Source organism: Sphingomonas flavida, from assembly GCF_036663655.1.
Taxonomy (GTDB): Bacteria; Pseudomonadota; Alphaproteobacteria; order Sphingomonadales; family Sphingomonadaceae; genus Sphingomonas.
Genome location: NZ_JAXOJH010000007.1, coordinates 113239 through 168246, shown reverse-complemented (window position 1 = coordinate 168246; position 55008 = coordinate 113239). Strand labels below are relative to the sequence as shown.

Sequence of the window (55008 nt, the reverse complement as noted above, 5' to 3'; positions counted from 1 at the left end):
GCCAAGGCGGACCCGAGCGGGTGCCTGGAGGTCGACGACCATCAGCGGACATCGGTCCCCGGCCTGTTTGCGGCGGGCGATGTCGTAAAGGGGCTGGATCAGATCAGCCATGCCATGGGCGAAGCCGGGGTCGCCGCCACGACGATCCGCAACCTGTTGAACGAGCAAAGCCCGATCAGGCGATAAAGCTGCGCTCCACGATCAGGCGGTCCTGATCCCATTCGGGCACCGCCTGAGCATTCATCGGCACCATGAAGCGGCGGCCGTCGGGACGCTCGATTTCCAACACGTCGCCCGCACCGAAATTCTCGATCAGCGCGACATGGCCCAGCTCTTCGCCATCACTGGCAATCGCAGACAGGCCGATAATGTCGGCATGATAATATTCGCCATCCTCCAGCGGAGGCAGGGCGGAACGCGGCACCGACAATTCTGTGCCGCGCAGCGCCTCGGCGGCGTTGCGGTCGGTGACCTCGACGAAGCGCGCGATAACGCCGTTCGAACCCTCGCGCGTCGATTTCATCGTCAGCGCGCCGTCGTTGAACGAGCGATAATCCGACAGGTCGTCGGCAAAGACCTTCAACCGAACCTCGCCGGTGATGCCGTGCGCGCCGATGATCACCGCCAGCGTGACGCGCGGCTCACCCGCTGGGCGAGTTGCCGTCCCCGTCGGGGGCGTCGTTTCCGCCTTCGGCGGGGTCTGGCGCGGAGACGCCTTGGTTGGTTGCGTCGTCATGGTCGTCGGGTGCGGTCCGGGGATCGGGTTCGGTCGGCGGGGACATGCGCATATACTCCAAAGCCATAAGGCTTGGGAAACGCATCACCCCACCTTCCGGTGCCCCGCACGGACCCGATCGCGATCGACCGGGGTCCGTACGGGGCGGGAAGCGATTACGCCTCGGCGGTTTCTTCGGCCGGAGCGTTGGCGGCTTCCTGAGCGGCCTTCAGCTTCTCGGCACGCTCTTCCGCGCGCTCGGTGGCCTTTTCGCCCGGCTTCGCCTTGTTCGGGTTGTTGCGAGCGGCGCGCTCACGAACACCGGCGGCGTCCAGGAAGCGGGCGACGCGGTCGGTCGGCTGCGCGCCATTGGCCAGCCAGTGCTTCGCACGCTCGGCGTCGAGCTGCACGCGCTGGTCATTGTCCTTGGCGAGGAGCGGGTTGTAGTTGCCGATCTTCTCGATGAATTTGCCGTCGCGCGGCGCACGGGCGTCGGCCACCACGATGCGGTAGTAAGGGCGCTTCTTCGAGCCACCACGCGACAGACGAATGCTGAGAGCCATATTTCAGTCCTTGGAGTAAAAGTTCAAATTCACCGGCATTCCGTCCGGCGCGGGGGTTATTTCTTCTTCAGAAGATTTTCGAAGCCGGGGGGCAGCTTGGGCATGCCGTCGGGCGACTTGCCGCCGCCCATGCCGCCCAGCCCGCCACCGGGAAGGCCGTTGGCGCCCGCCTTGTTGAGCATGTCGCCCATCTGCGGGCCGCCCAGCGCATTGCCCAGGCCGCCAAGGCCGCCCTTGCCGAGCATCGACATCATGCCCTTGATGCCGCCCATCTTCTTGATCTTCTTCATCGCCGTGGCCATTTCCTGATGCATCTTCAGGAGCTTGTTCACGTCCTGCACCGTGGTGCCGGAACCCTTGGCGATGCGGATCTTGCGCTTGGCGTTGACCAGCTCGGGCTTGTTGCGCTCCTTGGGCGTCATCGACGTGATGATGGCATCCATACGGAGCAGGATCTTGTCGCCACCGGCATCGTTCAGCGCGTTCTGCGCCTTCTTCATGCCCGGCATCATGCCCGCCAGCGCGCCCAGACCGCCCATGCGGCGCATCTGCTGAAGCTGGCCGCGCAGGTCGTTCAGGTCGAACTGCCCCTTGGCCATCTTCATGGCCATGCGCTCGGCATCTTCCTGCTGGATCGTCTCGGCGGCACGCTCGACCAGCGACACGACGTCGCCCATGCCGAGGATGCGGCCCGCGACACGTTCGGGGTGGAAGGCCTCCAGCGCGTCCATCTTTTCGCCGACACCGGCGAACTTGATAGGCTTGCCGGTGACGGCGCGCATCGACAGCGCCGCACCACCGCGCGCATCGCCGTCCATACGGGTCAGCACCACGCCGGTCAGCGGCACCTGCTCGGAGAAGCTGGTCGCGACGTTCACCGCGTCCTGGCCGGTCAGCGAGTCGACAACGAGCAGGATTTCCTGGGGCTGGGCGATGTCCGCCACGGCCTTCATCTCGTCCATCAGCGCCTGGTCGACGTGCAGACGACCGGCGGTGTCGAGCATCAGGACGTCATAGCCCTGCAGCTTGGCGGCCTGCAGCGCGCGGCGCGCGATCTCGACCGGCTGCTGGCCGGCGATGATCGGCAGGGTCGAAACCTCGACCTGGGTGCCCAGCGTCGCCAGCTGCTCCTGTGCGGCGGGGCGATTGACGTCGAGCGACGCCATCAGCACCTTCTTGCGATCGCGGCCCATCGCCCCGCTCGACAGCCGCTTGGCGATCTTCGCGGTGGTGGTGGTCTTGCCCGAGCCCTGAAGGCCGACCATCATCACGACGGCGGGCGGCGTGACGTCGAGCAGCAACTCGCTGGCATCCGCGCCCAGCATCGCGACCAGGCCGTCATGGACGATCTTGACGACCTGCTGGCCCGGCGTGATCGAACGCAGGACGTTCTGGCCGATCGCCTGTTCGGTGATCTTGTCGACGAAATCGCGTGCGACGGGCAGCGCGACGTCGGCTTCCAGCAACGCCACGCGCACTTCGCGCATCGCGGTGCGGACATCCGCCTCGGTCAGCGCGCCACGGCCGCGAAGGCGGTCGAAAACGCCGCCAAGCCGATCGCTCAAGCTGTCGAACATCGCCTTACCTCATAACGGCCGATCCCCGAGGGTCACGGCTGAAAATCCAAGCGGACCGTCCAAACGCAAAAGCGCCGGCGGGCGAAACCTCGCCGGCCAGCGTGCACCCTCGGGCGCTTCACCTTCACATTCCGAAACGGAACCTGGATGCGCTCTTATGGGAAAACGTGACGCCATGCAAGCCGGGCTAGGGCACCCACCGCCGCGCCGTCGCGGTTGGTCCCGCCGTTAACACATTATACACCCCTGCCATGTCACCCCCTCCACCCATGCCCGGGTCGCGTCAGATCGTTGCCAATATGCCTGCGTCCACGCGCTTGTTCAGCGCGGCCATCGCGGGCGGCACGATCCTGCTGGCGATTGCGATCATCTTGATCGAACTGGGCATGGACCTGCCCGCCAAGATCCTGCTCTGCGCGACGGCGACGGCATCGACGATCGTCTATTGGCAATTGCCCGCGACACGGATGTCGCGGACCCCGGATGCCGAACAGCGCGATCCGCTGACCGGCCTGTCCAATCGCCGCCATTTCCATGACGCCGGACAGGCGATGATCGCGTCGCTGGGGCAGCGCCAGCGCGGCATCGCGCTCCTGCTCGTCGATATCGACCGGTTCCGGGCCATTGCCGGGGCGCTCGGCCATGAAGCTGGCGACACGCTGCTCCAGCATGTCGCCAAGACCATCCGTGGCGAGGCACCGTCCGAGGCGATCGTCGCCCGGTTCGAGGGTGACTGTTTCGGCTGCCTCGTCCCCTTCGACCCGCGCAGCCGCGACCGGATCGAACGGCTGGCCGACCGGCTGGCGATCCGGCTGGGCCAGCCGCTGCGGCTGGCCGATCAGGAATTCTCGCCACGTGCGACCATCGCGCTGACCCGGATCGACGAAGGCGAGCCGACCATCGACCAGCTGGTCCGCCAGGCCGACCTCGCGCTGATCGCCGCCAAGACGCGCGGCGACGGTCGCCCGCTGGCCTTCACCCCCGCGCTCGAGGACGCGATGGCCGAGCGCAACGCGATCATCACCGATCTGCGCGCCGCCCTGAGCCATGGCGATATCCACGCCCGGTTCGCAGGCCAGATCGACCTGGGCACCGGACGGCTGACCGGGTTCGAGGTATCCGGCCACTGGCACCACCCGTCGCTGGGCGCGATGACCAGCGACCGGTTCATGCCGATCGCCGAGGCGTGCGGCCTGTCCGGCGAGGTGTCGCTGTCCCTGATGCGCCAGGCGATGGCGGCCGCGCGCGACTGGGACCCGTCGATCACCCTGTCCATCCCGCTCGCCGCCTCGCAGTTCCAGGATGCCTGGCTGGCGCAAAAGGTCATCAAGACGCTGACCGAATGCGGCTTTCCGGCGCACCGGCTGGAAATCGAGATTACCGAAAGCGCGCTGTTCGCCAGTCTGGCGCTGGCCCAGTCGATCGTCGTCAGCCTGAAGAACCAGGGCATCGCGCTGGCGCTGGACGATTTCGGCAGCGGCCATTCCAGCTTGGCGCATCTCCGTGCCCTGCCCTTCGACCGGGTCCGGATGGACGCCGAACTGATCCGGAACATGGCCGCCAGCCCGGATTGCTGCGCGATTGTGACCGCCATCGTCCAGCTCGGTGACAGCCTGCACCTGCCGATCGCCGCCAAGGGCGTGCGCGACGCCGTGATCGAGGCGCGGCTTCGCCAGATCGGCTGCTCGCACGGCCAGGGTCCGCATTATGGCCCACCGCTCGACCCGGCGCAGGCGCGGCAGTTGCTGGCCGAAAAGCGCCTGCTGGTCGGCGCATCGGCGACGCCGCTTACCAGCCCGCGCCTGGCTGGCTGAGATAGGCCTGTTCCTCCTCGGTCGAGGCACGGCCGAGCACGGCATTGCGGCTGGGATAGCGCCCGAACCGACGGATGACGTCGCGATGCTCATGCGCGAAGGCCAGGTTTTCCTCCCGCCCCAGCGCCGCGAAGCGGGCGACGCTCAAATCCTGCATGGCCCGCGATTCGGCATGCATGAGCGGCATGTACACGAAAGCCAGCCGTTCCAAGGGATAGCGGTTCTCCCATCCCGCATCGATCGCGTGCAGGCACAAGGCCAAGGCCAGCGGATCGGCGGCATAGGCTTGGGCGGAGTCCCGGTGCAGATTGCGCGAAAACTGGTCGAGCAGCAGGATCGCCGCCAGCAGCGTGTCGGGATCGTCGCGCCAGCCCATGGCCTGGGTCGCCAGCACCCGATCGCGAAGCCCGCCGAAACGTTCGGTGATCGTCCGGTCGAGCGCTTCGTCCTTGGCGAAATGCTTTTCAGGGGCCAGTCCGAACCAGAAGTCGAGCACGGCTTTCGCGTCCGCGTGGACACGTCGTTCATCCATCCCTAGATCGGCGGTCATGTCGTCCCTCCCTGGACCAGAGATTATCAGTTTGGGCTGTCGCCTGAACATCGCCGAGAGCGAAACGATCCGTGCGCTGGCCGCCGGGCGTGGGGACATGGTCGTCGTCAACAGCTGCGCCGTGACCAACGAAGCGGTGAAACAGACCCGTGCCGCGATCCGCCGCGCGGCCAAGGCCCGGCCCGATGCGCAGATCGTGGTCACGGGTTGCGCGGCACAGATCGACCCGGCAAGCTTTACCGCCATGCCCGAGGTCGCGCGCGTGCTGGGCAATGCCGACAAGCTGCGCCCCGAAAGCTGGGCCTCCGCCGAACCGATGCTGGTGACCGACCTGTCGCGGGTGGTCGAGACCGCACCGCACCTGACCGCCGCCTTTGCGGGTCATGCGCGCGCCTTTGTCGAGGTGCAGAACGGATGCGACCATTCATGCACCTTCTGCATCATCCCGACGGGACGCGGGCCCAGCCGTTCGGTGCCCGCAGGGCTGGTCATCGACCGCATCGCGCGCGCGGTCGAGCTGGGCCACCGGGAGGTCGTGCTGACCGGCGTCGACCTGACCAGCTACGGCCACGACCTGCCCGGCGCGCCCAGCCTGGGCCTGCTGGTCGAGCGTATCCTGACCCATATCCCCGCCCTGCCCAGGCTGCGGCTGTCCTCGCTCGACTCGATCGAGATCGACGAACGGCTGTTTGAACTGGTGACGGGCGAGGCGCGGGTGATGCCGCATCTCCACCTCTCGCTCCAGGCGGGCAACGACCTGATCCTCAAGCGGATGAAGCGCCGCCACAGCCGCGCGCAATCGGTGGCGATCGTCGAGCGGCTGCTGACCGCGCGGCCGGACATCGCGATCGGCGCGGACCTGATCGCGGGCTTCCCGACCGAGGACGATGCGATGGCGGCGGACACGCTGGCGCTGATCGACGACGCCCATATCGTCCACGCGCATATCTTTCCCTATTCAGCGCGTGACGGCACACCCGCCGCGCGGATGCCGCAGGTGCCCCACCCCCTTCGTCGTGAGCGTGCCGCAAGGCTTCGCGAGGCCGCCGCGCGTCGCCGCCGCGACTGGCTGGCCACCCAGGTCGGGCAGGTCCGCGACGTGCTGGTCGAACGGCCAGGCACGCGCGGCCATGCACCCGATTTTGCCGACATTCATTTTACCCCCACCGCCGAACCGGGCAGCATCGCCCGCGTTCGGGTCACGGCGGCGACCGAAACCCATCTGATCGGACAATTGGCATGAGTTCTTCCTCCTCCTGGCACGACAAGCTGCTCGGCGGTTTCCGTCGCACCTCGGACCGGCTGGTCGGCAATCTGGCGGGCCTGGGCACCGCGCGGCTCGACGCCGACACGCTCGACGAGATCGAGGAAGCGCTGATCGCCTCCGACCTGGGCCCCGAAACGGCGGGCCATATCCGCACCCGCCTGGCCGAGGGCAGCTTCGAGCGGAACATGGAGGATCTGGGCATCCGCCTGGTCGTCGCGGAGGAGGTGGAGAAGGCGCTGGCCAAGGTCGCCACCCCGCTGGAAATCGACGCCTTTCCCCGGCCGCAGGTGATCCTGGTCATCGGCGTCAACGGCTCGGGCAAGACGACGACCATCGCCAAGCTGGCGCATCTGTTCATGGAGCAGGATTACGGCGTGATGCTGGCGGCGGGCGACACCTTCCGCGCCGCCGCCATTGGCCAGCTCGCCACCTGGGCCGAGCGGGTCGGCGTGCCGATCGTGTCGGGCAAGGAAGGCGGCGACGCGGCGGGTATCGTCTATGAGGCGGTGAAACAGGCGACCGCGACCGGCATCGACGTGCTGATCGTCGACACCGCCGGGCGGCTCCAGAACAAGCGCGAGCTGATGGACGAACTGTCCAAGATCCGCCGCGTGCTCGGCCGCCTGAACCCCGAGGCACCGCATGACATCCTGCTGGTGCTCGACGCCACCACCGGCCAGAATGCGCTCAACCAGATCGAGGTGTTCAAGGACGTGGCGGGCGTCACCGGCCTGGTCATGACCAAGCTGGACGGTACCGCGCGCGGCGGCGTGCTGGTCGCGGCGGCCGAGAAATACGGTCTGCCCATCCACGCCATCGGCGTCGGCGAAGGCATGACCGACCTGCGCCCCTTCGACGCGAACGAGGTCAGCCGGATCATCGCGGGCATCGAAGGAGGCCGCAAGTGAGCGCCGCCGCGAAGACCGAAGCCGGTCCCGGCCTGAAAGCGGGCATCGAATATGGCCCGCTGATCCTGTTCTTTGCCGTCAACTTCCTCGCGCCGATGGGCCCGCTGACGCGCGTGCTGGTCGCGACCGGCGTCTTCATGGCGGCGACCGTGGTGGCGATGATCGTCAGCAAGGTGAAGCTGGGCCGCATTTCGCCCATGCTGTGGTTGTCGGGCATCCTGGTCGTCGTATTCGGCGGCCTGACGCTCTATTTCCACGACGAGCGCTTCATCAAGATGAAGCCGACCATCGTGTACGCGATGTTCTCGGCCATCCTGTTCTTCGGCCTGGCGACCGGGCGGCCGCTGATCCAGATGGTGCTGGGCAATGTCTATGCCGGACTGACCGAGCTCGGCTGGCGCAAGCTGACGCGCAACTGGGCGATCTTCTTTGCCGTCATGGCGGTGCTGAACGAAGCCGTGTGGCGCAATTCGAGCTGGGATTTCTGGGTCGGGTACAAGCTGTGGGGCGCGCTGCCGCTGACTATCGGCTTCGCGATCGCGAACATCCCGATGCTGTTGAAGCATGGACTGAATGCCGAAGCCGCGAAGGTCGAAGAACCGCCGGTGGAGTGAGCTCTCCACACCCATCTCCCGCCGCCACCCCGGCGAAGGCCGGGGCCCAGTCGGGGCGAAGCCTGGGGGGAGTGGACCGGCTTAGCGTGGGAGGCAACGGCGGCCGGTGGTATCTGCCTCCCCCTCGCCCGACTGGCGCGCCATCGGCTTGGCGGCACCTGGGCCCCGGCCTTCGCCGGGGTGGGGCACATTTTTAGAGCATAGGAACGAAAAAGGGCGGCCCCGATGGAGCCGCCCTTTCCTTATCCGAACCGGATAGCCGCGTATTTACGCGACGGCCGCCTCGTACCGGCGACCGGCCTCGTCCCAGTTCACGACATCCCACCAGGCCTTCAGATAGCCCGGACGGTCGTTCATGTAGGTCAGATAATAGGCGTGCTCCCACACGTCGTTACCCAGGATCGGCGTGCCCTTCTCGGCGACGACGTCCATCAGCGGATTGTCCTGGTTCGGGGTCGAGGTGACCTTCAGCTTGCCCTCGGCATCCGCGATCACCCAGGCCCAGCCCGAGCCGAACTGGCCCGCACCCTTGGTGTTGAACTCGTCCTTCAGCTTGTCGAGGCCACCGAACGCCTCGATCGCCTCGGCCAGCTTGCCCGAGGGCTGGGTCGTGCCGGGCTTGGTCATGATCTTCCAGAAGAAGTCATGGTTCCAGAAACCGCCGCCATTGTTGCGCACGGCGGCCGGGGCCGACGAGATGTTCGCCAGGATGTCCTCGATCGACTTGCCCTGAATCGACGTGTCGGCCGCAACGGCCTCGTTCAGCTTGTTGGTGTAGGCGGCATGATGCTTGTCATGGTGGAAGGTCATCGTCTCCTTGGAGATGACCGGCTCCAGCGTGTCATAGTCATACGGCAGGGGCGGCAGTTCGAAAGCCATGGTGATTGCTCCTTTGGGGTTTGCCTGTGGCAACGCCGGGCGCCTCAAATGGCTCCCCCGACGCGGTTACGCAACCGTTCCGATCAGATCATGGCGACGAAGCGCATGACGCAGCTGGTCATAGGATAATCCCAGCGCCTCGGCGGTGGTCCGCTGGTTGAAGCGGTTCTCGGCCAGCGCCTTGGTCAGCAACTCGCGCTCGAACCGGGCGACGCGCGACTTGAAGTCGGACGGCCCGACGTCACACGCCGCCACCTCGTCCCCGTCGCTTGCCGGCTCTGCGGCCGGGGCACTGCCCTGCTCGCTTCGCGCGGCGGCGGGCGATTGCCCCTGCGGGCGATAGGGCGAGCGGAACGGGTCGATCTCGATGGCGTCGACCGGCCCTTCGCGGTCCCAGCGATAGACCGCGCGCTCGACCACGTTGCGCAACTCGCGGACATTGCCGGGCCAGCGATGTTCCATCAAGGCATCGGTCGCCACCGCGCCGAAGCCGGTCCAGCTCTCCCAGCCGATCTCGGCCGCCATGCGCCGTCCGAAATGATTGGCGAGCACCATGATATCGCTCTTGCGCGCCCGCAGCGGCGGCAGCGTCACCACCTCGAAGCACAGCCGGTCGAGGAGATCGGCGCGAAACTGATGCGCGGCGACCTTGTCGGGCAAATGCTCGTTGGTCGCCGCCACGATGCGGACATCGACGCGCAAGGGACGCGACGAGCCGATCCGCGTCACCTCGCCATATTCCACCGCGCGCAGCAGCCGGTCCTGCGCCGCCATCGACAGCGTGCCCAGCTCGTCCAGGAACAGCGTGCCGCCATTGGCCTCCTCGAACCGCCCGACCCGCGCCTTCGTCGCGCCGGTGAACGCGCCCGCCTCATGGCCGAACAGCTCGGCCTCGATCAGCGTTTCGGGAAGTGCGGCGCAGTTCATGATGACGAGCGGCTGGTCCCATCGGCCGCTCAAGCGGTGGAGGCGTTCGGCGACCAGTTCCTTGCCCGTGCCCCGCTCCCCGATGACCAGCACCGGGCGGTCCAGCGCCGCCGCGCGACTGGCGCGTTCCAGCGCATCTAGAAAGGCCCCCGACTGGCCGATGACCTGACTCGCTCGTTCCATTCCCAACAGGTGGCGGATTTTCCCAATGCTTGGCAAGGGCGCAATCGTTAGGGATGTGCAACTATTCCGTAAGATATTGTATTTGAAAGTTTTTATGAATTGGCACGCCTCCTGCAATGCTTCTGGCATCCCGCCGATGAGCGGACCGAAACAAGAAAATCAGGGAGTTTCCACCATGTTCGCCACCACCTTCACCCGCCAGATCGCCGCCATCGCCTGCACCGTCGTGATGAGCGCGACCTGCCTGATGGGCGCCCTCGCCCCCGCGCACGTCGCCCCCACGCAGGGCATGGTTGCGGCGATCGAGGCCCCGACCGCATAATCCCCGAATAGCCGCCATCAAGGAGTATCCGATGGGCATTTTCTCCCGCACCCGCGACATCGTCGCCGCCAATTTCGCCGACCTGCTGGACAAGGCGGAAGACCCCGCGAAGATGATCCGCATGATCATCCTCGAAATGGAGGAAACGCTTGTCGAGGTGCGCGCCTCTGCCGCCCGCACGATCGCCGACCAGAAGGAAATCCGCCGCCACATCGCCAAGCTGGACCAGCTTCAGGACAGCTGGACCGAAAAGGCCGAGCTGGCGCTGTCGAAGGACCGCGAGGACCTGGCCAAGGCCGCGCTGATCGAACGCCAGAAGGCCGCCGACATGGCCGACCAGCTGAAGGCCGAAGTCCAGGTGCTCGACGATGCGCTGCGCGCCTCCGAAGAGGATATCGCCAAGCTGCAGAACAAGCTGCGCGAGGCGCGGACCAAGCAGAATGCGGTGCAGACTCGTCTGGAAAGCGCCAACAACCGCTATCGCCTGCGCGAGATGTGGAACGGCCCGAAGACGCACGACGCGTTCAGCCGCTTCGACATTCTGGAGCGCAAGGTGGACGAGGCCGAGGGTCGCGCGGAAGCGCTGGGCCTGGGGTCGAACCCCAAGACGCTCGAGGACGAGATCGCCGAACTGCGCGCGTCCGACCGGGTCGATGCCGAACTCGCCGCGCTCAAGGCGCGCCTGAACAAGGGAGAGTGAGATGGACGGCGTCGCTGTACCCTTCATCCTCTTCGGTTCGCTCTTCGTCGCGCTTCCCTGGCTGATCCTGCACTATCTGACCAAGTGGAAGCAGGCTCCGAAGATCACCCATGAGGACGAGCAATTGCTCGATGAGCTCCACCTGCTCGCCCGCCGCCTGGAGGATCGGTTGCACACGATCGAGCGGATCGTCGCCGCCGACAATCCCGACTTCAAGCCCGGCCTTCAGTCCGATTGGCGCCCCGAACCGCGCCTGGGCCAAACCGATTACAGCCTCGATCGGAGGAATTGAGATGACCGCCAGCCGCACCAATTTCTACCTCGACAAGCAGAATGCCAAGTTCAAGGGCGTCTGCTCGGGCATCGCCGATTATACCGGCGTCGATGTGATGTGGGTCCGCGTCGCTGCGGTCCTGCTCACCCTCACCGGGGTCGGCATGCCCTGGGTCCCGCTCGCCTATATGCTGATTGCATGGATGGCAGCGGCCAAGCCGATCGGGCTCTACCAGTCGGACGAGGACGCCAAGTTCTGGCAGGGGGTGCGCAGCAATCCGCGCCGCTCGACCGCCGAGGTCCGCTCGAAGTTCCGCGATCTCGACCGTCGCCTCGCCGATATCGAGCTGCATTACACCAGCCGCAACCGCCAGCTGGCCGACGAGATCGACAGCCTGCGCTGAGAGCGGCCTGCACATCAACTATCCTATGGGAGTATGGATTATGTCTTCGGGAGGACCCGGTTTCGTCCTGGCGATCATCTCGATCTCGATGATCGCGTGGGTGGTAACCACCTGGATCCGTGCGAAGCACGGCTATAGTCTGGAAAATGAATGGGGCGGCATGAGCCACAAGGGCGACATGGCCGAGAGTCGCAAGGTCGAATTGCTGACCGCCGAGAACCAGAAACTGGTCGGCCAGGTCTCTCGACTGGAGGAGCGGATCGCGGTGCTGGAGCGCATCGCCACCGACCCCGCCGAGCGGACCGCCCGCGAAATCGACGCGCTGCGCGATCGCTGAGCGGTCCCGGCACGGAATATCGGAAATTTTAGAGGGGAGTTACCGCAATGAATGGCGGACAGTTCATGGTCGTCATGATCGTCGCAATCGTGATGATCGCCAGCATCTTCAAGGCCAAGCACAAGCAGCGCGGCACCTTCGGCCCCGATATGGTCGAGCATCTGCGCAGCGAGGGCAATCGTGACGCCCAGATGCTGCGTGGAGAGATCCAGCAGCTCAAGGAACGGGTCCAGGTTCTGGAACGCGTCATCACCGATCAGCACAAGAGCATCGATCTCGACCGCGAGATCGAGCGCCTGCGCGACCGTTAAGCCACTCTTGATACGGACGGGGAGCCCGGATCATGACCGACACCAATCTCTATATCGTGATCGCGACCGCCGGCCTTGCCGGCCTGGCGATGATCGTCACCGCAGGGCTCGCCGGATGGCGCGGCTGGCTGCAACTGAAGAGCCGCGAATTCGACCGCGCGCATGACATGCCCTACCCGCCCGCCGCCTCGGCCGGGTCGCGGATCGAGATGGCGGACCTGAAGGAGCGCATCCGCAAGCTCGAAGCCATCGCCGCCGGCGTCGACCTCTGACCATGGCGCAGGTCGCTGTCATTCGCCGATGGGCGGCCCGCATCGCCTGTGGCGGCGCGATCCTCGTCGCCGGGGTGGTCCATGTCCCCGCCGCGCTCGCCTTTCCCTATCGCGCCGATTTCGGGAGGACGACGGTCCTCTCCGAACGACCCATCGACCGGGCCGCGATGGGCCGGGTTCTGGCCCGCGCCGACGACCTGCTGGCGGCAAGCCCGATCAACCGGCCGGGGCTGTCGCGTCAGCTGGTACTGACCGATGGCGGCTGGCGCTGGGACATGCTGTCGATCGGTGCGCGAAAATCGGTCGCGTTTCGACGCCCCTTCGCCCATGCGCTGATCTTCAACCGCAGTTCGGTCGCGGCCGACCGGGTGACGAACGGCGCGCCGCTGGGCGGCGTGCGTACGCTGTCCGGCACCATCGCGCACGAGATGACCCACCGGCTGGTCGCCGAGCATATCGGCGAATGGGCGGCCCTCCGCCTGCCCCTCTGGAAGCGCGAGGGTTATCCCGACTATGTCGCACAGGAAACCAGCATCCGCCCCGAGGACGAGGCGATGATCCGCAAGCTGGACCCGGATGCGCGCGTGCTGGCCTATTATGAGGGACGTCGCCGTGTGGCCGCGGAACTGGCGCGCAACGGCGGCTCGGTCGACGCGCTGCTCCGCGACTGAACACGCCCTTGCAAGGTTGTCGCGGCCCGCGAACCACGGTAGCGCGGGCGCCATGTCCGATCTTGCCGAACTCCGCGACGAATATGAATTCCTCGACGCCGACGATCGCTACCGCCTGCTGATCGATCTGGGCCGCGCGCTGGAGCCGATGCCCGAGGCGCTGAAGACCGACGCGACCCTGGTGCGGGGATGTTCGGCCTCGGTCTGGGTCTATCCCACCAAGGGCGACGGCACCGGGCTGCACTTTCTGGCGGACTCGAACGCGGCGATCACCAAGGGGATCATCGCGCTCGTGCTGAAGACGGTGCAGGACAAGGCACCCGCGGATATCCTGGCGACGGATATCGAGGGCGAACTGGCCCCGTTCGACCTCAAGAACCAGTTGAGTTCGAACCGGACGCAGGGGATTCCGAACATGATCGCGCTGATCCGGGAGACGGCCGGGCGGTATTGATATTGGGGTGTGGGCTCGGTGAGACACCCTGCCCTCCCCCATCCCCTCCCGTGCTTGGAGGAGAAGCTAAAACTTCCTCGCGAGCCTTTGCCCCGGTGCCCAGCGCCTGACGATGCAATTCACCCTAACCTCTAGCCGCTCCCCTCCCGCAGGCGGGAGGGGATGGAGGAGGACAAGACGCCTCACCGAGACCAGCCCGGGAAAGTCACCCCCGGCCCAACCGCGCCGCGATCACCTCGACATCCTCGTCCGGCGTCACGACCAGCCACTCGCCGGGCCGCCGCCCATCGACCAGCGTCACCGCATTCTTCGGACACAGCCCCAGGCACTTGGTTTCGACCACGCCGACGGATGCCTTGCGCCCCTTGCCGAAGATCCGCTTCAGCGCCTTGGCCAGCGGCGTCTTGCCCTTAGGGCCGAAGCCGCCATCGACCTTCTTCGAGCATTTGCCGCAGACAAGGACCGTCGCCTCCCACTCAGACTTGGCGCGGCGGATCATTCGGGCTTCCAGCTGCGGCGTTCCTCGGCGGCGCGCAGCACTTCATAGGCCGCCTGCACCTGCTGGAACCTGGTCGCTGCCTCGGGATCGTTGGGGCGGATGTCGGGATGGTTCGCCTTGGCTAGGCCACGCCAGGTCGCGCGGATCAGGTCGAACTCGGCGTCCGGCTCCAGGCCCAGCGCATCCAGCGCGCGCATCTCGTCGCGCGAGCGGCTGCCGTCACCGGGGCCTGCCCAGGCCTGATGCTTGGACTGGGCGTAACCCGCGCTCGTCCGCCGCTCGGACGCCTCGCGCTCTGCGGCGTCCTCCGCGCTCAGGCCCTGAAAATAATCCCAGCCGCGATTATACTCAGCGGCGTGGGTTTCGCAGAAGTACCAGCGGTCGGGGCTGTTGGGGGATTTGGGGGCCGGACAGTTGCCCGGCTGGTCACAGCCATGCCGATCGCAGATGCGCACGGGTTTGGCCTCCCGCGACGCGCCATAGCTGCGCCAGCGAGGAAAACCCCAGTCGTTTGATCGAGTAGTAGAACGCGCCACGCGGTCGATTTAGGCGACTTCCCCGCCGGTGCAAGCATGGACGGCACGCTTTGCCCGAGGTTGCCCCAAAATGCCCTTTTGAATCGCTTGACCGCCAATGGTTCCGTCGTTCATGAAATATACGTCATCATATATTCATGTCCATGCCGGGCATATGCGGACATCAGCATCGTCAGGAGCCAGCGTGGCCCAAAATCGTTCCTTCCTGGCCAACGCGCGAGCGGATGTGCCGGCGTCGATCGTGGTGGCGCTCGTCGCGCTGCCGCTGTGCCTGGGCGTCGCCGTCGCGTCCGGCGCGCCGCCCTTTGCGGGCATGATCGCCGGGATCGCGGGCGGCCTGGTCGTCGGGTTCCTGTCCAAGTCGCCGCTGTCCGTCGCGGGCCCCGCCGCCGGCCTGACCGTGATCGTGTTCGAGGCGATCGAGCGACTGCCCAGCTTTCAGGTGTTCCTGCTGGCGGTGGTGCTGGCGGGTATCCTGCAACTCGCCTTCTCGTTCACCCGCGCGGGCGTGCTGGCCGAATTCGTCCCCTCCTCGGTCATCACCGGCATGTTGGCCGCGATCGGCCTGATCCTGATCCTGAAGCAGATCCCCCACGCCATCGGCTATGACGGCGATTTCGAGGGCAGCTTCGAATATGCCAGCCGGGCGGGCGGCAACACCTTCACCGACCTGTGGACCAGCGTCAGCAACGACATCGCCCCCGGCGCGGTCCTGATCGGCGCGATCTCGCTCGCCTTCCTGTTCTGGTGGGATCATGCCAAGCCCAAGCAGGGGCCGCTGCGCCTGTTGCCCGGCCCCCTGGTCGTCGTCGTGATCGGCGTGGTCGGCAACATGATCCTGGGCGCGATGCGTCCCGAATGGCAACTGGCGGGCGCGCATCTGGTGCGGGTGCCGGTCGCGGGCAGCGCATCGCAGTTCATCGGCCAGTTCCAGCTCCCTGATTTCTCGGCGATCGGCCTGGGGGCGGTGTGGACCACGGCGATCACGCTGGCCATCGTCGCCAGCCTGGAATCGCTGCTGAGCGTGAAGGCGGTCGACGAACTCGACCCGCGCCGCCGTACCACCGACAAGAACCGCGAATTGCTGGCGCAGGGCGGCGGCAACATCGTCTCCGGCCTGCTCGGCGGCCTGCCCGTCACCTCGGTCATCGTGCGATCGTCGGCCAATGTCGATGCGGGTGCGGAGAGCAAGCTGTCGACGATGCTGCACGCCACATGGCTGCTGCTGTCGGTCGCGCTGATCCCGGTCGTCCTGAACCAGATCCCGCTGGCCGCGCTCGCCGCCGTGCTGATCGCCACCGGCTACAAACTGTGCAAGCCCAAGCTGTTTACCGAGCGCTACAAGCAGGGGTGGAGCCAGTTCATCCCCTTCATCGTCACCATCCTGGCGATCCTGCGCACCGACCTGCTGATCGGCATCGTCGTCGGCCTGGGCGTCGGCTTCGTGTTCGTCGTGGCGCGCAACTTCCGCCCCGCGCTGACCTATGCCGAGGATGACGGCGACTGCCTGATCCGCGCGCGGCGCAACCTGTACTTCATCCACAAGTACGAGTTGCAGAAGTCGCTGGCCAAGGTGCCGGACGGTGCCCATCTGCTGATCGACCTGTCCTCGACCTCCTATGTCGACCTGGACAATGTCGACATCATCAACGCCTTCATCAAGGGCGCCGAATTCCGCGGCATCAGCGTGATCGTGCGCGGCGACATCGCCGAGCGGACCACCCCGCTCATCAATGCCCCATCGACGGGAGTGCGCTACGCATGAGGGAATATAAGCAGCTCCTCCTCGCCAATAAGGCATGGGCGACCGAACTCCTCGAGGAGAAGGCCGACTTCTTCCAGCGCCAGACGGCGGGGCAGAAGCCCGATTTCCTGTGGATCGGCTGTTCCGACAGCCGGGTGACACCCGAGCAGATGACCATGACCCCGCCGGGCGGCATGTTCCTTCACCGCAACATCGCCAACCTGGTCCATGACGACGACCTGAACCTGTTGTCGGTGGTGCAATATGCGGTCGACGTGCTGCAGGTGCGCCACGTCATCCTGTGCGGCCATCATGGCTGCGGCGGCGTGCTCGCGACGCTGGAGGGCGGCACGCAGGGCCCCCTCGACCAGTGGCTGGGCAATGCGCGCGACGTGCTCCATCGCCATCAGGACGAGATAGACATCCAGCCCGACCGCGCCGCCAAGGTGAACCGGCTGGTCGAGGTCAACGTGATGGAACAGCTGCGCCATCTCGCCCGGCTCGACACCATACAGAAGGCCTTTGCCGAACAGCGCGAGCTGTGGCTGCACGGTTGGGTCTATGACATTCGCGACGGGCATATCAAAACCCTGCTCGAGATCGACGCGAATACCGACCTCGACGCGCTGGCGCGGCCGGACAAGGTTCTCGTCTGAGACCATATCTTTTGTCGCCCGTGCGAAATCACCGCGAACGTCACGCAGACGCTTCTTACGATAGGATTCGACACGCTTGATCATGCCCCGGTGAAAGCCTAGCCTGCCCTGCATCGGTTGGGGGGAATGCGATGCGGCACTGGGGTCTGGCGGCGATGGTCGCGCTGACGGCGACGACGGGCGTATCCGCCCGCAATCTGGAAGTTCCGGCGAACAAGGGCTGGATGCATGCCGAGACGAAACTGATCGTCCGGCCGAGCGTGGCAGGCCTGACCCGCACCGCGATCACCGACGCGACGACGAACGAGCATGACGTTGCGATCAAGCTGGAGAGCGCCGACAAGTCGGTCTTCGCCACCCTATTCCTCTTCCACCCCTCGGTCCCCAGCGTGCCGCTATGGTTCGACCGCTCGCGCACCGCGATCGAGGAGCGCAAGAACTTCGATAAGGGCGCGCCCGCCAGCGCAGACCCCATTGCCTTTGCACCACTCGGCACAGGCCCGACAGTGGGCTTGCGCCAGAGCTGGTCGCTGCTGAGCAGCCCCTATCGCAGCACCTCGCTGGCGGTGATGCCAATGGGCGACTGGATGCTGGTGGTGCGGCTGACCGCCGAAAAGCTGACTGCGGCCACGCTCGACGGCAAGATGGACGAGATCATCGCCACGCTGAAGCCCGCCATCGCGACCACGGCCGCCTATCCGGGGCCTGCGGTGCCGATCCGGCCTTGCGCGACGCAGACCGACTTCGCTCATATGCCCAAGGCCAAGGTAGAGAAGCCAGACGGCGCCAATATGCTCGCCAATCTGTTGATGAGCGCCGCGATGACCAGCGTAATCGATAAGAACAAGACAGACCCCAAAGCCGAACCTGAAAAACCCGCCGCGCCGTTATGCCGCGATGGCGAGGGCCATACGCCGTTCGGCGTCTATCGTTGGGAAGCCGCCGACAACGAAGGCTATATGATCGCGCTGTACGACGCCGGACGAACGATCGATGTATTCCCGGACCTGATCAGCCAGGCCAAAAACAACAAAGCCAAATCTTATGCCGTCCGGTTGAACGACGTCGACAACAGCGCCAGCAGCTATCCCTCGTTCAACAATCTGCCCCGCCCCGAACAAGTATGGGACCTGATGAGTAAGGGAGCGCCCACCGGCCAGTCGCGAGGCGGCAACATCACGATCAATTCCCAGGCGCTGGGCGGGTCCTGATCGGACACCGCCCGCACGGGGATAAGTCAGAGGGCCTGTAAGCCGGGTTCTGTCCACCGGCGCGGGGCCGGATGGGCGACCATTCTTCTAGGACGATGCTTGCACATCGCCTCAAGCAACCAACCCGGATAGCGGGTGGGAACACACCCCGACGCCCGAAGGCGCCATGCCATCCCTATTCGGTCTTGCTCCCGGTGGGGTTTGCCTTGCCGTTCCCGTTACCGGGCCCGCGGTGCGCTTTTACCGCACCCTTTCACCATGACCTGGCCGAAGCCGTGGCCGTCTGCTCTCTGTGGCACTGTCCCTGGGGTCGCCCCCGCCGGGCGTTACCCGGCACCGTTATTCCGCGGAGCCCGGACTTTCCTCGCCCCCGGTTACCCGAGGCCGCGGCCGCCCGGCCCTCTGACTGCGGGCGGCTGTAACGGGAATGCGGCGGAGGGCAAGGGGTTTGTGGCGGGGTCGGGCGCGGTGCGCAGGCCCGGGGCCTCCCCGTCAATCGTCCCCCTGCGGACGCGGCAGCAGCAGCGCCAGCAGGATCATCCGGCATTCCGCATCGATCTCGCCATCCACCAGTTCGGGGCGGAAGCGCCGCTGGAACGCCATGATGGCAGCCATCCGGTCGGTCACATCGTAACCGAACCGCTCCAGCGCCAGGCAGAATCCCGCCTCGGTCCACATCGGGTCCATCAGCTTCTTGGTCGGGCGCGGCAAGGCCAAGCGGCGCTTCGCCAGCGAGCCCCAGGGAAAAAGTTCGCCCGGATCGCGCTTGCGGGCGGGCGCGATGTCGGAATGACCGACGATATTGCCGCGCGTAATGCCGTGACGCTGCTGGATATCCGCCATCAGCTGCATCAGCGCGGCGATCTGTTCGTCGGGAAACGGGCGATAGCCCCATTCATGGCCGGGATTGACGATCTCGATCCCGATGCTCGCCGAATTGACGTCCTCGATCGAGCGCCAGTGCGACTTGCCCGCGTGCCAGGCGCGGTTCTCCTCGTCGACCATGCGCAGGATCGTGCCGTCCTCGGCCACCAGATAGTGGCATGATACCTTGGCGTCGGGATCACGCAGCCGCGCGATCGCCGATTCCCCGTCCTGCATCCCCGTATAGTGGAGTACGATCATCGTGATGGGCAGGCTACGCGCGTCGAAATTGGGCGACGGCGTTTCGACGATCGTCATGCAACCTCCTAAGCGACCCGGTTCACGCCCCTGTTAGCGGCATCGTACGCGCAAGGATATGCCCTCCTGCCCCGATCGTGTCGGGCCCGGTCGCCTTCAAAGCCCGCGCCAGGCAAGCTCCGCATCGCATTTTTCGTACACGCCGCGCCCGGTGGCGGCGAGCTGGAACAGGTCGGTCTGGCCGATCACCGTCTCGCCTGCGCCCAGGATCAGCCCGGCCGCCGGGCGCATCGCCCGGGCGATGGTGCGGAAGGCACGCGTCTTGGGCTCGGGCGCCAGATACAGCATGACGTTGCGGCAGAGCACCAGGTCGAACGGCCCGGCTGGCGTGGGGTCGGATACCAGATTGTGCTGGCGGAACTGGACGTGACGCAGCAATTCGGGTCGCGCCACCCATTCCTGGGGCCCCCGCCCCTCGAACCAGCGGACCAGGCAGCGAATGGGCAGGCCGCGCTGTACCTCGAACTGGGTGTAGCAACCGCTGCGCGCCCGTGCGAGTGCGGTTTCGGAGATGTCGGTCGCCACGATCTCGGGCATCGACGTGCCCTTTTGCTCCTGCCGCTCGGCAAAGACCATCGCCAGCGACAGCGGCTCCTGTCCGGTCGAACAGCCGACACTCCATATCCGGGCGCGACGGCCGCTGCGCTCGATCTCGGCGATACGCTCGACGATATGGTCGAAGACATGCGGGTCGCGAAAGAAGGACGACTCCCCGTTCAGGAGCGCGTCGATCACCCGGCCGGGCAGTTGCGGATCGCGGCCGTCGAGCACCGCGCCCACCAACTGGTCGAGCGTATCCAGCCCCCGCTCACGCATCAGCGGCATGAGGACGGTATCCACCCGCGTCGAACGGTGGCTGGCGATCTGCTGCCCCGTCCGCGCCTCCAGCAGCGCGGCCAGAACGGTCAGCGCCGCGCTGGGCATCATGGCCGATTGGGTGATGTTCGGCGGCGGAACGGGCGTGACCATCCCGGTGCGCAGGCCGCCGGACATGGGCCAGGGCGACGGCGCGGCCATCAGGCGGTCGCCCCCATGGCGATCATCATGCCGATCTCTTCGGGCGGCAGGACCAGGTCGGCGAGGCCACGCGACACCACGGCACCGGGCATGCCCCAGACGACCGCGCTTTCCCGATTCTGGGCGATGATCCGTCCACCGGCCTGCTTCAGCATCGTCGCTCCTTCCAATCCGTCGCGCCCCATGCCGGTCAGCACGATGCCCCAGGCGCCCGTCCCCCAAAGCGTCGCCATCGACGCGAACATCGGATCGACCGAGGGCAGGCATCCACTGCGCGCCCGATCCCGCCTCAGCCGGATCGCCGTGCCGCCATCGCTCAGCCTAACGAAGGTCATGTGCGCATCCCCCGGCGCGATCACGATCCGGCCCGGCCGCACCCGCATCAGGTCTTCGGCAACATCGCAGGGCCGGTTCGCGCCCTTGGCCAGTTGCGCGGCGAAATAGGGCATGAAGGTCGCGGGAAGGTGCTGGGTCACCATGATCGGCACGGTGATATTGGCGGGAATCCGCTCCAGCAGCTTGGCAAGGGCGTGGATGCCGCCGGTCGAGGCTCCGATCCCGATGATCTTGGGCAGGGTATGACCGACCGGTCGCCGGATGCCGGCGGCGATCGGTATCGGCCGCTCATCGCACGAAGCCAGCGCGTCGAGCTTCTGGAGCAGCGCGTCGCCGAACTCGGCCAGCCCCTGCGGCTTCGGCTTGACCAGCGTATCGGCGGCGCCGTGCGCCAGCGCCTGGACCGCCGCCGCCCCGCCGGCCGGGGTCGATCCCGACACGATGATGATCCGCGCGCCCTGCCCCACCGCCTGCAGGCGGGGCAGCGCGGTGATGCCGTCCATGCCCGGCATGGCGACGTCGAGCAGGATGATGTCGACCGCCTGTTCGGCCAGGAACTGCAAGGCGGCATCGACATGCGCCACCGCTCCGGCGATCGCGAACCGGTCGTGCGGCTCGATCTGCCGCGCGATCAGCGCCCGCGCGACGGCCGAGTCGTCGACGATCAGGATACGCGTCGGCGCCAGTGTGCGCGGCTCCGCCGGCGCCGACGAATCGCGGGGGGCCAGATCGTGGGGGAAGGGAAACGCCATGGCGGCGCGACCGGAAGGGATCGGGCCCGCGTCGCTCAGATCATGCCGACCAGCTGGAGCTTGCTTTCCAGCGTGTCGCGATCGAACGGCTTCATGATATATTCGTCGGCCCCCGCATCGATCGCGGCGCGGATATGCGCCATGCCGTTCTCGGTGGTGCAGAACACGATGCGCGGGCGCGGCGTCACATCGGCCTCGCGCAGCGCCCGCAGGAAGTCCATGCCGCTCATCACCGGCATGTTCCAGTCGAGCAGGATGACGTCGGGCACCGATTCCAGACATACCTCCAGCGCCTCGCGACCGTCCCCGGCCTCGCGAACCTGAAGGTCCAGCGTTTCCAGGATGTGGCGCGCGACCTTTCGGATCACCTTGGAGTCATCGACGACGAGACAGGTCTTCATTCGGCACGCCCTATATTTTCGCGATCCTGCGGGACCTGTCCTTGGAATAGCGTGCGAAGGTAACGTCCGGGTTAATCGGTCAGGCGGCCTGCGGCGTCGCGTTCGGCACCAGCCGGGTCAGGTCGAGGACGAGCAACGGCTCGCCGTCGCGCACCACCATGCCGTTCGCGGCGCGCGACCAGCGTCCCTGGGTCGGGGGAATATGCGGCATCGGGCTGGTCTCGAACATCTCGATATCTTCCAACGCATCGACCAGCATCGCGTAATAATGGCCGTCCTGCCGCGAGATGACGGCGCGGCGGACATGCGGCGGCATGGGCCCCAGTCCGAGCGCCAGGCGCGTGTCGACGACGGTGACGACCCGGCTGCGAAGGGCGGTCAGGCCGCGCACGGAAGGCTCGGCGCGCGGTACGGCGACGATCTCGCCGATATCGACGACCGAATCGACCTGATCGGCGTCGAACACCACACCCTGCCCCGCGATACTGGCGATCAGGAACAGGGGCATCAGTGCCCTCCCCGGCGGACATGGCCCGCCAGCGCCGCGATCAGCGCGGGGCGGTCGTAACGATAGATGCTGTCACCGGCGGTGGGACCTTCGCGGTCGCGGCGCAGGCGGACCACCGGCGCGCCCGGCAGATCGCTGGTCACGGCGTCCTCCTCCATCATCAGGCGGACGGCAGGCACTTCGTCACCGCTCGCCTGCACGGCGCAGCGATACCCATGCGCCTCCAGCACCGGGCGCAGGAAGCGGTCCATCCAGGCCGCTCCCGCCCCCTCGAGCAGGCAAAGCGGCGTCCCCGCCCGGCCATCCCGGTCCATATCCTGAAACAGCGCCAGCGGATCGAGGATTTCGATCGCCTCCCCCTGCCAGACGGTCACGCCCAGCACGGTGCCCCCCGCCGAGGCGGCGATCTCGGCGGGAAGCTGGATGATCTCCAGCGCCCCGGCCATCGCATAGGCGCATTCGGCCTCGCCATCGGTCAGGCGGATCACCTCGATCTCGCTCGCCGTCAGCGCCGCGTCGAGTGCATGGCGGTCGACATGGTGGAGCGGCACGGTCGCGTCGCCGACGACCAGCCGGACCCGTCCGCCCGAACGGTGGACGGCCGTGCTCGCCACCTTTTCGACCCGGTCGATCACGGCCAGCGGCATGGTGCGACGGACGCCGTCGATATCTTCGAACAGCAGGGCGGGGTTCGTCGCCTCCTCCACCGTTTCGGCTATGTCGGCGATCACCTCCCGGTGGAAGCGCAGCCCAGCAGCCTGCGCCAGCCCCGCCCCGTCGAGGAGCAGCATCGGCAGGCCGCTATCGGGCAGCGTCTGCCCGGCATAGAGGCCGCTCGCCATGATGGCCGGGGCGGCAGGCTTGACCACCACTTCCTCGGTGTCGAGCACGTCGTCCACGCCCAGCGCATAGTCGCCGTCGCGGGTGGACACGATCACCAGATTGAGGGGATCGCGCTCCCCCACGCCCAGGAACGGCCCGAGCGGCAGCATCGGCAGGCGACGCCCGCGCACCGTCGCGACGCGGATATCACCCACGGGGTCGATCCGCACCTGATCGCCACGGATCTTGACGATCTCCTCGATCGCCTGGCGGGCGATGGCGAAACGCTGGTCGCCCACCGCGACGACGATCGTCGACATGATCGACAGGGTCAACGGCACCTGGATAGTAATGGCCAGCCCCTTGCCCGGGCGGTTGTCGAGCGCGACGCGGCCGCCGACATGCTCGATATTGGCGCGCACCACATCCATGCCGACGCCGCGCCCCGAAAGCGTCGACACGTTGTCGCGGCTCGACAAGCCCGGTTCGAACACCAGTTTCAGCTTTTCGGCCGGGCTCATCACCGCGACCTCGGCGGCGGTGCGGACGTCGGTCGCCACCGCCTTGGCGGCGACGCGCGCGACGTCGATCCCGGCGCCGTCATCCTCGACCTCGATCAGGATCTGGTTGCCCGACTGGCGCGCGGTCACATGGATCTGCCCGGTCGGCGGCTTGCCCGCGCTGCGGCGTGCGGCAGGGCTTTCGATGCCATGGTCGATGGCGTTGCGGATGATATGGACCAGCGGGTCGCGCATCAGCTCGATCATCTCGCGGTCCAGGTCGACGTCGGACCCGTCGATCTTCAACGTCACCGCCTTGCCCAGTTCGGCGGCGGTGTCCCGCACCAGGCGGGGCAGCGCGGAGAACAGCCCCTCCACCTTCTGCATCCGGGTACGCGTCACCGTATCGCGCATATCGGCCACGGTCAGCGACAGCCGGTCCAGCGCCGCCTCAACCCGCGGGTCGAGCACGTCGTCGCGCAGACGCCGGGCGAGTTCGTTGCGGGCGAGCACCATGTCGGACATGCCGCTCATCATCCGGTCGAGCAGGTCGACGTTCAGGCGGATGCTGCGCGGCGCGGCGCGCATGGTGGGGGCCTCGCGCACCGGCGGCGCAGCGGCCATCCCGGTGCCGCGCGATACCGCCGCGATCAGCGCGTCGTCGTCGGAGTCGTCCTCGGGCGTTCCGGCATCGATCGCCTCGACGATCGCGCCGATCCGGTCGACGATCGCCAGCACGGCATCGACCAGCGCGGTGTCGGGCATCCGCTGTCCGTCACGCACGGCGGCCAGCGCATCCTCGGCGGCATGGCTGAGCCGTGCCAGGCGCGGCAGGTCGAGAAAGCCGCAACTGCCCTTTACGGTGTGGACGAAGCGAAAGATCGCATCCAGCCGCGCCCGGTCGGCGGGGCTTGCTTCCCATGCGACGATCTCGCCGGACAGCGCCTCCAGCGTCTCACGGGTCTCGGCAATGAATTCCGGCAGCAGGTCGTCCATAAATCCCCGAGGGAGCGCCCCATTCCGCTCCCTCATGCCGCCACAAGATTAAAAGGGCGTTTACCCCGCGCGGATGGCGGCACCCAGGATCATGGTATTGGGGGTCGGCTCTGTGACCAGCGTCATGCCGCCATGCTCGGTGGTCAGCGTATGGACCAGGAAGGCAGGCGCGGTGCGCGAGGCCAGCGGCTCGGTCCCCTGCCCTTCCATCAGGGTGCGGCGGATTTCAGGATCGAGCAGGATGCGAGGCCCCTCGATCCGGATCGCGATCTCGATCGCCTCGCGCCCCGCCTCCGCGCCGATATCGATCGTCCCGCCGCGCGCCAGCGCCTCGGTCGCGATCAGCGCCAGGTTCATGAGGATGCGCACCGCAGGCTTGGGCAGCGCCGGAGACTCGACCAGCCAGCCCAGCGTCGTGCGGCGATTGTCGACCAGCAGGCCCTCGATCGCCGCCTTGGCCTCCGCCATGTCGACCCGATCGGCAAAGCCGCCGCCCGAGCCGAAGGCCAGGCGGAAGAATTTCAGCTTGTTGGCCGAGGCACGGGCACTGTCGGCCAGCAACTCCATGCACCGCTCGCGCATCGCGGGATCGGTTTCGTCGGCCAGCAGCTCCAGCCCGTTGTTGAGCGCCCCCACCGGCGACAGAAGATCGTGGCACAGTCGCGAACAGAGAAGGCTCGCGAAATCCACCGGGCTGACGTTCATGAAAAATCCCTCGACGAATTGTGCCATTGTGACGCAGGCGCCATCCCTGCGCAAGCAAGCGCAAGGCGATCGAACCGGCCATGACGCTCACCTGCCGCCACCGCGCGCCAGGCAGTGACCGCAGCGCCGCCCGCGATCAACCAGATACTGCCATCGGGTGCCGCATCGGCCGCATCGCGCGGCGAAGGCTCGGCAAGTCCCGTGGGATGCGAGTGATAATGGCCGACCACCCCCGGTCCGCCTGCGCGCGCCGCCCGGTGCGCGGCGATCAGCGCGGCGGGATCGATCTCGAACCGGTGGCCGGGTTCGGCCGCGACATTGGCGCACGCGACCGCCGCGACGATATGGTCCCCCTCGCCCAGCAACAGGCCGCACACTTCGAAATCGGGTGAGGCGGCGGCGCTTTTGCGGATGAAGTCCAGCGCATCGCTTGAAATCGTTACGGCCATGCCCAATTTACTAGGTCATGGACCGGGGGGTTTCCATCCTTGATGCGCGGATAGCGCCCACAGCGGACGGCTGGCGGTTGGACCGCGCGCTGGCCGATGCGGTGCCGACTTTGTCGCGCGAACGGCTGAAGGTGTTGATCGCCAGCGGTGCGGTGACGCGCGACGGCGTGATGGCGCGCGATCCCGCGAAGCGGGCGGCGGCGGGCGACCTGTTCCAGGTCGCCGTGCCGGCCCCCATCCCGGCGCATAACGAGCCGCAGGATATTCCGCTCGTCATCGCGTATGAGGACGAGCATCTGATCGTGCTCGACAAGCCCGCCGGGTTGGTCGTGCACCCCGCCGCAGGCAATTTCGACGGAACGCTGGTCAACGCATTGCTCCATCACTGCGGCGGGTCGCTGTCGGGCATCGGCGGCGTGGCGCGTCCCGGCATCGTCCACCGGATCGACAAGGACACGTCGGGCCTGATGGTCGCGGCCAAGACCGACCGCACGCATGAGGGGCTGGCCAAGCAGTTCGCGGCCCATTCGATCGACCGCCGCTACCGCGCGATCACCGGCGGCATTCCCCGCCCGGCCGACGGCACCGTCGACGCGCCGCTGGCGCGCAGCCCGCAGAACCGCAAGAAGGTGGCGATCGTCCAGGGCGGCAAGCGGGCCGTCACGCACTATCGCACCATCGAGAAGCTGAACAACGCCGCGCTGGTCGAATGCCGTCTGGAAACCGGGCGTACGCATCAGGTGCGGGTGCATATGCAATCGCTGGGCCACGCCTTGCTGGGCGACCCGGTCTATGGTAGAACAAAGGGTGCTCAAAAAGCCCTGCTCGATGAACTCGATTTCCGGCGCCAGGCCCTGCACGCGGCGCATCTGGGCTTTATTCATCCCATAAGCGGTAACGCTTTGGCGTTTGAGAGCCCGATGCCGCCCGATATGCAGGAACTGTTCAGTCGGCTTCACGTATAGCAGAAGACCGCCTTGCCCCGGACGACGAGGCGAAACGGATTGACGCTCCAGAAAGGGAGATAAGGATCATGGCAAAAGGCAGCAACGTCCCGGCGACGATTCCTGCACTGGGCGGGGAGCAGTCGCTCAACCGCTATCTGGCCGAGATCAAGAAATTCCCGATCCTTGCCCCGGAGCAGGAATATATGCTCGCCAAGCGCTTCCAGGAGCATGGCGATCCGGAGGCGGCGGCGCAGCTCGTCACCTCGCACCTGCGTCTCGTGGCAAAGATCGCGATGGGTTATCGCGGCTATGGCCTGCCCACCTCCGAGCTGATCTCGGAGGGCAATATCGGCCTGATGCAGGGTGTGAAGAAGTTCGAGCCCGATCGGGGCTTCCGCCTGGCCACCTATGCGATGTGGTGGATCCGCGCCTCGATCCAGGAATATATCCTGCGCTCGTGGAGCCTGGTGAAGATGGGCACCACCGCGGCGCAGAAGAAGCTGTTCTTCAACCTGCGCCGGATGAAGTCGAAACTCGACGCGTTCGAGGATGGCGACCTGCGGCCCGAGGACGTGACCAAGATCGCCACCGATCTGGGCGTCAACGAGGACGAGGTCATCAGCATGAACCGCCGCATGGCGATGGGGGGCGATACCTCGCTCAACGTCTCGATGCGCGAGGATGGCGAGGGCCAGTGGCAGGACTGGCTGGCCGATGACGCGCCGCTCCAGGACTCGGTCGTCGCCGAGCAGCAGGAGGCGGATGTCCGCCACGACATGCTGGTCAGCGCGATGGACGATCTGAACGACCGCGAGAAGCACATCCTGACCGAGCGTCGCCTGACCGACGATCCCAAGACGCTCGAAGAACTGAGCCAGGTCTATGGCGTCAGCCGCGAACGCGTCCGCCAGATCGAGGTGCGCGCGTTCGAGAAGCTGCAAAAGGCGATGATGCGCATCGCTGGCGAAAAGCGGCTTCTGGCGGCGGCGTGAGGTCCAGCGGCCGCACCGTCGTCATCGGCGGCGGCGCGGCCGGGATCGCCGCCGCACGCACCCTGCATGATGGGGGCCGAGAAGTCCTGCTGATCGAAGCGGCGGACCGGCTAGGCGGCCGGGCGCGCAGCGTGACATTGCCGACCGGGCATATGGTCGATCATGGTTGCGGTTGGCTCCATTCGGCCAAGCGGAATCCCTGGACCGCCATTGCCGAGCGGGCGGGTTTCACCGTCGACCGCCGCTCACCCAACTGGCAGGTCCAGTGGAACGACCTGGGTTTTCCTCCTGAAGAAAAACGCGCCTCGGGCGAGGCCTATGCCCGGTTCGAGGACGCGGCGATGGCCGCACTCGAAGGCCCGGATCGTCCGCTGTCGGACTTCGTAGCGCCGGATGATCCGTGGCGACCGATGATCGACGCAATCTCAGGCTATGCGAACGGTGCGTCGCTCGCCGAGGTGTCGCTGCAAGACTGGGCGGCCTATGAGAATGCCGCGACCGACGACAACTGGGCGGTGGTCGAGGGCTATGGCACTGTGGTCAGCCACCACGCCGCCGGGCTGGCCATTCGCACCGGCGTTACGGCGACATGCATCGACCATGGCGGCCGGACGGTCCGTATCGAGACCTCGCACGGCACGATCGAGGCCGATCACGTCATCATCGCCGTGCCGACGACCGTGCTGGCGGGAGAAAAGCTGACCTTCGACCCGCCGCTCCCCGACAAGCACGCCGCCGCCGCCGCACTGCCGCTGGGGATCGCCGACAAGGTCTTTCTGTCAATCGAAGGGGCCCTGCCCTGGCCCGCCCACGCGCATCTGACCGGCAATCCGCATTCCGCCTGCACCGCCAGCCATCGCCTGTCGCCCTTTGGCTGGCCGATCGTCGAGAGCTTCTTCGGCGGTCCCTGCGCCGAGATGCTGGAGGAAGACGGCGCGGCGGCGGCGTTCGCCATCGACGAACTGGTGGCGCTGTTGGGCAGCGACTGGCGGAGCCGCTTCACGCCGCTGGACGCGACCCGCTGGCGCCATGTCCCGCTGATCGGCGGCAGCTACAGCCACGCGAAAATCGGCCATGCCGGAGCACGCGCGACGCTGGCCGAGCCGGTCCACGACCGCCTGTTCTTCGCGGGCGAGGCGTGTTCGCGCGAGGATTTCTCGACCGCACATGGCGCGTTTGAAACCGGCGTGAAGGCGGCCAACTCCATTCTCGCTCGACGCTGAATCTGCCCTCACCCTTCCCCGTACACCCACACACCAAACAGCGCGCCCAGATCGCGACCGCTTGCCGCCTCCATCGCCCGCTGCAAATCCACGCTCGTCACCACACCCCCGGCATGGGCCCGGGTATAACGGCGCAACCCCGCCCAGAATGCCCGTTCGCCCAACGTCCGGCGCAGTTCCGCCATGAACAGCGCTCCCTTGCTATACTGGATCGCCCGCCGGGTCCCCAGATTGGGATAACGGCCACCCCAGGCCAGCGGCTTATCGAACCCCTTTGCCCGCGCCGCCGCCAGACGCCGCTCGGCGACCGCCAATTCGACTTCATAGGTTGCCTGGCCGTAGCGATGCTCCTTCCACGCCGCCGTCATGAAGGTCGTGATCCCCTCGTTCAGCCAAAAGTCGCGCAGGGTCGCGCACGTCACCAGATTGCCCCACCATTGATGCGCAAGTTCATGGACGATCGCCCAGTCCTTGTCGGGATCGCCCGGTGTAGCGGGAACCGCCTCCAGCCCGAGCACCGAATAGGTCGCCGCCTCCTGCGCCTCGCTCCCGCCCACCAGCAACTGGCTATAGGTCTTGACCGGCAGGGGAACGCCCGCCTTGTCCGCCAGAAATGCGACCATTCGCGACGTATCGGCAAAACGCCCTGCGGCATCGATCGGCTGGTCGGTCAGATAGGCGAGATGCGCCCGTCCCACCCGCTCGCGACGCTCGGCAAAGGGGCCGACCGCAAAGCCGAACAGATAGGCCGAATAGGGTCGCGGTGTCCGCCAGCGATGGATTTCGCTATTGTCCGGGCCTGCGCGCCTGCCGATCCGCGATCCGATCGACAGGGTTGTCAGCCCCGCCGGAACGCGCAGATCCAGCGCGAAATCGGCCTTGTCCCCAAAGGCATTCTGCGCACAGATCATCCAGTCGCAGGCGAAATAGCTCGTATAGAGCGTCGTCGCGGTCCCCTCGAACCCCCGCGCCGGACGACCATGATAGGTCAGCGACAACCGGACCATCCGCCCCCTGCCCAAGGGCTTGGCGAGGTCGAAGACGAGCGTGTCGCCCTCCGTCCGACTGACGACCGCCTGACCGTCCACCATCGCCTGGTCGATGCTTAACGCATTGCCGGAAAAGCGAAGACGGCTCAGTCCCTCCTCCGTCGATCGCAAAATAATGTCTTCACGCCCCGCCACCGTTTTCGCAGCGATGTCGGGGGTCAGCGCCAGATCGTAACGCAGAACGTCGAACCCCGCCCCCGGCTCGTCCGCCGCATGAACCGGCAGGGGCGCCAGCATTAAGGCCAAGCCTATGATCATGATCCGTCCATAGCGACGCCCCATCGGCCGATCCTTACTTCGCGCGGAACAGCAGTTGATGGGGCATGGCCGATACCCCGTTGCGGTCGGTGAAATTGCGATACTCGCCCCTGTTGAACCAGACCTCATAGGCGCGTCCCGCCTCGACCCGACAGCGGAGCGAAAAGCTGCGCCCGTCCTGGGACTGGACGGGCGCGGCACCGCCGCAATCGGGATAGCTGTCGCCGGACGCCTGTACGAAGGAATAGCTGCCCGGACGCATCGGCCGGTCGAAGGTGACGGTCAGGACCAACGGTCCGGCAGGCACCACGGCCCCGGCCGCCGGGCTGGTCGAGACGACATGCGGCGGGACCGGAGCAGGTCCACCGCCTCCGACATAGGCCGCGGCCAGGATCGCTATCGTCGTCATCGCGGAAATCATCATGGGCACTCCCCATCGGCCCAGGATACGGGGACCGTCCGCCGCCCCGTGGCGGGGCTGTCCCGCCGACTGGTCCGCCGCCGCCTTGGCAAACACCCCGGATTTTGCAGGCCCAGAAAAATTGGGCCCCGGATTGCCCGTGAAAATTCGTGCCGCACCCCGGCTGCTGCTCGCACCCGTCTTGCGCCGCGCCTCGCGCAGCCGCTCGTTGACCGTATGGACCGACAGCCCCAGTTCGACCGCCGCGCTCTTCACGTCATGGCCACAGGCCAGCAGGCGCAGGACCGCCGCTTCCTTTTCGGTCAGGTCGAACGGCATGTCGGACATGACGCCATCCTGCCCCAGCAGCGGCGCACAAAAAAGGCCCCGACTTTCGTCGAGGCCCATTTGGTCATTCCCGGATCGCGCTCACCGGATCGGCGAGTTCGGGTCCAGGCGCATGTCCAGATAGCGGTCCACAGAGCCCATCAGGTCGGGCATCTCATGCTCGAAGAAGTGGTTGGCCTTCGGGATGGTGTCGTGATGGATGGTGATGTGCTTCTGGGTGCGCAGCTTGTCGACCAGCTTCTGGGTCGCCGCCGGGGTCGCGACCTCGTCGGCCTCGCCCTGGATGATGATGCCCGAGGACGGACACGGCGCCAGGAAGGTGAAGTCGTACATGTTGGCGGGCGGCGCGACCGAGATGAAGCCGCGGATTTCCGGGCGGCGCATCAGCAGCTGCATACCGATCCACGCGCCGAAGCTGACACCCGCGATCCAGGTGGTCGAGGCCTCCGGGTGGAAGCTCTGCACCCAGTCGAGCGCCGAGGCGGCGTCGGACAGCTCGCCGATGCCGTTGTCGAACGTGCCCTGGCTCTTGCCCACGCCGCGGAAGTTGAAGCGCAGCGTGGCGAAGCCGCGCCGCTGGAAGGTCTTGTAGAGTTCCTGGACGATGCGGTTGTTCATCGTGCCGCCCGCATTGGGATGCGGGTGAAGGATCATGGCGACGGGCGCGCGCGGACGCGGAGCGGGAGCGAAACGGCCTTCGAGGCGGCCTTCGGGGCCGGGGAAAATGACTTCGGGCATCAAGACTCGCCGATCTGGATCGCGCTGGTGGAGCGCCGGGAACGTTGCGCTATATAGGCGGACACGTCATTTTCGCAATTACCCGATCATTTCACCGACGGAACCAGCCCTGCCTACGCCCCACCCACGCCTTTACCTCGATCATGCCGCGACGACCCCGATGACCGGGGCGGCACGCGCCGCACTGGCGGAAGGCTGCGCGCTGTGGGCCAACCCCTCTTCTCCTCATGCCGAGGGCCGCGCTGCCAAGCGCGCGCTGGAGGATGCCCGCAGCGCCATCGCCCGCTCGCTGGGCTGGAGCCACGAAATCCTGTTCACCAGCGGGGCGAGCGAGTCGCTGGCCATTGCCCTGACCCGGTCGATGGCGACGCGGCGCTTCGTCGGGGCGATCGACCATGACGCGGTGCTGCGCGCCGCCCCCGATGCGATCGTCATGCCGGTCGGGCCGGATGGCGTGCTGCGCCTGCCCGAGCTTGGCGGTTCGCGCAGCATCGTGACGGTGCAATGGGCCAATAGCGAGACCGGCGTGCGCCAGCCCATCGCGGCGCTTGCCGAAGCGATCCATGCCGCCGGCCACATCCTGCTGGTCGATGCCGCGCAGATGCCGTCGGGCGCCGACCCGGACGTGATCGACCATGCCGATCTCGTCGCCCTGTCCGCCCACAAGCGCGGCGGGCCGCCGGGGATCGGCGCATTGCTGGTACGCGACCTCGCGCTGCTGGAGCCGACCGGCGGGCAGGAGCGCGGCTATCGCCCCGGCACCGAGAATATGCCGGGCGTGCTGGGCTATGCCGCGGCACTCGCCGAACCCGAGCCCGATCATGGCGAACTCCGCGCGCATCTCGACGATGCGATCCGCCGCTCGGGCGGGATCGTGGTCGCGGATGCCAGCCGCCGCCACCCGGCCATCGCCAGCTATCACATGCCCGGCAAGCCCTCCGCCGCGCAGCTCATCCAGTTCGACCTGGCGCAGATCTCGGTCTCGGCGGGCAGCGCCTGCGCCAGCGGCAGCCTGAAGCCCAGTCATGTGCTGGCCGCGCTCGGCTGGGACGTGGAGGCGGGGCGCGAAGTGGTGCGGGTCAGCTTCGGCCGGACGACGACGCGCGAGGATGTCGACCGCTTCGTCGCCGCATGGCGCGCCATCGCACGGGGGAAGCGAGCGGCGTGATCTATCTCGATTATCAGGCGACGACCCCGCTCGCGCCCGAAGCGCTGAAGGCGATGCTCCCCTGGCTGGAGCAGGGCCATGCCAACCCCCACTCGCCCCACCGCGCCGGACGACAGGCGCGCGCCGCCGTGGAGGTCGCGCGCGATCAGGTGGCGGCGCTGCTCCCCTCGGGCGGGCGGGTGGTCTTCACCAGCGGCGCGACGGAGGCGCTGAACTGGGCGATCAAGGGCGCAAGCGGCGGGATCGTCACCACGGCCATAGAACATGCCGCCGTGCTGGACACCGCCCATGCGACCGGGCGTCCGCTGACCATGTTGCCGGTCGATGGCGAGGGGCTGGTCGCGCCCGCACCGATCCCGGACGGTACCGGGCTGGTCGCGGCGATGCTGGTCAACAACGAAATCGGCACCGTCCAGCCGGTCGCGGCGCTGGCCGAGCGAGCCCATCATGCAGGGGCCCTGATGCTGTGCGACGCGGTGCAGGGCTATGGCCGGGTTGCCATACCGGAGGCGGTCGATCTGGTCGCGATCTCGGCGCACAAGGTCTACGGGCCCAAGGGCATCGGCGCGCTGTGGATCCGCGACGGTGTCACCCTGCCCCCGCTCCTCCATGGCGGCGATCAGGAAGGCGGACGCTCGGGCACGCTCAGCCCCGCGCTCTGTGCCGGGTTCGGCGCGGCGGCCAGGCTGATGGCGGAACGCGCCCAGCAGGATGCCGCGCGCATCGAACAGCTCTGGACGCTGGCGATCGCGCGGCTGGGCAGCGGCTGGACGCTCAACGGCTCGGCCGAGCGGCGCTATCATGGCAATCTGAATGTCCGCCGTGAGGGGCTGGATGTCGCGCGGCTGATGTCCGACTGCCGCGACCTCGCCTTTTCGGCCGGGAGCGCCTGCGCCAGCGGATCGGGGCGCCCCAGCCATGTCCTGACCGCGCTGGGCCTGGGCGAGCGCCAGGCCAAGTCCTCGATCCGAATCGGTTTCGGCCGTTACACCACCGACGACGAACTGGTCGCAGCGATCGACCGGATCAATGCCGCGGCAAAGGCGCAGGGACGATGATCGCACTGACCTTCCAGAGCCCCAGCGGCACGACGACCCACGCCGAGGCCCAGCCGGGCGAAACGCTGCTGCTCGTCGGGCAGCGCGCCGGACAGCCATTGGAGGGCACATGCGGTGGACAGATGGCCTGTGCGACCTGCCATGTCTTGGTCGACCCGGCCTATCACGACCATTTGCCGCCCGCCTCGGCGGAGGAGGAAGACATGCTCGACCTGGTGCCCGACGCCACCCGCTCCAGCCGCCTCGCCTGTCAGATCGTGATGACCGAGCAACTGGCGAATATGGTCGTTCGCCGTCCCTGAACCCCGATCTCCCTGCCCCCGCAATCTCCCTGAACCGTTGATAACAAACGGGTTCAGGGACCGATCATCGGTGATTCGCCATTATTCTCCCATGCTCGCCGACAGGCGGGATTACCGGGAGTAAAGCGTTATGAAACTTTTTGCTGTCTTGGGCGCCGGTCTGATCGCGGTTTCGGGCGTCGCCGCCGCCACCCCTGCCGATGCCGCTCCGCATGATCGCTGGGGCCGTGGTCCGGGTTGGGATCGTGGACCGGGCTGGCATCATCGTGGGCCGGGCTGGGATCGTGGTCCCGGCTGGCATCGCGGCGGAGGCCCCCGTTGGGATCGCGGCCCCGGCTGGCGCGGCCCGCGCTATGCCTATAACCGTCCGCGCGTGACGTGCCGCTGGGTGCGCACCTGGAACGGGCCGCAGCGCCAGTGTTTCAACACCTATCGCTGATCTGAAAGTTCGTCACGGACGGGGCCGGTGGGATAAGGACTTGATCCCCCGGCCCCGTTTCGCCATATGCGCGGCGGGAGTCGGGCGGACGTAGTCGTCGCCAACCCGGTCAGGTCCTGACGGAAGCAGCCGTAACGATTTCGCTGCGGGTCGTCCCGGCTCCCACCCTCCGCACATTTTTTGCCATACACGATTATACCTGACGCCGCGCGTGCGAGCGCCTATGTTGGCTGGCGATGATTTCCCCGATCCCGACCATCACGGCCCGTCATGGCTGATTCCTTCGACCTGGGCGAACCGCCCCAGCCCGCGCAGACGCCGGCCAAGGCCGAAGCGTACCGCGTCCTCGCGCGCAAATACCGGCCGCAGACCTTCGATGCGCTGATCGGGCAGGACGCGATGGTCCAGACGCTGGGCAACGCGATCAAGCGCGACCGGCTGGCTCATGCGTTCCTGATGACCGGCGTGCGCGGGGTCGGCAAGACGTCGACCGCGCGGCTGATCGCCAAGGCATTGAACTGCGTCGGCCCCGATGGCACCGGCGGCCCGACGATCAGCCCGTGCGGCGTGTGCGAGCCCTGCCGCGCCATCGCCGAGGGTCGCCATATCGACGTGATCGAGATGGACGCCGCCAGCCATACCGGCGTCGACGACGTGCGCGAGATCATCGAAGCGTCGCGCTATGCGGCGGTGTCCGCGCGCTTCAAAATCTACATCGTGGACGAGGTCCACATGCTCTCCAAGAACGCCTTCAACGCGCTGTTGAAGACGCTGGAGGAGCCGCCCGCGCATGTGAAGTTCCTGTTCGCCACGACCGAGGTGAACAAGGTTCCGATCACCGTCCTGTCGCGCTGCCAGCGTTTCGACCTGCGGCGGATCACGGCGGACAAGCTGGCCGCGCATTTCGCCGAAATCTGCGTCAAGGAAGGCGTAACCGCCGAGGACGAGGCGCTGATGCTGGTCGCGCGCGCGGCGGAGGGCTCGGCGCGCGACGGGCTGTCGATCCTGGACCAGGCGATCGCGCACGCCGATCTGGAGGGCAGTGGCGTCACCGCAGTAGCGGTGCGTGAGATGCTGGGCCTGTCCGATCGCGGTGCGGTACGCGATCTGCTCGGGCTGATCCTCGGTGGCGATAGCGCGGGGGCCCTTGCCTCGCTGCGGCGGCAGTATGATTACGGCGTCGATCCGCAATCGGTGCTCCGCGCGCTGCTGGAGACGGTGCACGGCATCACGCTGACCAAGGTCGGCACGCCCCCCGATGCCGCACAGCCGCTGGAAGAGCGCGCCGCGCGAGAGGAATGGGCGGGCGCGTTCAGCTTCCCCGCATTGCACCGGCTGTGGCAGCTATTCCTGAAGGGCCATGACGAGGTCGCCCGCGCGGCACTCCCCATCGAGGCGGCGGAAATGGCGCTGCTTCGTGCGATCCATGCCTCCACCCTGCCCGATCCGGGCGAGCTGGCACGGCAGATCCGCGACGGTGGCGTGGCGGCATCCGCTGCGCCTGCGGTGACGCATCAGGCGGCACCCGCCGCCGCCCCGGTGGCGATCGCCCCGCCTCCGCCGCCCGCCGAACCCGAACCGCCCAAACTGCCCGACAGCTTCGTCGCGATGATCGACCGGCTGGACGATATGGGGCAACTCGCGCTGGCGGCCCGGTTGCGCCACGGCGCGCGCCTCGTGCGTTATACCCCGCCGGAAATGGTGTTCAGCGGATCGCGGCCGATCGCGGCCGATACGCTGAGCGAGTTGATCGCGGCGCTCAAGACGGCAACGGGCCAGGTCTGGCGCGTCACGCTGGAGGACGTCGCCGGCGCGCCGACTCTGCACGAGCAGCAGATGGCGGCAGAGGAAGCGATCAAGACCGCCGCGTGGGAATCGGACATGGTCCGCGCCGCGCGCGAGGCTTTCCCCGAGGCCGAATTGATGGAATGGCCCGGCAAACGCAGTGTGAACGGAGCATGATGTGAAAAATCTCGACGAAATCCTGGCGATGGCCCAGAACGTCCAGAACGAACTGGAAAAGGCGCAGGCCAATCTCGACAATATCGAGGTCGAGGGCGTCTCGGGCGGCGGTCTGGTCAAGGTGAAGGCCTCGGCCAAGGGCCGGATCATCGGTATCGCCATCGACGACTCGCTGATGCAGCCGTCGGAAAAGGGCATGTTGGAGGATCTGCTGGCCGCCGCGATCAACGATGCGCGGGCCAAGGCCGACACCGCCTCGGGCAGCGAGATGTCGAAGATGACCAGCGGCCTGCCGCTGCCGCCGGGTTTCAAGCTGCCTTTCTGATCCGGCAACGTCGTTTCGGGAACGACTAAAGGGCCATGGCGTTGCTTCCTCCATCATAAGAGGAGGGAATGTCATGGCCGACGAACGTGTTACCGAAACCTATGGTACGCAGCAGCCGCATACCACGGTGATCGAACGCCGTAGCGGCGGTGGCGGCGGCATGGCGATCGCCATCGTCCTGCTGATCGCGGTGCTGGTCGGCGGCTTCTACCTGTTCAGCCGGGGCGGCGCGGAAAACCGCCGCGACGCAGCCGTCACCTCCGCCGCCAAGAGCGTCGGCGACACCGCCAAGAAAGCCGGTGACGCGATTTCCGGCGACGGCAAGTAACACGATGCACGACCGGTCGGGCTGACTATTGCCCGGTCGGTCGTGTCGGCGGTGGATTGATCTCCGCATCGGGATCGGTCAGCCGCGACAGCACCTTCCGCGCGACCGTCAGCGGGTCGCGCCCAGCCCCATAACCAGCCTCCCGCGCTTCGCCATGCGAGCAGCGCCGTTGCCCGGCATGGATACCACAAGGCCCCGTGCCCCCAAGGATTTGATTGCCGCTCAGGCCGCCACCCGCGCCGTTCGGCTCGGCTGACGGGCCCCGTACGGATGGGGGGACGCGGTAGCGCTCGGCGGCATTGCGGCGGCCGCAGACGACCACTTCAGTCTGACTGAGGGGACAGTCCGTTCGCGGCGTGATGCGCGGCAATGGAAGAACGGATGGCGCGGCTTGCAGCAGCATTATGAGGCTGATCGCGGCGGTCATTCGTCATCGTCCCCGGACATCGTTCGAGGATCGGGCGGGATCGTGGTTTTTGTGGGGCCGTTCGGGCTAGAGCCTCGGACGGTGCCCCCTCCCCCATCCCCTCCCGCCTGCGGGAGGGGATGGGGGAGGGAAAGGTGTCTCACCGAGACCACCCCCTCACCGGATACAGCTATCCAACCCCTGCCGCTTCACCACCCCCACATAGCGCGCAATGACGTTTCCGTGCCTGCGTACGAACCCGGTCGGCGCAATCGCCGCGCGTTTCTTGGGCAGCGGCAGGACGGCGGCGATTCGCGCCGCCTCGGTCGGGGACAGGTGCGAGGCGTCATGCCCGAAATAGCGCATCGCCCCGGCATTGGCGCCGTAGGTCCCGATCCCCGTCTCGGCGATGTTCAGATACACTTCCATGATCCGCCGCTTGCCCCACAGATGCTCGATCAGGAAGGTGAACCAGGCCTCGAACCCCTTGCGGATGTAACCGCCGCCCTGGAACAGAAAGGCGTTCTTCGCCGTCTGCTGGCTGATCGTCGAGCCGCCACGAATCCGCCCGCCCTGTGCGTTGCGATAGGCGGCATTCGCCATCGCCTTCAGGTCGAAGCCGCTATGCGAACAGAAACGGGCATCCTCGCCCGCGATCGCCGCGCGCGGCATGTCGGGGTCCATTTCGGACAGCGGCATCCAGTCCTTGGTCACGCCATGCCCGCCGATCACGTCGCCCAGCATGGTGAAGGTGATGGGCGGCGGCACGAAGCGATAGATGCCGACCCAGACGACACTGAGGATCACAAAGGCGAGCGCGCCCTTCAGGGCCCAGCGAGCGATGCGGAACATGGGGCGGGGTCTTAGCGGGGTTTGCACGGCAGGTCACTTGCCCGCGACGCGTCCGCAAAGCCCTGTTCCCTGGCGGAGCCCTGTTCCCCGGCGAAGGCCGGGGCCCAGTTTCTGCGCATCCTGTGGCGCGGGAGACATCGCGTGGGAAGCAACAACCATGCATTCGACGATGCCTCCCACGCCGCTCCACGGCGCACCTCAAGCCACAAAGAAACTGGACCCCGGCCTTCGCCGGGGAACAGAGCCTTGAGACTCATCACCCTTCATTCCTCCCCTGCAAGGGGAGGTGGCAGGCCAAAGGCCTGACGGAGGGGCAACCCGGCCCGAGAGGCTAGTCGAACCTGGCCCGTCGTCATGCCCCGCATTGCTCTCCAGAGACAGAGAGGGGATGAAAACGGCTACCGGCCCCCAGAAAATTACAACGTCCAGATCAACACATTGCCGACCAGCACCACCGCCATCACCAGCATCAGCACACCCTTGCGCCGATCCCCGCGCCGGATCGTGACGATGCCACCCGCGACACACGCGAACGCCGCCAGCATCGCGATGGCCGGGGCGGCCTGTGCGATCCCCTCCATCAACCGGCCAGCACGCGCGCATAGGCGGCGCGGTCGACATTGCCGCCCGACAGGATGACCAGCATCCCCTCCTTCGCCGCGACCCTGCCTGCCAGCAGCGCGGCCAGCGCAACCGCGCCACCGGGCTCGACCACCAGCCGCAGCCGGTCGGCCGCGAAACGCTGTGCCGCCGCCACCTCGGCCTCGCTGACCGCCACGCCCTCCGCGCCGCGCCGGGCCAGCACCTCGAAGGTCAGCGGCGATACGCGGGTCGTCTGCAACGAGTCGCAGGCGGTCGGCGGCGGATTGTCGCCAACGGGCTCGATCCACCCCGCCTCCAGCGAGCGGCGCATATCGTCCCACCCCTCGGGCTCGACCACCGTGATCCGCGCGTCGGGCACCGCCAGCGTCAGACCCGCCGCCAATCCGCCCCCGCCGCAGGGCGAGACGACATGCGTTGGGGCGCCCATGCCGAGTGCCGCCATCTGCGCGACCGCCTCAATCCCCGCGGAGCCCTGTCCCTCGATCACCCAGGGATCGTCAAAGCTGGGGACGAGAGTCGCGCCCCGCGCCTCGGCCAGACGCCGCGCGATCTTCTCCCGGCTTTCGGTCGCGCGGTCATAGTCGACGATCTCGGCCCCCAGCGCCAGCGTCCCCTCGCGCTTCGATGGTGGCGCATCAGCGGGCATCACGATCGTCGCCGCGATGCCCAGCCGCCGCGCGGCCCAGGCGATTCCCTGCGCATGGTTGCCCGACGAAAAAGCGACCACCCCTCGTGCCCGCGAAACGTCGTCCAACGCGGTTAATCGGTGCCATGCGCCGCGCAATTTGAACGCCCCGACGGGCTGCAGGTTTTCCGCCTTGAAAACCACAGCCTTCCCATTGATAATCATGGGAAATATCGGTGACGGGGGTAGGATGCGGGCGATCTTTTCGGCGGCATCGCGAACCCCTGCCTTTGTCGGCTGTCTTAAGATTGTCACTTTTTATCTCCGACCGGCGTTCAACCGCTTTACATTCGAAAACGTCGACCCTATTTCGCGCCTCCGCTGCCCCATGGGACTTCCAACCGCAAGGCAGCTTTTTGTCACCGTATGCCGTCAGGCAATTGGAGGTCCCTTGAGTTGCACCAGAATCATCGCGCGCTGGGGCTAGCTGCCCACTCGACCGCCGTCCCCTCCAACATGGAGCGCGGCATCGACATCGCCAAGCGTCGCCCGGCTGATCCGGTCACGCTGCTTCGCCCGCACGCCGCTGCGCGCGCCGCCCGATTCTTCGTCGAGAAGTTTCCGGGTCGCCCGATGTATGCGGTCAAGGCGAATCCGTCTGCGGATCTGATCCAGATCCTGTGGGACAATGGCATCACCCATTTCGACACCGCCTCGATCGCGGAAGTTCGTCTGGTGAAGTCGGTCGCCCCGCAGGCCGTCTGCTGCTTCATGCATCCGGTCAAGTCGGAAGAGGCGATTGCCGAGGCTTATTTCAAGCACGACGTCCGCACCTTCTCGCTCGACAGCATGGAAGAGCTGGAGAAGATCGTCCGCGCCACGAAAGGCGCGACCGACCTGACCCTGTGCGTCCGCATCCGCGTGTCGTCGGAATATGCCAAGCTGAGCCTGGGATCGAAGTTCGGCGTCAGTGTCGAAGAGTCGAAGGACCTGCTGATCGCCACCCGCCAGGTCGCCGATGCCCTGGGCATCTGCTTCCATGTCGGCAGCCAGACCATGACCCCCGACGCCTATTCGGCGGCGATGGAGCGCGTGCGGGCGGTGATCGTCGGTGCGGCCGTGACCGTCGACGTGATCGACGTGGGCGGCGGCTTCCCCTCGGCCTATCCGGGCATGACCCCGCCGCCGCTGGAGCGTTTCTTCGAGACGATCCACCGCGCGTTCGAGAGCCTGCCGGTGTCGTACTCGGCCGAACTCTGGGCCGAGCCGGGCCGGGCGCTGTGCGCGGAATATTCGTCGGTCGTGGTGCGCGTCGAGCGTCGTCGGGGCAACGAGCTGTACATCAACGACGGTGCCTACGGCGCGTTGTTCGATGCGGCGCATATCGGGTGGAAGTATCCGGTCCAGCTGCTGCGCGAGCCGTCGTCGGACGCGCGCGACATGGACTTCAGCTTCTGGGGCCCGACCTGCGACGATCTCGACTATATGCAGGGTCCGTTCCCGCTGCCCGCGGACACGAACACCGGCGATTATTTCGAGATCGGCATGCTGGGCGCGTACGGCCAGGCCATGCGTACCCAGTTCAACGGCTTCAGCTGTCACGAGTTCGTCGTGACCGACGACGAGCCGATGTTCTCGGTTTACCGCGATGAGACCGTGCACGCCCTGCCGGCAAACGTCGTCAAGCTGTAACTCAGCGACTTTAGCACCGCCTTTATCCCCTTCCGCTTCGGCGGGAGGGGAATGGGGTGGCATTGCGGTTTGTCCCGCGATAAGGCCCCTTCGCATACCGGACCCGCCGTTCGCGCAGGCCCGGGCCAGCCGGGTTACCGCGTCCCCAATAACGACGACGGCTTCTCGATGATGATGGAACCATCATGACCGACACGATCAACGACAACCGTAAGGCCGAGCTGCTCTCCAGCGTGGTCGAGCATATCGACATTACCTCGTTCGACGCCCGCCCGATCATCGATTCGATGGGCAAGATGAGCTTCACCAGCCGCGACCTCGCGCGCGCGACCGGCATCTACAACCAGATGCTGGCCGACAAGGACTGCTCGATCTTCCTGGTGATCGCCGGTTCGACCTCGGCGGGCGGCTGCATGGACCTCTATGCCGAGCTGCTGCGCTCGAACATGATCGACGGCATCGTCGCCACGGGCGCGTCGATCGTCGACATGGATTTCTTCGAGGGCCTGGGCCACAAGCATTATCAGGCGCTGGAAATCCCCGACGACAACGTCCTGCGTTCGCTGTACATCGACCGCATCTACGACACCTATATCGACGAAGAGCAGCTGCAGGATTGCGACCACACGATCGGCGCGATCGCCGACTCGCTGGAGCCCAAGCCCTATTCGAGCCGTGCCTTCATCCGCGAGATGGGCAAGTATCTGGTCGAGCATGGCAAGAAGGACAACAGCCTCGTCAAGCTCGCCTATGAGCATGACGTGCCGATCTTCTGCCCGGCATTCGTCGACTCGTCGGCGGGCTTCGGCTTGGTGAAGCACCAGGTCGAGCGTGCCAAGGAAGGCAAGCCGTACATGGTGCTGGACGCCATCGCCGACTTCCGCGAACTGACCGACATCAAGATCAAGGCGGGCACCACCGGCCTGCTGATGATCGGCGGCGGCGTGCCGAAGAACTTCATCCAGGACACGGTCGTCTGCGCCGAAATCCTGGGTCATGACGATGTCGAGATGCACAAGTACGCGGTGCAGATCACCGTCGCCGACGTGCGCGACGGCGCCTGCTCGTCCTCGACGCTGAAGGAAGCGGCGAGCTGGGGCAAGGTGGACACGGCCCTCGAACAGATGGTATTCGCCGAAGCCGGTTCGGTCATGCCGCTCCTCGCCTCGGACGCGTATCATCGCGGCCACTGGCGCGAGCGGACCAAGCGTCGTTGGGGAGCGATTTTCGACTAATGTTGGAATTTTTTGAACGGGAGCAGCTTGCCTACATCATAATTGGGGCAGTGCTGCTGTCGGGTCTGGCCTTCGCCGTACCTTTTCTTCGCCGGCGCAAGCGCGAGAAATTGCGACGTCGGGGGATCAAGAAATACGGACATTGAGATTGGGGGCGGAACCGCAGGGTTTCCGCCCCTTTTTTCTTGCCCGTCGCACGACGGCCCGGCACCGTGTGCACCGGTTCCGGCCTACGATATGCCGGGTGTGAGGGGATGGATGTGATCGACCGACGTTCCGTAATCGGCGCCATGGCGGCCGTGCCACTGGCGACCCGCGCCGCCGCCCAAGGCGCAGCGATCGCAGGCACCGCGATGACGCCCTGGCCCCCGGCCGAACATTTCTCGCTTTGGCCCGGCCGACCGCCGGGGGCACGGGCCACCCTGCCCAAGCCCAATCCGTCGATGAACGGCCCCGCCGGGCGGCAGGAATTGTGGCTGCGCGGCACCGCCGATCCGATCGTCGCGGTCTATCGGCCCGAACGGCCCGACGGCCGTGCCGTCCTGACCATTCCGGGGGGCGGCTATGGCTTCGTCTCGATCCAGAATGAGGGGATCGACGTCGCCCGGACCCTGAACCCGCACGGCATCACCGTCTTCGCGCTGTCCTATCGCCTTCCTTCCGAGGGCTGGGACGATCAGGCCAATGTGCCGCTACAGGATGCGCAACGCGCCATGCGGCTGATCCGCGCCAATGCCACGCGTTATGGCATCGATCCGGCGAAGCTCGGCATCGTCGGCTTTTCTGCGGGTGGCCACCTCGCCGCCTCGCTGACCGTGGGTTATGACGACAAGGTCTATACCGCGGTCGATGCCGCCGATCGGCAATCGGCCCGCCCGCGCTTTTCCGGCCTCGTCTATCCGGTCGCCAGCCTGTCGACGCCGACCACCCATGCCGGTTCGCGCGACAACCTGCTGGGCCCCAATCCCGATGCCGCGACCAAGGCGCGCTACGACACGCCGCGCCGGATCACGGCGAACACGCCGCCGCTGTTCCTGGTCCATGCGGTCGATGACGGCCTGGTCCCGCTCGACCAGTCGATCGACGTGCTGACCCAGGCGCGCGCCGCCAAGGTGCCGGTCGAGGCGCATTTCTTCGAGCGCGGCGGCCATGGTTTCGGCGCGATGAGCGCGGCGGAGGACAATCCGGCCCGCCTCTGGCCCGACCTGTTCGATCGTTGGATCGGGCAGACGCTGAAGTCCTGATCTATTCCTCCCCTGCAAGGGGACGTGGCAGTCCGCAGGACTGACGGAGGGGTGTCACCGCCAGTGGGAGTGCCCCTCCACCACCCGGCTTCGCCAGCCGGTCCCCCTCCCCAAACATGGTTGAGGGAGGAATGACGTGCCTACCTCCGTTCGCGCTGAGCGAAGTCGAGGCGTACGTCCTGTGGTCACCGTCTGGCGTGGCCTTCGACTTCGCTCAGCCTGAACAGGGGTTGTCGTGCCGGCGCTCAGAACAGCCGATTCAAGCTCCGCTCGAGCATCAGCATCTGCCACAACGTCCGGCCATGCTCGGCCCGTCCGGCGCGGTGGTCGGCGGCGATGCGGCCGAGTTCGGGCAGGTGGAACCACCCCGTCTCGCGCAGCAGGCCCGAATGTTCCAGCCGCGCCGCCTCGTCGGCCAGTGCCCCCCGAAACCATGCGCTGATCGGCGTCACGAAGCCCATCTTGGGCCGATAGAGGATGTCGCGCGGCAGATAGGGCTCAAGCGCCTTCTTCATCAGCCACTTGCCATGTCCGCCCCGCACCCGCATCGCGGCGGGCAGGCGCGCGGCATATTCGACCAGCCGGTGGTCGAGCAGCGGCTCGCGCGCCTCCAGCCCAACCGCCATCGAGGTGCGGTCGGTCTTGGTGAGGATGTCGCCGGGCAGCCATATCTTCAGGTCGGCATATTGCGCGCGGTCGATCGGATCGCGGGCGGGCGCATCGCGCATCGCGGCGACATAGCGATCCTCGGCCCGGTGCCCGCCCAGCGCGGCCCGCGCCTCGGCCGAGAACAGCCGCGCACGCATCTCCGGTGACGTGACGCCGACCGCGCGAGCATAGGCCTCCGCCCCGTCCAGTCCCAGGGCGAGCAGGGTCGTCTTGGCGCGCAGGGGACGCGGCGCCCAATCCGCCTTGGGATAATAGCGACCCAGCGTCCCGAACAGACGGCTGCGCAGATCGGCCGGGAACAGCCCACGCACCCGCTCCTCGCCCGCGTGGAAGACGTGACGGCGATACCCCGCCATCGCCTCGTCCGCCCCGTCCCCCGACAGGGCGACCGTCACATGCTCGCGCGCCAGTTCGCACAGGCGATAGGTGGCGAGTGCCGAGGCATCGGCAAAGGGTTCATCGAAATGCGCGACCAGCGTGTCGATCAGCGCGAAGTCGTCGGCCCGCACCACGCGCTCGACATGATCGGTCGCAAAGCGCCGGGCGATCGTCTGGGCATAGCTGCGCTCGTCATGCCCCGCCTCGTCGAAACCGATGGTGCAGGTGCGCACGGCACGCGGGGACGCCTCCGCCATCAGCGCGACGACGCCCGAGCTGTCGACCCCGCCCGACAGGAACGCGCCCAGCGGCACGTCGGCGACCATCCGGCTGGTCACGCCGTCCCGCATCCGGGCGAGCAGTTCCTCACCCAGCCGGGCCGCCGTGCCGGTTTCGCGGTTCGAGAAGTCGACGTCCCACCAACGGCGCGGGGGCGGTACGCTCCGCCCCCGCTCGATCATCAGGAAATGGCCCGCAGGCAGCTTGTGGATGCCCGCCACGATGCTGGCGTCGTCGGGGACATAGCCGAACGCCAGATAATCCTCGACCGCGCGGATATCAGGCCGCCGCCGGACCAGCGGATGCGCGAGCAGCCCCTTCATCTCCGAAGCGAAGGCCACCGCGCCGTCGGGCAGCTCGGTCCAATGGAGCGGCTTCACCCCCAGCCGGTCGCGCGCCAGGAACAGCGTGCCCGCCCGCGCATCATGGACGGCAAAGGCGAACATGCCGACCAGCCGGTGGAGCATCGCCGGGCCCCAAAGCCGCCAGCCGTGCAGCAGCACCTCAGTATCGCCATCGGTGCGGAACACCACGCCCTTGGCCTGTAATTCGCCACGCAGGTCGCGGTAGTTGTAGATCTCGCCGTTGAAGCAGACCGCGACCTCGCCATCGACCATCGGCTGGGGCGAGCCCTCGACATCGATGATCGACAGGCGGGCATGGGCAAAGCCGACGCCGGGCGCGGTCCATATCCCCTGCCCGTCAGGCCCGCGATGCGCCTGCGCGGCGATCATCGGACGCAGCCGGGCCGGGTCGACCGGCTTGGGCGTGGCGGGATGGAAAAGGCCGGCGATACCGCACATCGCGGGTCAGCGCTGTCCCGTCAGACGGTCGGCGAAGCGATCGACAGGGCCCAGCGCGCGGACGAACGCCTCGATCGCCTGGGGATCGTCGCCTTCGCTGACGACATGCACGGCCACCGCCATCTGGCGCTGGCCCAGCAGGCGGGCCTTCATCGTCTCGATCTTCACGCGTCGCATATCCGGGGTCAGCGTATCGCCGATCCGATACCAGGTCGCAACGTCGCGATTCTGGGTCTGGCCGTTGGCGCTGGTCGCCATCATGTGCATCGCATCGCCGCCTGCGATCCGGCCCAGATCGGCGACGCGCAGCCAGCGATCCGCACCGTGGATCACGCCCGTGCCGAACGCACCCAGCTTGCCGCCCTCGCGCTGGTGCGAGAAGACCGCCACCGCCAGATCGACCTGATGCCCGTGCACGTCGCGGTACGCGCGCTGCAACACGGCATCTGCCCCCGGATAGTCGGGCCGCCAGACGCTCTGCTGCGCCACTGGCGTCCAGCCGGGCACCTCGGGTAGCGCCATATGGACCGGGAGCGGCGCGGCGCGCGATCCGGCAAAAGCGCTCCAGCTGGGAAAGACCGCGGTGATCGCCACCGCCAGCACCGCCGCCAGCAACGGGTCGATGCGCCGCCCCGGCACCCCCTGCAACCGCGCCGGATCGAAGGCGGGATCGTCGGGCGAGCGATCGAAGAACTGCCACCCGATCGCCAGCACCGCCGCCATGACGAGCGCGAAGAACACCCAGCCGAAGATGATATGGTCGACGCCGCCCGCCACCTCGATCGAGGTCTTGTCGGCGGCGAAGATCGTGCCCCAGGCGCGGATGCCGTTGGCGATCACCGGCACGATCAGCGACACGATGACGAACACCGCACGCCGCACGGGCGACCGGAAACACAGATTGGCGACCAGCGTGGCGAACACCACCATCGCCAGCACGAACTTCGATCCCGAGCATGCCTCGGCCACCTCGAACCAGTAGCGTCCGGCATGGATCAGCACGCCGTCATTGGTGGCCGGGATCCCGCTCCAGTCGAGCAGCGGCATGACGATCGACACGGTGACCTGCTGCAGCGGTTTCTCCAGCTCCTCACCGAACGGCACCAGGAACCAGGCATAGGCCAGCGGGAACAGCAGGCCGCGCGCGACCATCGGGCCCAGCAGCGTGATGACCAGGCCCTCCAGCGTGGCGATCAGCCCGAGCTGGCGCATCAGCGCGACCGTCGCCGACTCGCCCAGCAGCCATAGCAGGCCGCCGCCCGCCACCAGGATCAGTCCCGGCCACCAGGCGGTCGGGGTCAGCTGTGCCAGTTCGCCGCGCCGTTGCCACACCAGCCAGCCGACGACCGGCCCGATGAACAGGCAGTGGCCATAGGTCGTGCTGGTCCACCAGATGTCGAACAGGTGCGTCGCATCGCGCCAGAACAGCCACAGCACCATCAGCGTCGCCGCCCCCAGCAGCGCCAGATGATAGGTCCAGTGCCCCGGCCTGATGCGATCCGCCCCCATGGCCCCCGATAGCGTCACGATGCGATGTCCTTCAGCAACAGGTCGAGCGGTGCCAGCCGCGCCGCCCAGTCATAGCGTGCCAGCACGCGCGCGCGCGCGGCGGGATTGGCGGGCGGGCCGTTCAGCGCGGCGATGACACGGGCCGCAAAGTCCCGGTCGTTCCCCGCCACCGCGATGGTCCCGTCATGGTCGATCCCGTGCGCCGCCGCAACCGAGGCGACGACAGGCCGCGCCATCGCCATCGCCTCCAGCAGCTTGTTCTGGATACCGCGCGCCAAGTCGAGCGGCGCGACGCAAACGGCGGCGCGGGCCAGCCATGTGCGCGTGTCCGCCACCTCGCCGGTCACGATCACGCGGTCGCTGGCGAGCCGCCATACTGCCGGGCCAGGCGCGCGGCCGACGATGGCGAAGCGTGCATCGGGCCGGGCCTTGTGGACCAGCGGCAGTATATGCTGCGCAAAACGGGTGACCGCGTCGATGTTGGGGCGATAGTCCATCTGCCCGGTGAACACGATGAGCGGGCCGTCCCCGGCCACCGGTTCGACCGTTCCCGGGTCGTAGCGGGCGGCGTCGATGCCGTTTTCTACTGCGACGATGCGCCCCCGCCCGCCAGTGCTGCGGAACAGCTCGGCCTCCGCTTCACTGACGAACAGGGTCGCGGCGACCGAGGCGGCCACCTGTCGTTCATAGGTGCCGAGCAGCCGGGCCTCGCGCGTATAGACCGTGCGCATTGGCATCCCGCTCGTCTGCGCCAGGCTGGCGAACTTGGCGGAGTCGACATCGACCATGTCCATCACGGTCGGCTCGTCCGTGCGATATTGCGCCATCTGGCCGGAGAAGACGTAGGTCGCCGCCACGCTATAGCGAGCCCGCACTGCGTCCACCGCCGCCGTCATCGCCGGGTTTGCGAAGGCGGTCAGCGAAATCGGCTTGCCCGTCGCCAGCGCCTGCGCGGCGGCAAGCGGCATCGGTTTGGTCCGGCGGATCAGTTGGTGGCTCGCCAGTCCCGCCGTCAGTTCGGGCGGCACCACCGTCTCGCTATCCTGTTCCGCGAAGGCGCACAGATGGACGCGCCAGTCGCGCATCAGGTGGCGCAGGATGTGATAGCTGCGGATCTTGTCGCCGCGATCGGGCGGAAACGGCGCACGATGCGCCAGGAACAGAAGGTCCCTCACCCCAGCCCCTCACCCCAACCCACGCGCGACCAGCGGCCCGACCGCCTTGGCGACGCGGAGCGGCAGGCGCTTCCACACCGCGATCATCATCGCATATTTGGGGTTCAGCGGGTTTATCGCGCGCGGACCGTCGACGCTGCGGCTGGCATAGACGAGCCGACGCCCCTCGAACCCCCAATTCTTCTTGAAGGCGGCGGCACCGGTGCCGACCTTCGACCGGCCGAAATCGAAACTGTGGCAACCCCGCTCGCGCGCATGGCGCATCAGCGCGAAATACATCAGGTCGTTGGCGCGAAGGCCCCGCGCCTCGTGCGTGCCACCACCCCAATAGGGATAGACGGTGCCGCGATGATACAGGTTCAGCACACTGGCGACGGCGCGCCCGCGATGCCGCACGGTCAGGATATCGGCGTCGAGCCGGGCCATCGCCTCGCGAAAGAGTTTTGCGGGAAAGACCGGCGTGCCCAGGTTGCGCACCGATTCGGCATAGATATGGTAATGCTCGGCCAGCATCCGTGGGTCGCGGCCGGTCACGACCTCCAGATCCTGTGCCAGGGCCTTGCGAAGCTCGGCACGCTGCTTGCGTGGCACCGCCTTCATCTCGGACTCGTCATCCGCCGCGATCGGTCGGACGAAGCCGAGATAACTGTCGACGTCCGCCGTCCATCCGCCGGGCACAGGGCCGCCGCGCAACTCGACCGAGTCGATCCCCTGCTTGTTCGCCAATGCCCAGGCCGCGTCGGCCAGTGCCTCCACCCCCTCGCCCAGCACGCCGCCATCGACGCCGAAGCCGGTCGACACCATCGCCGCCCCGAATAGCGGCGAGCGGATCTCGCTCAGCGGCAGGACCCCGACGATCGCCCCGTCACGTTCGGCAATAAGATAATGCGCCTGCTGGCCGCACCCCTTCGCCCCCGCCAACAGCCAGCCGGTGCGGTGGAAGGGCGTACCCTCCGCCTGCCCCTCGACAAAGGCGTCGATCCGCGCGCACTCCGCCTCGCTCGCCAGATCGACGGCGCGGATCGTCGGCGACGGATAGATCATGCCGTGCGCGCCGCTTCCTCGGCCGCGACCTGATCGACCCGGCCCCAGTCATGTCGCCGGAGCAGGCCGCGCAACTTGCCCGCCATCGCGCCCAGCCGCGAATAATGGCGCACGCGCGAGCGCAAGGGCGCGTTCGCCACGCGCGGCTGGTCGGGATCGACCTCCCAGGGGTGGAAATAGAACATCGCGCCATGTCCGTCGCGCTGGACCTGCCCCACGGCGAAGTCGGTCAGCTTGGCAGGGAGCATCCGGAAAAAGCCGCCACCGGTCGCCAGCCGACGCTGGCCGAACTGCGCGACCGTTACCGGCAGTTCGATCAGCGCCGCATCCGCCAGCGGCCGCCAGGCATAGCGCGGCGATTCGGCCCAGCCATAATGGTCATGGCGCAACGGCGCGACGCTGGAGGAATAACGATACCCCGCCTCGGCCAGCACCGGATGCGCCCAGGGCGTACGGGTGTCGATCGAGAAGCTGGGCGCGCGATAGCCGGTCACGGCCTGTCCCCCCGCATCCTCAATCGCCGACTTGGCACGGGCCAGGTCGGCGCGAAACTGATCGGCGGTCATGGTGAAGACGCGCTGATGGTCCCAGCCATGGCTGGCCATCTCATGCCCGGCGGCAACGATCCGCCGGATCAGGCCGGGATGGCGATGCGCGACCCAGCCCAGCGTGAAGAAGGTCGCGCGTGTCCCCGTTTCGGCGAACAGCGACAGGACGGCATCGGTATTGGCCTCGACCCGGCTGTCCAGCCGATCCCAGTCGCCCTTGTCGATCGTGCGTTCGAACGCACCGACCTGAAACCATTCCTCTACATCGACCGACATGCCGTTGATCGGCCGCGTGTTCCTATTGCTCGCCGCCCCCGATCCGGGCGCCGCCTCAGGCGGCATGGCCCCAGGCCCCCGTTCGGATCGTGGTGGCGGCCTCACGACGGGCCTCGCCGCGATTGTCGATCTCGGTCCAGTCGACCAGCAGCGTCAGGACACGACGAAGCGCCGCCTCCTGCTGCTCCAGCCGTGCCTCGAGCTGGGCGACACGCTCTTGCAGCGCATTGTCGGACGGTGCGGGTGCAGGCGGTGCCTGCGGGGCTTCGGCAGCGACCGGTGCGGCGGCCTGAGGCTCGGGGATCGGGCGCAGCGACACCGGTTCGGGCGCGGGCGGCGGCGCGACCACGCGGTGGGTGCCGCGCGGCCCCGTCTCGGCCTCGGGCATGACCGGCGTGCGGGTGATCGGGTCGGACGGAGCCGGCGTCGGCATCGGCGCGCCGGCCCCGTTCAGGCCGGACCGCAGCGAGCCCCCCATCGGCGCTCCTCCACCGTTCGGTGCAGCGGAACCCAGCGTGCCTGCCCCAAACATCGCGCCGGGGCGCGGCGTCGCGGGAAAGGCCGACGGGGTCATGAAGGGCGCGGCGGGCTGTTGCGGTGCCGATGGCGCGGCGATCGGCTGCGGTGCGTTCATCGCCGACGCGGAGAACATCTCGGCAGGGTCGCGATCCACCAGACCACCCATGTCGGCGGCCATATCGGCGGCGACGCTTTCGACCGTGGGCTGGCCGATCAGCTCGACACCCTCGATCGCGGCCTGCAGCAGCACGCGACCGGCCAGCACGTTCAGGCGGCGCGGCACGCCGCCCGACGCGGCATAGAGCGCGTCGAAGGCGTCGGCGGCAAAATCGGGACGACCGGTCCAGCCCGCGACCGCCAGGCGGTGCGCGATATAGTCGGGGACCTCTTCGGGCTCCATCGGGTCGAGATGATGGATCGCGATGATCCGCTGGCGCAGTTGCTCGACGGCGGCCGAGCCCAGCAGGCGCTCGCGAAATTCGGGCTGCCCGACCAGCAGGATCTGGAGCAGTGCATGCCCCCCCGCCTGGAAGTTGGACAACATGCGCAGTTCCTCGAGCGAGGCGAGCGGCAGTGCCTGCGCCTCGTCGACGATCAGCAGGATGCGGCGGCCATCGCGCGCGACGCCGTTCAGCGCCCGCTCGATCGCGCCCAGCAGCGCGGCCTTGGTCAGCCCCTGCGCATCGACGCCCAGTTGCCCTGCGACGACGCGCAGCAGGTCGTGCGGTTCGACGGCGGTCGATACGATATGCAGGACGCGCAGGCGGCGCGTATCGAGCGTCTCCACCAGATGGCCGACCAGCGTCGTCTTGCCCGCACCGACATCGCCGGTGATGACGATAAAGCCCTCACCCTGCGCCAGGCCATAGCCCAGATAGGCCATCGCCTTGCCGTGCGTGGCCGTCTCGAACCAGAAACGCGGGTCCGGCGTCAGTTGGAACGGGCGTTCGCCCAGACCGAAATGGGTCTCGTACATCATCGTGCCTTTCGGCCGGTCAGAATTGATACCGTGCGGCGATCAGGGCCTGTGCCGACAGGGCACTGGTCAGATCGCCGACCTGGAAATGGTACAATCCAACCGACGCGGTTGTTCCGAGCCGTCCGAAGTTGCGGTAATAGCTGGCGGTCGTTCCCAGCGATACCACTCCCTCGGCCCCCGCCAACCTAGAGGCATAATAGTTAACGAAGCCATTCAGGTTAAGCCCCGAATTGGCGTCGAGGGCGCGACCGAAGAAAATCTGGGCGTAATAGCTCTCGTCGCTGGCGCCGGACACGATGATGCCGGGCACGTCGTCGGGCGCGAAGAGCTCGCGGTTACTATAGCCCGCGCCGAAGCCGATCGTCGACCGCCCGCGCGACAGGCTGGCCGTCGCGTTCACGCCGCGCGCGCGGTACACCGCCGTCTGGACCGATTGCAGCACGTCGTTCAGGCAGCCGCCGGGCGTGGTGCCGCCCGCCGAAAAGACGCAGCCGTTGAACTGCTGGGCGAAGACGTCGCGCGTCTCGATGAAATTGGTGGGCAGGTTCGCCAGACCGTTGGTCAGCTGACGGCCGAAGGTCTGGATGCCGTCATAGACATTGGCCTGCAGCACCAGGTGACGCGACGCCTGATACTGCGCCATGCCGGTGATGCTGAGCGAGCCGTAACGCTGGCCGACATGCCCCTCCACCGAGGTGCGGCGATTGGGGCGCCAGATCACGCCCGCATCGTAATAGACACCCTCGGTACGATAGGCGATGCGCCGCTGCCCGGCCGGGTCGGAGACGAAGCGGCCACGACCGTCAAGCACCGGCCGCCCCGCCGCATCGACCGCCGGGTCACGCTGGCTCGCCTCGATCTTTTCATAGCCCACCCCGGCGGTGAGCGCGACGTAGGACGAGATCGGCTTCAGCACGTCGCCGCGTACGAACCAGCCCTCGTAACGCTGCGAAAGCTGTCCGGCATCGTCACGATTATAGGCGGCGTTCAGCGACACGCCGACCGGCAGGAGCGTACCCGGCCTAGCCGACGCGCTGACCGAGGCGAGCTGGTTCCAGCTGTCGCTGAAATAGTCCAGGCGCGGCTGTCCGGGGACCAGGCCGCCAAAGCCCGGCGTGTCGGCCCGGTTAAAACCCAGCCGGTAATTGGCGCCGATCTGCACCGGCCCGGCGCGGGTCGTCAGCGACGGGCCGATATAGGCCGAATAGAGCTGGGAGATATTGCCGACATCGCCGACCAGCACACCGGGGGCGGCACCACGGATATCGGCGCGCGTCCGCGTCGCCAGCGCCCCGCCGTCCAGGCTGAGCGTGGGCGAGATGCGATAGGAGGCACGCGCCAGGCCGCTATGGATATCGCCGTCGCCCACCCGGTCGCCCCAGCCGAAGCGATGTTCGTAGCGATAGCTGATCTGCCCCTCGGCCCGCCGGGTCTGGACCTGCGCGTTCACGCCCGCCGCCAGCGAGGTATAGGTCACCGTGTCGCCGGTGTTCAGGTCGGCGTTGATCCCCTGCCCCACCTCGACATAGGGCAAGATGCGGGTCCGCTTCTGCTGGGCGACCGGCCGTGCGGGCTGGCCGCTCGCGGACGCGTCGCCCGGTGCCGGGTCGATCGCCGATGCCCGCGGAAGGCCGCCCTGCGCCTGCTGCGCCGTCGACACGGCCGGCCATGCGGCCATCGTGCCCGCCGCGACGATCAGCAGGGGGCGCGTCGCCGTCACTTCATCGCGTCCTTGCCGTTTCCATAGGCGCCGTAATAGCCGAACCGGCGGCTGCCGGGGACGAAGGCGACGCTGTTCAGCACCAGCTGGATATGTTCGCACGCATCGAGCAGTTCGACGGCGGCGGTCACCTCGCTCTCGGGCGTGCGGTCGGCGCGGACGACCATCATCACCTGCCCCGCCAGCATCGCCAGCACCGAGGCCGGGGACGCGGCCAGCGCGGGCGGCGAGTCGAAGATGACCAGGCGGCGCGGATTGGCCGACAACAGCCGTTGCAGCACATGGCGCGTCCGTGCCGAGGCGAGCAGCTCGGTATCGCTGGCGGTCCGCGTTCCGCAGGGCAGGACCGATAGATGCGGCACATCGGTGCGCATCACCAGCGACTCGACGTCGATGCTGGTATCCATCAGCGCGTCGAGCAGGCCCGGCCCCTCGACCAGGCCCAGCCGCCCCAGCACGTCGGGCTTAGCGACGTCGGCGTCGACCAGCAACACCTCGGTATCGCGCTCCGCCGCCAAGGACAGCGCCAGATTGACCGAGCAGAAGGTCTTCCCGTCCTGCGGCCGCGCCGAACAGACCAGCACCACCCGCGCCTTGTCCGCATCGCCCCCGGCGACCAGACGCTGGCTGGTGATGATCAGTTGGCGCTTGACCAGCCGGAACTCCTCGGCAAGCGGGCCGATCGGCGCGCCGGGCACGATCATGCCGTTTTCGGCCAGCATCGCCCGGTCGACCGTGGCGACGTCGGACAGGCCCGGATTATATTCGCTGGCCAAGAAGACGTCATCGTCGGGCGATGCCAGGAACTCGGCGGGAATACCGCTCAGGACCGGCACATCCTCGTCGTCCGGCGTCGCTTC

61 protein-coding genes and 2 other RNA genes (2 of these 63 cut by a window edge) are annotated in these 55008 nt (G+C 67.2%); 31 read left to right on the top strand and 32 right to left on the bottom strand.

The features are described 5' to 3' along the window. On the top strand, positions 1-186 hold the 3' portion of the coding sequence (locus U1703_RS10250; RefSeq protein WP_332785607.1) for an NAD(P)/FAD-dependent oxidoreductase. It extends 723 nt beyond the left edge of the window; 186 of the gene's 909 nt are visible here — the last part of the coding sequence; its start codon lies beyond the left edge, outside the window; the stop codon is at positions 184-186. Here the strand turns inward: U1703_RS10250 and rimM are convergent. From rimM to ffh, 3 genes are all read right to left on the bottom strand, one after another. Beyond that, positions 176-736, bottom strand: coding sequence for a ribosome maturation factor RimM (gene rimM / locus U1703_RS10245; protein ID WP_332785606.1), 561 nt, complete (start codon positions 734-736; stop codon positions 176-178). The two genes, U1703_RS10250 and rimM, sit on opposite strands and share 11 nt — an antisense overlap. 155 nt (positions 737-891) lie before the next feature. Next, positions 892-1278, bottom strand: a complete 387-nt coding sequence (gene rpsP, locus U1703_RS10240; RefSeq protein WP_007404083.1) for a 30S ribosomal protein S16 — start codon at positions 1276-1278, stop codon at positions 892-894. Between the two features lie 56 nt (positions 1279-1334). Continuing rightward, complete coding sequence (gene ffh, locus U1703_RS10235; RefSeq protein WP_332785605.1) at positions 1335-2855, bottom strand: signal recognition particle protein; 1521 nt, start codon at positions 2853-2855, stop codon at positions 1335-1337. Between the two features lie 317 nt (positions 2856-3172). On the opposite strand from ffh, the gene U1703_RS10230 reads away from it, so the two are divergent. Then, on the top strand, positions 3173-4669 hold the full coding sequence (locus U1703_RS10230; protein WP_332785604.1) for a putative bifunctional diguanylate cyclase/phosphodiesterase: 1497 nt from the start codon (positions 3173-3175) through the stop codon (positions 4667-4669). On the opposite strand, the gene U1703_RS10225 is transcribed toward U1703_RS10230, so the two are convergent. Further along, positions 4644-5219: a DUF924 family protein gene (locus U1703_RS10225; protein WP_332785603.1), complete on the bottom strand. Its 576-nt coding sequence runs from the start codon at positions 5217-5219 to the stop codon at positions 4644-4646. The genes U1703_RS10230 and U1703_RS10225 overlap by 26 nt on opposite strands. On the opposite strand from U1703_RS10225, the gene mtaB reads away from it, so the two are divergent. The 3 genes from mtaB to U1703_RS10210 are packed head-to-tail and all read left to right on the top strand — an operon-like array spanning position 5218 to position 8008. After that, a complete protein-coding gene (gene mtaB, locus U1703_RS10220; protein ID WP_332785602.1) occupies positions 5218-6462 on the top strand; it encodes a tRNA (N(6)-L-threonylcarbamoyladenosine(37)-C(2))-methylthiotransferase MtaB in 1245 nt (414 codons plus the stop codon). The genes U1703_RS10225 and mtaB overlap by 2 nt on opposite strands. After that, positions 6459-7394 carry a signal recognition particle-docking protein FtsY gene (gene ftsY, locus U1703_RS10215; RefSeq protein WP_332785601.1) on the top strand — a complete coding sequence of 312 codons (936 nt, stop codon included), beginning with the start codon at positions 6459-6461 and terminating at the stop codon, positions 7392-7394. Before mtaB ends, ftsY begins: the two co-directional genes overlap by 4 nt. After that, on the top strand, positions 7391-8008 hold the full coding sequence (locus U1703_RS10210) for a septation protein A (RefSeq protein WP_332785600.1): 618 nt from the start codon (positions 7391-7393) through the stop codon (positions 8006-8008). Before ftsY ends, U1703_RS10210 begins: the two co-directional genes overlap by 4 nt. 267 nt (positions 8009-8275) lie before the next feature. Here U1703_RS10210 and U1703_RS10205 read toward each other — a convergent pair whose 3' ends face one another. Continuing rightward, on the bottom strand, positions 8276-8887 hold the full coding sequence (locus U1703_RS10205) for a superoxide dismutase (RefSeq protein ID WP_332785599.1): 612 nt from the start codon (positions 8885-8887) through the stop codon (positions 8276-8278). A gap of 66 nt (positions 8888-8953) precedes the next feature. Next, positions 8954-9997, bottom strand: coding sequence for a phage shock protein operon transcriptional activator (gene pspF / locus U1703_RS10200; protein WP_320452070.1), 1044 nt, complete (start codon positions 9995-9997; stop codon positions 8954-8956). Between the two features lie 175 nt (positions 9998-10172). Between pspF and U1703_RS10195 the strand changes: the two genes are divergently transcribed. The 9 genes from U1703_RS10195 to U1703_RS10155 are packed head-to-tail and all read left to right on the top strand — an operon-like array spanning position 10173 to position 13741. Further along, a complete protein-coding gene (locus tag U1703_RS10195; protein ID WP_320452069.1) occupies positions 10173-10319 on the top strand; it encodes a hypothetical protein in 147 nt (48 codons plus the stop codon). A 31-nt stretch (positions 10320-10350) separates the two neighbouring features. Beyond that, positions 10351-11019, top strand: a complete 669-nt coding sequence (gene pspA, locus U1703_RS10190) for a phage shock protein PspA (protein WP_320452068.1) — start codon at positions 10351-10353, stop codon at positions 11017-11019. A gap of 1 nt (position 11020) precedes the next feature. Then, complete coding sequence (gene pspB, locus U1703_RS10185; RefSeq protein WP_332785598.1) at positions 11021-11311, top strand: envelope stress response membrane protein PspB; 291 nt, start codon at positions 11021-11023, stop codon at positions 11309-11311. Between the two features lies 1 nt (position 11312). After that, on the top strand, positions 11313-11696 hold the full coding sequence (gene pspC, locus U1703_RS10180; protein ID WP_320452066.1) for an envelope stress response membrane protein PspC: 384 nt from the start codon (positions 11313-11315) through the stop codon (positions 11694-11696). A 40-nt stretch (positions 11697-11736) separates the two neighbouring features. Continuing rightward, positions 11737-12033 (top strand): hypothetical protein, encoded by a 297-nt coding sequence (locus U1703_RS10175; protein ID WP_332785597.1) that lies wholly within the window; start codon positions 11737-11739, stop codon positions 12031-12033. A gap of 47 nt (positions 12034-12080) precedes the next feature. Then, positions 12081-12344, top strand: a complete 264-nt coding sequence (locus U1703_RS10170; protein WP_332785596.1) for a hypothetical protein — start codon at positions 12081-12083, stop codon at positions 12342-12344. 32 nt (positions 12345-12376) lie between these two features. Next, positions 12377-12616, top strand: a complete 240-nt coding sequence (locus U1703_RS10165; RefSeq protein ID WP_332785595.1) for a hypothetical protein — start codon at positions 12377-12379, stop codon at positions 12614-12616. Positions 12617-12618: 2 nt separating this feature from the next. Then, positions 12619-13287, top strand: coding sequence for a hypothetical protein (locus tag U1703_RS10160; RefSeq protein ID WP_332785594.1), 669 nt, complete (start codon positions 12619-12621; stop codon positions 13285-13287). A gap of 52 nt (positions 13288-13339) precedes the next feature. Then, entirely contained in the window at positions 13340-13741 is a 402-nt protein-coding gene (locus tag U1703_RS10155) for a SufE family protein (protein WP_332785593.1), read from the top strand. A 205-nt stretch (positions 13742-13946) separates the two neighbouring features. On the opposite strand, the gene U1703_RS10150 is transcribed toward U1703_RS10155, so the two are convergent. Together U1703_RS10150 and U1703_RS10145 are read right to left on the bottom strand one after the other, a co-directional pair. After that, entirely contained in the window at positions 13947-14240 is a 294-nt protein-coding gene (locus U1703_RS10150; protein WP_320452060.1) for a (2Fe-2S) ferredoxin domain-containing protein, read from the bottom strand. Then, complete coding sequence (locus U1703_RS10145) at positions 14237-14776, bottom strand: J domain-containing protein (protein WP_332785592.1); 540 nt, start codon at positions 14774-14776, stop codon at positions 14237-14239. The genes U1703_RS10150 and U1703_RS10145 overlap by 4 nt, the downstream gene beginning before the upstream one ends. 184 nt (positions 14777-14960) lie before the next feature. On the opposite strand from U1703_RS10145, the gene U1703_RS10140 reads away from it, so the two are divergent. The 3 genes from U1703_RS10140 to U1703_RS10130 all read left to right on the top strand — a co-directional run bounded on the left by U1703_RS10140 (position 14961) and on the right by U1703_RS10130 (position 18387). After that, on the top strand, positions 14961-16541 hold the full coding sequence (locus U1703_RS10140) for a SulP family inorganic anion transporter (protein ID WP_332785591.1): 1581 nt from the start codon (positions 14961-14963) through the stop codon (positions 16539-16541). Beyond that, on the top strand, positions 16538-17176 hold the full coding sequence (locus tag U1703_RS10135) for a carbonic anhydrase (RefSeq protein ID WP_332785590.1): 639 nt from the start codon (positions 16538-16540) through the stop codon (positions 17174-17176). The genes U1703_RS10140 and U1703_RS10135 overlap by 4 nt, the downstream gene beginning before the upstream one ends. Before the next feature lie 131 nt (positions 17177-17307). Continuing rightward, the gene (locus tag U1703_RS10130; protein WP_332785589.1) at positions 17308-18387 is read left to right on the top strand and encodes a hypothetical protein; all 1080 of its coding nucleotides are present in this window, start codon (positions 17308-17310) and stop codon (positions 18385-18387) included. A gap of 22 nt (positions 18388-18409) precedes the next feature. Here U1703_RS10130 and rnpB read toward each other — a convergent pair. The 9 genes from rnpB to U1703_RS10085 all read right to left on the bottom strand — a co-directional run bounded on the left by rnpB (position 18410) and on the right by U1703_RS10085 (position 26055). After that, positions 18410-18793, bottom strand: an RNA gene (gene rnpB, locus U1703_RS10125) — RNase P RNA component class A. 86 nt (positions 18794-18879) lie between these two features. Continuing rightward, on the bottom strand, positions 18880-19569 hold the full coding sequence (locus U1703_RS10120) for an N-acetylmuramoyl-L-alanine amidase (RefSeq protein ID WP_332785588.1): 690 nt from the start codon (positions 19567-19569) through the stop codon (positions 18880-18882). 96 nt (positions 19570-19665) lie between these two features. Beyond that, positions 19666-20586, bottom strand: a complete 921-nt coding sequence (locus U1703_RS10115) for a CheR family methyltransferase (RefSeq protein WP_332785587.1) — start codon at positions 20584-20586, stop codon at positions 19666-19668. Beyond that, the gene (locus U1703_RS10110; RefSeq protein WP_332785586.1) at positions 20586-21674 is read right to left on the bottom strand and encodes a chemotaxis protein CheB; all 1089 of its coding nucleotides are present in this window, start codon (positions 21672-21674) and stop codon (positions 20586-20588) included. The genes U1703_RS10115 and U1703_RS10110 overlap by 1 nt, the downstream gene beginning before the upstream one ends. Before the next feature lie 35 nt (positions 21675-21709). Then, positions 21710-22075, bottom strand: a complete 366-nt coding sequence (locus tag U1703_RS10105; RefSeq protein WP_332785585.1) for a response regulator — start codon at positions 22073-22075, stop codon at positions 21710-21712. 79 nt (positions 22076-22154) lie between these two features. Next, positions 22155-22583, bottom strand: a complete 429-nt coding sequence (locus U1703_RS10100; RefSeq protein ID WP_332785584.1) for a chemotaxis protein CheW — start codon at positions 22581-22583, stop codon at positions 22155-22157. Further along, positions 22583-24901: a chemotaxis protein CheA gene (locus tag U1703_RS10095; protein ID WP_332785583.1), complete on the bottom strand. Its 2319-nt coding sequence runs from the start codon at positions 24899-24901 to the stop codon at positions 22583-22585. The genes U1703_RS10100 and U1703_RS10095 overlap by 1 nt, the downstream gene beginning before the upstream one ends. A 60-nt stretch (positions 24902-24961) precedes the next feature. Then, complete coding sequence (locus U1703_RS10090; protein WP_332785630.1) at positions 24962-25606, bottom strand: histidine phosphotransferase family protein; 645 nt, start codon at positions 25604-25606, stop codon at positions 24962-24964. Beyond that, positions 25603-26055, bottom strand: coding sequence for a Mov34/MPN/PAD-1 family protein (locus U1703_RS10085; RefSeq protein ID WP_332785582.1), 453 nt, complete (start codon positions 26053-26055; stop codon positions 25603-25605). Before U1703_RS10085 ends, U1703_RS10090 begins: the two co-directional genes overlap by 4 nt. 17 nt (positions 26056-26072) lie before the next feature. Here U1703_RS10085 and U1703_RS10080 point away from each other — a divergent pair, with 17 nt between their 5' ends. The 3 genes from U1703_RS10080 (at position 26073) to U1703_RS10070 (ending at position 29217) form a co-directional block, all read left to right on the top strand. Continuing rightward, positions 26073-27020 carry an RluA family pseudouridine synthase gene (locus U1703_RS10080; RefSeq protein ID WP_320452047.1) on the top strand — a complete coding sequence of 316 codons (948 nt, stop codon included), beginning with the start codon at positions 26073-26075 and terminating at the stop codon, positions 27018-27020. Positions 27021-27088: 68 nt separating this feature from the next. Next, on the top strand, positions 27089-27994 hold the full coding sequence (rpoH, locus tag U1703_RS10075; protein WP_007404166.1) for an RNA polymerase sigma factor RpoH: 906 nt from the start codon (positions 27089-27091) through the stop codon (positions 27992-27994). After that, entirely contained in the window at positions 27991-29217 is a 1227-nt protein-coding gene (locus U1703_RS10070) for a flavin monoamine oxidase family protein (protein WP_332785581.1), read from the top strand. The genes rpoH and U1703_RS10070 overlap by 4 nt, the downstream gene beginning before the upstream one ends. A gap of 8 nt (positions 29218-29225) precedes the next feature. Here the strand turns inward: U1703_RS10070 and U1703_RS10065 are convergent, their stop codons facing one another. The 3 genes from U1703_RS10065 to U1703_RS10055 form a co-directional block, all read right to left on the bottom strand. Next, positions 29226-30503 (bottom strand): M1 family aminopeptidase, encoded by a 1278-nt coding sequence (locus tag U1703_RS10065; protein WP_332785580.1) that lies wholly within the window; start codon positions 30501-30503, stop codon positions 29226-29228. A gap of 55 nt (positions 30504-30558) precedes the next feature. Next, positions 30559-31272, bottom strand: a complete 714-nt coding sequence (locus tag U1703_RS10060; protein WP_332785579.1) for a LuxR C-terminal-related transcriptional regulator — start codon at positions 31270-31272, stop codon at positions 30559-30561. Between the two features lie 81 nt (positions 31273-31353). Further along, positions 31354-32010 carry an alpha/beta hydrolase gene (locus tag U1703_RS10055; RefSeq protein WP_320452043.1) on the bottom strand — a complete coding sequence of 219 codons (657 nt, stop codon included), beginning with the start codon at positions 32008-32010 and terminating at the stop codon, positions 31354-31356. Here U1703_RS10055 and U1703_RS10050 point away from each other — a divergent pair. From U1703_RS10050 to U1703_RS10015, 8 genes are all read left to right on the top strand, one after another. Further along, entirely contained in the window at positions 31997-33178 is a 1182-nt protein-coding gene (locus U1703_RS10050; RefSeq protein WP_443025787.1) for a cysteine desulfurase family protein, read from the top strand. The genes U1703_RS10055 and U1703_RS10050 overlap by 14 nt on opposite strands. Continuing rightward, positions 33175-34236 (top strand): cysteine desulfurase family protein, encoded by a 1062-nt coding sequence (locus U1703_RS10045; RefSeq protein WP_443025791.1) that lies wholly within the window; start codon positions 33175-33177, stop codon positions 34234-34236. Before U1703_RS10050 ends, U1703_RS10045 begins: the two co-directional genes overlap by 4 nt. Continuing rightward, positions 34233-34538, top strand: coding sequence for a 2Fe-2S iron-sulfur cluster-binding protein (locus U1703_RS10040; protein WP_332785577.1), 306 nt, complete (start codon positions 34233-34235; stop codon positions 34536-34538). The genes U1703_RS10045 and U1703_RS10040 overlap by 4 nt, the downstream gene beginning before the upstream one ends. Positions 34539-34668: 130 nt before the next feature. After that, positions 34669-34977, top strand: coding sequence for a hypothetical protein (locus U1703_RS10035; protein ID WP_332785576.1), 309 nt, complete (start codon positions 34669-34671; stop codon positions 34975-34977). Between the two features lie 72 nt (positions 34978-35049). Beyond that, an RNA gene (gene ffs / locus U1703_RS10030) (signal recognition particle sRNA small type) lies at positions 35050-35147 on the top strand. Positions 35148-35247: 100 nt separating this feature from the next. Then, entirely contained in the window at positions 35248-36939 is a 1692-nt protein-coding gene (locus U1703_RS10025) for a DNA polymerase III subunit gamma/tau (RefSeq protein ID WP_332785575.1), read from the top strand. 1 nt (position 36940) lies between these two features. After that, positions 36941-37264: a YbaB/EbfC family nucleoid-associated protein gene (locus tag U1703_RS10020; protein ID WP_320452038.1), complete on the top strand. Its 324-nt coding sequence runs from the start codon at positions 36941-36943 to the stop codon at positions 37262-37264. Positions 37265-37337: 73 nt separating this feature from the next. Beyond that, positions 37338-37592 (top strand): hypothetical protein, encoded by a 255-nt coding sequence (locus U1703_RS10015; protein WP_332785574.1) that lies wholly within the window; start codon positions 37338-37340, stop codon positions 37590-37592. Between the two features lie 25 nt (positions 37593-37617). On the opposite strand, the gene U1703_RS10010 is transcribed toward U1703_RS10015, so the two are convergent. The 4 genes from U1703_RS10010 to U1703_RS09995 form a co-directional block, all read right to left on the bottom strand. Beyond that, positions 37618-38019, bottom strand: coding sequence for a hypothetical protein (locus U1703_RS10010; protein WP_332785573.1), 402 nt, complete (start codon positions 38017-38019; stop codon positions 37618-37620). Between the two features lie 156 nt (positions 38020-38175). Continuing rightward, positions 38176-38850 (bottom strand): monofunctional biosynthetic peptidoglycan transglycosylase, encoded by a 675-nt coding sequence (gene mtgA, locus U1703_RS10005; protein WP_320452035.1) that lies wholly within the window; start codon positions 38848-38850, stop codon positions 38176-38178. Between the two features lie 416 nt (positions 38851-39266). After that, complete coding sequence (locus U1703_RS10000; RefSeq protein WP_332785572.1) at positions 39267-39431, bottom strand: hypothetical protein; 165 nt, start codon at positions 39429-39431, stop codon at positions 39267-39269. Further along, entirely contained in the window at positions 39431-40303 is an 873-nt protein-coding gene (locus tag U1703_RS09995) for a threonine ammonia-lyase (RefSeq protein WP_332785571.1), read from the bottom strand. The genes U1703_RS10000 and U1703_RS09995 overlap by 1 nt, the downstream gene beginning before the upstream one ends. A 231-nt stretch (positions 40304-40534) precedes the next feature. Between U1703_RS09995 and U1703_RS09990 the strand changes: the two genes are divergently transcribed. The 3 genes from U1703_RS09990 to U1703_RS09980 all read left to right on the top strand — a co-directional run bounded on the left by U1703_RS09990 (position 40535) and on the right by U1703_RS09980 (position 44249). Further along, a complete protein-coding gene (locus tag U1703_RS09990; protein WP_332785570.1) occupies positions 40535-41770 on the top strand; it encodes a type III PLP-dependent enzyme in 1236 nt (411 codons plus the stop codon). Positions 41771-41955: 185 nt separating this feature from the next. Further along, positions 41956-43005, top strand: a complete 1050-nt coding sequence (locus U1703_RS09985) for a 1,9-bis(guanidino)-5-aza-nonane synthase (protein ID WP_332785569.1) — start codon at positions 41956-41958, stop codon at positions 43003-43005. 260 nt (positions 43006-43265) lie between these two features. After that, positions 43266-44249 (top strand): alpha/beta hydrolase, encoded by a 984-nt coding sequence (locus U1703_RS09980; protein WP_332785568.1) that lies wholly within the window; start codon positions 43266-43268, stop codon positions 44247-44249. A 245-nt stretch (positions 44250-44494) separates the two neighbouring features. Here U1703_RS09980 and U1703_RS09975 read toward each other — a convergent pair whose 3' ends face one another. The 8 genes in view from U1703_RS09975 to U1703_RS09940 are tightly spaced (at most 55 nt apart) and all read right to left on the bottom strand, a layout consistent with a single transcriptional unit that may run on beyond the window. After that, positions 44495-46378 (bottom strand): XrtA/PEP-CTERM system amidotransferase, encoded by a 1884-nt coding sequence (locus U1703_RS09975; RefSeq protein ID WP_332785567.1) that lies wholly within the window; start codon positions 46376-46378, stop codon positions 44495-44497. A 6-nt stretch (positions 46379-46384) separates the two neighbouring features. Beyond that, positions 46385-47905 carry an exosortase A gene (gene xrtA / locus U1703_RS09970; RefSeq protein WP_332785566.1) on the bottom strand — a complete coding sequence of 507 codons (1521 nt, stop codon included), beginning with the start codon at positions 47903-47905 and terminating at the stop codon, positions 46385-46387. Continuing rightward, positions 47902-49062: a TIGR03087 family PEP-CTERM/XrtA system glycosyltransferase gene (locus U1703_RS09965; RefSeq protein WP_332785565.1), complete on the bottom strand. Its 1161-nt coding sequence runs from the start codon at positions 49060-49062 to the stop codon at positions 47902-47904. The genes xrtA and U1703_RS09965 overlap by 4 nt, the downstream gene beginning before the upstream one ends. 9 nt (positions 49063-49071) lie before the next feature. Continuing rightward, a complete protein-coding gene (locus U1703_RS09960) occupies positions 49072-50106 on the bottom strand; it encodes a FemAB family XrtA/PEP-CTERM system-associated protein (RefSeq protein WP_332785564.1) in 1035 nt (344 codons plus the stop codon). Beyond that, the gene (locus U1703_RS09955; protein WP_332785628.1) at positions 50103-50930 is read right to left on the bottom strand and encodes an XrtA system polysaccharide deacetylase; all 828 of its coding nucleotides are present in this window, start codon (positions 50928-50930) and stop codon (positions 50103-50105) included. The genes U1703_RS09960 and U1703_RS09955 overlap by 4 nt, the downstream gene beginning before the upstream one ends. A gap of 55 nt (positions 50931-50985) precedes the next feature. Beyond that, positions 50986-52425: an ExeA family protein gene (locus U1703_RS09950; protein ID WP_332785563.1), complete on the bottom strand. Its 1440-nt coding sequence runs from the start codon at positions 52423-52425 to the stop codon at positions 50986-50988. A gap of 19 nt (positions 52426-52444) precedes the next feature. After that, the gene (locus tag U1703_RS09945; protein WP_332785562.1) at positions 52445-54148 is read right to left on the bottom strand and encodes a hypothetical protein; all 1704 of its coding nucleotides are present in this window, start codon (positions 54146-54148) and stop codon (positions 52445-52447) included. After that, positions 54145-55008, bottom strand: the 3' portion of a protein-coding gene (locus U1703_RS09940) for an AAA family ATPase (RefSeq protein ID WP_332785561.1). Its footprint extends 228 nt past the window's final position; the window shows 864 of its 1092 coding nt (coding positions 229-1092); its start codon lies beyond the right edge, outside the window — the gene reads right to left on this strand; it ends in the stop codon at positions 54145-54147. Before U1703_RS09940 ends, U1703_RS09945 begins: the two co-directional genes overlap by 4 nt.

Coding starts and splice junctions, on each gene's coding strand:
- rimM (WP_332785606.1), bottom strand. CDS start 736: ATGACGACGCAACCAACCAAGGCGTCTCCGCGCCAGACCCCGCCGAAG.
- rpsP (WP_007404083.1), bottom strand. CDS start 1,278: ATGGCTCTCAGCATTCGTCTGTCGCGTGGTGGCTCGAAGAAGCGCCCT.
- ffh (WP_332785605.1), bottom strand. CDS start 2,855: ATGTTCGACAGCTTGAGCGATCGGCTTGGCGGCGTTTTCGACCGCCTT.
- mtaB (WP_332785602.1), top strand. CDS start 5,218: ATGTCGTCCCTCCCTGGACCAGAGATTATCAGTTTGGGCTGTCGCCTG.
- U1703_RS10225 (WP_332785603.1), bottom strand. CDS start 5,219: ATGACCGCCGATCTAGGGATGGATGAACGACGTGTCCACGCGGACGCG.
- ftsY (WP_332785601.1), top strand. CDS start 6,459: ATGAGTTCTTCCTCCTCCTGGCACGACAAGCTGCTCGGCGGTTTCCGT.
- U1703_RS10205 (WP_332785599.1), bottom strand. CDS start 8,887: ATGGCTTTCGAACTGCCGCCCCTGCCGTATGACTATGACACGCTGGAG.
- pspF (WP_320452070.1), bottom strand. CDS start 9,997: ATGGAACGAGCGAGTCAGGTCATCGGCCAGTCGGGGGCCTTTCTAGAT.
- U1703_RS10195 (WP_320452069.1), top strand. CDS start 10,173: ATGTTCGCCACCACCTTCACCCGCCAGATCGCCGCCATCGCCTGCACC.
- pspA (WP_320452068.1), top strand. CDS start 10,351: ATGGGCATTTTCTCCCGCACCCGCGACATCGTCGCCGCCAATTTCGCC.
- pspB (WP_332785598.1), top strand. CDS start 11,021: ATGGACGGCGTCGCTGTACCCTTCATCCTCTTCGGTTCGCTCTTCGTC.
- pspC (WP_320452066.1), top strand. CDS start 11,313: ATGACCGCCAGCCGCACCAATTTCTACCTCGACAAGCAGAATGCCAAG.
- U1703_RS10175 (WP_332785597.1), top strand. CDS start 11,737: ATGTCTTCGGGAGGACCCGGTTTCGTCCTGGCGATCATCTCGATCTCG.
- U1703_RS10170 (WP_332785596.1), top strand. CDS start 12,081: ATGAATGGCGGACAGTTCATGGTCGTCATGATCGTCGCAATCGTGATG.
- U1703_RS10165 (WP_332785595.1), top strand. CDS start 12,377: ATGACCGACACCAATCTCTATATCGTGATCGCGACCGCCGGCCTTGCC.
- U1703_RS10160 (WP_332785594.1), top strand. CDS start 12,619: ATGGCGCAGGTCGCTGTCATTCGCCGATGGGCGGCCCGCATCGCCTGT.
- U1703_RS10155 (WP_332785593.1), top strand. CDS start 13,340: ATGTCCGATCTTGCCGAACTCCGCGACGAATATGAATTCCTCGACGCC.
- U1703_RS10150 (WP_320452060.1), bottom strand. CDS start 14,240: ATGATCCGCCGCGCCAAGTCTGAGTGGGAGGCGACGGTCCTTGTCTGC.
- U1703_RS10135 (WP_332785590.1), top strand. CDS start 16,538: ATGAGGGAATATAAGCAGCTCCTCCTCGCCAATAAGGCATGGGCGACC.
- U1703_RS10130 (WP_332785589.1), top strand. CDS start 17,308: ATGCGGCACTGGGGTCTGGCGGCGATGGTCGCGCTGACGGCGACGACG.
- U1703_RS10120 (WP_332785588.1), bottom strand. CDS start 19,569: ATGACGATCGTCGAAACGCCGTCGCCCAATTTCGACGCGCGTAGCCTG.
- U1703_RS10115 (WP_332785587.1), bottom strand. CDS start 20,586: ATGGCCGCGCCGTCGCCCTGGCCCATGTCCGGCGGCCTGCGCACCGGG.
- U1703_RS10110 (WP_332785586.1), bottom strand. CDS start 21,674: ATGGCGTTTCCCTTCCCCCACGATCTGGCCCCCCGCGATTCGTCGGCG.
- U1703_RS10105 (WP_332785585.1), bottom strand. CDS start 22,075: ATGAAGACCTGTCTCGTCGTCGATGACTCCAAGGTGATCCGAAAGGTC.
- U1703_RS10100 (WP_332785584.1), bottom strand. CDS start 22,583: ATGCCCCTGTTCCTGATCGCCAGTATCGCGGGGCAGGGTGTGGTGTTC.
- U1703_RS10095 (WP_332785583.1), bottom strand. CDS start 24,901: ATGGACGACCTGCTGCCGGAATTCATTGCCGAGACCCGTGAGACGCTG.
- U1703_RS10090 (WP_332785630.1), bottom strand. CDS start 25,606: ATGAACGTCAGCCCGGTGGATTTCGCGAGCCTTCTCTGTTCGCGACTG.
- U1703_RS10085 (WP_332785582.1), bottom strand. CDS start 26,055: ATGGCCGTAACGATTTCAAGCGATGCGCTGGACTTCATCCGCAAAAGC.
- U1703_RS10080 (WP_320452047.1), top strand. CDS start 26,073: ATGGACCGGGGGGTTTCCATCCTTGATGCGCGGATAGCGCCCACAGCG.
- rpoH (WP_007404166.1), top strand. CDS start 27,089: ATGGCAAAAGGCAGCAACGTCCCGGCGACGATTCCTGCACTGGGCGGG.
- U1703_RS10065 (WP_332785580.1), bottom strand. CDS start 30,503: ATGCTGGCGCCCCTGCCGGTTCATGCGGCGGACGAGCCGGGGGCGGGG.
- U1703_RS10060 (WP_332785579.1), bottom strand. CDS start 31,272: ATGTCCGACATGCCGTTCGACCTGACCGAAAAGGAAGCGGCGGTCCTG.
- U1703_RS10050 (WP_443025787.1), top strand. CDS start 31,997: ATGACTTCGGGCATCAAGACTCGCCGATCTGGATCGCGCTGGTGGAGC.
- U1703_RS10055 (WP_320452043.1), bottom strand. CDS start 32,010: ATGCCCGAAGTCATTTTCCCCGGCCCCGAAGGCCGCCTCGAAGGCCGT.
- U1703_RS10040 (WP_332785577.1), top strand. CDS start 34,233: ATGATCGCACTGACCTTCCAGAGCCCCAGCGGCACGACGACCCACGCC.
- U1703_RS10035 (WP_332785576.1), top strand. CDS start 34,669: ATGAAACTTTTTGCTGTCTTGGGCGCCGGTCTGATCGCGGTTTCGGGC.
- U1703_RS10025 (WP_332785575.1), top strand. CDS start 35,248: ATGGCTGATTCCTTCGACCTGGGCGAACCGCCCCAGCCCGCGCAGACG.
- U1703_RS10015 (WP_332785574.1), top strand. CDS start 37,338: ATGGCCGACGAACGTGTTACCGAAACCTATGGTACGCAGCAGCCGCAT.
- U1703_RS10010 (WP_332785573.1), bottom strand. CDS start 38,019: ATGACCGCCGCGATCAGCCTCATAATGCTGCTGCAAGCCGCGCCATCC.
- mtgA (WP_320452035.1), bottom strand. CDS start 38,850: ATGTTCCGCATCGCTCGCTGGGCCCTGAAGGGCGCGCTCGCCTTTGTG.
- U1703_RS10000 (WP_332785572.1), bottom strand. CDS start 39,431: ATGGAGGGGATCGCACAGGCCGCCCCGGCCATCGCGATGCTGGCGGCG.
- U1703_RS09995 (WP_332785571.1), bottom strand. CDS start 40,303: ATGATTATCAATGGGAAGGCTGTGGTTTTCAAGGCGGAAAACCTGCAG.
- U1703_RS09985 (WP_332785569.1), top strand. CDS start 41,956: ATGACCGACACGATCAACGACAACCGTAAGGCCGAGCTGCTCTCCAGC.
- U1703_RS09975 (WP_332785567.1), bottom strand. CDS start 46,378: ATGTGCGGTATCGCCGGCCTTTTCCATCCCGCCACGCCCAAGCCGGTC.
- U1703_RS09960 (WP_332785564.1), bottom strand. CDS start 50,106: ATGATCTATCCGTCGCCGACGATCCGCGCCGTCGATCTGGCGAGCGAG.
- U1703_RS09955 (WP_332785628.1), bottom strand. CDS start 50,930: ATGTCGGTCGATGTAGAGGAATGGTTTCAGGTCGGTGCGTTCGAACGC.
- U1703_RS09950 (WP_332785563.1), bottom strand. CDS start 52,425: ATGTACGAGACCCATTTCGGTCTGGGCGAACGCCCGTTCCAACTGACG.